The 54976-nt window shown below is 63.3% G+C and carries 58 protein-coding genes, 3 tRNA genes and 2 pseudogenes (2 of these 63 cut by a window edge); 36 read left to right on the plus strand and 27 right to left on the minus strand.

The window, feature by feature from the left end:
• Positions 1-665: the 5' portion of a serine/threonine protein kinase gene (locus AC07OE_RS17220; protein WP_495071800.1), read on the minus strand. 343 nt of this gene lie to the left of the window's left edge; 665 of the gene's 1008 nt are visible here — the first part of the coding sequence; it begins with the start codon at positions 663-665; its stop codon lies off the left edge, out of view.
• A 79-nt stretch (positions 666-744) separates the two neighbouring features.
• Here AC07OE_RS17220 and AC07OE_RS17225 point away from each other — a divergent pair, with 79 nt between their 5' ends.
• From AC07OE_RS17225 to AC07OE_RS17240, 4 genes are all read left to right on the plus strand, one after another.
• Entirely contained in the window at positions 745-1662 is a 918-nt protein-coding gene (locus AC07OE_RS17225) for a YicC/YloC family endoribonuclease (RefSeq protein ID WP_495071801.1), read from the plus strand.
• Positions 1663-1699: 37 nt separating this feature from the next.
• Positions 1700-2320, plus strand: coding sequence for a guanylate kinase (gene gmk, locus AC07OE_RS17230; RefSeq protein WP_495071802.1), 621 nt, complete (start codon positions 1700-1702; stop codon positions 2318-2320).
• Between the two features lie 16 nt (positions 2321-2336).
• On the plus strand, positions 2337-2540 hold the full coding sequence (rpoZ, locus tag AC07OE_RS17235; RefSeq protein ID WP_310345473.1) for a DNA-directed RNA polymerase subunit omega: 204 nt from the start codon (positions 2337-2339) through the stop codon (positions 2538-2540).
• Between the two features lie 86 nt (positions 2541-2626).
• The gene (locus AC07OE_RS17240; RefSeq protein WP_495071803.1) at positions 2627-4867 is read left to right on the plus strand and encodes a RelA/SpoT family protein; all 2241 of its coding nucleotides are present in this window, start codon (positions 2627-2629) and stop codon (positions 4865-4867) included.
• Here AC07OE_RS17240 and greB read toward each other — a convergent pair.
• From greB to AC07OE_RS17275, 7 genes are all read right to left on the minus strand, one after another.
• The gene (gene greB / locus AC07OE_RS17245; RefSeq protein ID WP_495071804.1) at positions 4864-5424 is read right to left on the minus strand and encodes a transcription elongation factor GreB; all 561 of its coding nucleotides are present in this window, start codon (positions 5422-5424) and stop codon (positions 4864-4866) included. The two genes, AC07OE_RS17240 and greB, sit on opposite strands and share 4 nt — an antisense overlap.
• Before the next feature lie 63 nt (positions 5425-5487).
• A tRNA-Arg gene (locus AC07OE_RS17250) sits at positions 5488-5564 on the minus strand.
• 100 nt (positions 5565-5664) lie between these two features.
• Positions 5665-6543 (minus strand): beta-keto acid cleavage family enzyme, encoded by an 879-nt coding sequence (locus AC07OE_RS17255; protein ID WP_495071805.1) that lies wholly within the window; start codon positions 6541-6543, stop codon positions 5665-5667.
• Positions 6540-8525, minus strand: a complete 1986-nt coding sequence (locus AC07OE_RS17260) for an acetyl/propionyl/methylcrotonyl-CoA carboxylase subunit alpha (protein ID WP_495071806.1) — start codon at positions 8523-8525, stop codon at positions 6540-6542. Before AC07OE_RS17260 ends, AC07OE_RS17255 begins: the two co-directional genes overlap by 4 nt.
• Positions 8522-9361: an enoyl-CoA hydratase/isomerase family protein gene (locus tag AC07OE_RS17265; RefSeq protein ID WP_495071807.1), complete on the minus strand. Its 840-nt coding sequence runs from the start codon at positions 9359-9361 to the stop codon at positions 8522-8524. The genes AC07OE_RS17260 and AC07OE_RS17265 overlap by 4 nt, the downstream gene beginning before the upstream one ends.
• A 15-nt stretch (positions 9362-9376) precedes the next feature.
• A complete protein-coding gene (locus AC07OE_RS17270; RefSeq protein WP_495071808.1) occupies positions 9377-10528 on the minus strand; it encodes an acyl-CoA dehydrogenase family protein in 1152 nt (383 codons plus the stop codon).
• Positions 10529-10561: 33 nt separating this feature from the next.
• A complete protein-coding gene (locus AC07OE_RS17275; RefSeq protein WP_495071809.1) occupies positions 10562-12172 on the minus strand; it encodes an acyl-CoA carboxylase subunit beta in 1611 nt (536 codons plus the stop codon).
• 152 nt (positions 12173-12324) lie between these two features.
• Here AC07OE_RS17275 and AC07OE_RS17280 point away from each other — a divergent pair, with 152 nt between their 5' ends.
• Genes AC07OE_RS17280 through AC07OE_RS17290 form a run of 3 tightly spaced genes read left to right on the plus strand, consistent with a single transcriptional unit; the run spans position 12325 to position 13905 of the window.
• The gene (locus AC07OE_RS17280) at positions 12325-12621 is read left to right on the plus strand and encodes an SCP2 sterol-binding domain-containing protein (RefSeq protein WP_495071810.1); all 297 of its coding nucleotides are present in this window, start codon (positions 12325-12327) and stop codon (positions 12619-12621) included.
• Complete coding sequence (locus tag AC07OE_RS17285; protein ID WP_495071811.1) at positions 12611-13084, plus strand: MerR family transcriptional regulator; 474 nt, start codon at positions 12611-12613, stop codon at positions 13082-13084. The genes AC07OE_RS17280 and AC07OE_RS17285 overlap by 11 nt, the downstream gene beginning before the upstream one ends.
• A 14-nt stretch (positions 13085-13098) precedes the next feature.
• The gene (locus AC07OE_RS17290) at positions 13099-13905 is read left to right on the plus strand and encodes a cysteine hydrolase family protein (RefSeq protein WP_495071812.1); all 807 of its coding nucleotides are present in this window, start codon (positions 13099-13101) and stop codon (positions 13903-13905) included.
• Between the two features lie 76 nt (positions 13906-13981).
• On the opposite strand, the gene AC07OE_RS17295 is transcribed toward AC07OE_RS17290, so the two are convergent.
• The 4 genes from AC07OE_RS17295 to hrcA all read right to left on the minus strand — a co-directional run bounded on the left by AC07OE_RS17295 (position 13982) and on the right by hrcA (position 17859).
• Entirely contained in the window at positions 13982-16054 is a 2073-nt protein-coding gene (locus AC07OE_RS17295; protein ID WP_495071813.1) for an AsmA family protein, read from the minus strand.
• A 159-nt stretch (positions 16055-16213) separates the two neighbouring features.
• The gene (locus tag AC07OE_RS17300; protein ID WP_495071814.1) at positions 16214-16549 is read right to left on the minus strand and encodes a hypothetical protein; all 336 of its coding nucleotides are present in this window, start codon (positions 16547-16549) and stop codon (positions 16214-16216) included.
• Between the two features lie 191 nt (positions 16550-16740).
• A tRNA-Ile gene (locus AC07OE_RS17305) sits at positions 16741-16817 on the minus strand.
• Between the two features lie 34 nt (positions 16818-16851).
• A complete protein-coding gene (hrcA, locus tag AC07OE_RS17310; RefSeq protein ID WP_495071815.1) occupies positions 16852-17859 on the minus strand; it encodes a heat-inducible transcriptional repressor HrcA in 1008 nt (335 codons plus the stop codon).
• Between the two features lie 39 nt (positions 17860-17898).
• Here hrcA and AC07OE_RS17315 point away from each other — a divergent pair, with 39 nt between their 5' ends.
• The 3 genes from AC07OE_RS17315 to rapZ are packed head-to-tail and all read left to right on the plus strand — an operon-like array spanning position 17899 to position 21334.
• Positions 17899-18795, plus strand: a complete 897-nt coding sequence (locus AC07OE_RS17315; protein WP_495071816.1) for an NAD kinase — start codon at positions 17899-17901, stop codon at positions 18793-18795.
• Positions 18796-18809: 14 nt separating this feature from the next.
• Complete coding sequence (recN, locus tag AC07OE_RS17320; protein ID WP_495071817.1) at positions 18810-20459, plus strand: DNA repair protein RecN; 1650 nt, start codon at positions 18810-18812, stop codon at positions 20457-20459.
• Complete coding sequence (rapZ, locus tag AC07OE_RS17325; RefSeq protein ID WP_495071818.1) at positions 20459-21334, plus strand: RNase adapter RapZ; 876 nt, start codon at positions 20459-20461, stop codon at positions 21332-21334. The genes recN and rapZ overlap by 1 nt, the downstream gene beginning before the upstream one ends.
• Here rapZ and mutY read toward each other — a convergent pair.
• From mutY to mutM, 3 genes are read right to left on the minus strand one after another with little or no spacing between them, the layout of a single operon-like run.
• Positions 21326-22369, minus strand: a complete 1044-nt coding sequence (gene mutY / locus AC07OE_RS17330) for an A/G-specific adenine glycosylase (protein WP_495071819.1) — start codon at positions 22367-22369, stop codon at positions 21326-21328. The two genes, rapZ and mutY, sit on opposite strands and share 9 nt — an antisense overlap.
• A gap of 2 nt (positions 22370-22371) precedes the next feature.
• Positions 22372-24345, minus strand: a complete 1974-nt coding sequence (locus AC07OE_RS17335; RefSeq protein WP_495071820.1) for a dynamin family protein — start codon at positions 24343-24345, stop codon at positions 22372-22374.
• A gap of 54 nt (positions 24346-24399) precedes the next feature.
• Positions 24400-25215: a bifunctional DNA-formamidopyrimidine glycosylase/DNA-(apurinic or apyrimidinic site) lyase gene (mutM, locus tag AC07OE_RS17340; RefSeq protein ID WP_495071821.1), complete on the minus strand. Its 816-nt coding sequence runs from the start codon at positions 25213-25215 to the stop codon at positions 24400-24402.
• 38 nt (positions 25216-25253) lie between these two features.
• Between mutM and AC07OE_RS17345 the strand changes: the two genes are divergently transcribed.
• From AC07OE_RS17345 to AC07OE_RS17380, 8 genes are all read left to right on the plus strand, one after another.
• Entirely contained in the window at positions 25254-26993 is a 1740-nt protein-coding gene (locus tag AC07OE_RS17345) for a tetratricopeptide repeat protein (RefSeq protein ID WP_495071822.1), read from the plus strand.
• Positions 26990-27496 carry a lipoprotein insertase outer membrane protein LolB gene (locus AC07OE_RS17350; RefSeq protein WP_495071823.1) on the plus strand — a complete coding sequence of 169 codons (507 nt, stop codon included), beginning with the start codon at positions 26990-26992 and terminating at the stop codon, positions 27494-27496. Before AC07OE_RS17345 ends, AC07OE_RS17350 begins: the two co-directional genes overlap by 4 nt.
• Before the next feature lie 36 nt (positions 27497-27532).
• Entirely contained in the window at positions 27533-28393 is an 861-nt protein-coding gene (gene ispE / locus AC07OE_RS17355) for a 4-(cytidine 5'-diphospho)-2-C-methyl-D-erythritol kinase (protein ID WP_495071911.1), read from the plus strand.
• Between the two features lie 39 nt (positions 28394-28432).
• Positions 28433-28509: transfer RNA gene (locus AC07OE_RS17360), tRNA-Gln, on the plus strand.
• 76 nt (positions 28510-28585) lie between these two features.
• Positions 28586-29557, plus strand: coding sequence for a ribose-phosphate pyrophosphokinase (locus AC07OE_RS17365; RefSeq protein ID WP_105261220.1), 972 nt, complete (start codon positions 28586-28588; stop codon positions 29555-29557).
• A 104-nt stretch (positions 29558-29661) separates the two neighbouring features.
• The gene (locus AC07OE_RS17370; protein WP_495071824.1) at positions 29662-30291 is read left to right on the plus strand and encodes a 50S ribosomal protein L25/general stress protein Ctc; all 630 of its coding nucleotides are present in this window, start codon (positions 29662-29664) and stop codon (positions 30289-30291) included.
• A gap of 92 nt (positions 30292-30383) precedes the next feature.
• A complete protein-coding gene (pth, locus tag AC07OE_RS17375; protein WP_495071825.1) occupies positions 30384-31034 on the plus strand; it encodes an aminoacyl-tRNA hydrolase in 651 nt (216 codons plus the stop codon).
• Positions 31031-31411: a hypothetical protein gene (locus tag AC07OE_RS17380; protein ID WP_495071826.1), complete on the plus strand. Its 381-nt coding sequence runs from the start codon at positions 31031-31033 to the stop codon at positions 31409-31411. Before pth ends, AC07OE_RS17380 begins: the two co-directional genes overlap by 4 nt.
• 21 nt (positions 31412-31432) lie before the next feature.
• Here the strand turns inward: AC07OE_RS17380 and AC07OE_RS17385 are convergent, their stop codons facing one another.
• Genes AC07OE_RS17385 through rsmD form a run of 4 tightly spaced genes read right to left on the minus strand, consistent with a single transcriptional unit; the run spans position 31433 to position 33367 of the window.
• Positions 31433-31720 (minus strand): YfhL family 4Fe-4S dicluster ferredoxin, encoded by a 288-nt coding sequence (locus AC07OE_RS17385; protein ID WP_495071827.1) that lies wholly within the window; start codon positions 31718-31720, stop codon positions 31433-31435.
• 38 nt (positions 31721-31758) lie between these two features.
• Entirely contained in the window at positions 31759-32205 is a 447-nt protein-coding gene (locus AC07OE_RS17390; RefSeq protein WP_495071828.1) for a universal stress protein, read from the minus strand.
• Between the two features lie 15 nt (positions 32206-32220).
• Complete coding sequence (coaD, locus tag AC07OE_RS17395) at positions 32221-32709, minus strand: pantetheine-phosphate adenylyltransferase (RefSeq protein WP_495071829.1); 489 nt, start codon at positions 32707-32709, stop codon at positions 32221-32223.
• Between the two features lie 25 nt (positions 32710-32734).
• Complete coding sequence (rsmD, locus tag AC07OE_RS17400; RefSeq protein WP_495071830.1) at positions 32735-33367, minus strand: 16S rRNA (guanine(966)-N(2))-methyltransferase RsmD; 633 nt, start codon at positions 33365-33367, stop codon at positions 32735-32737.
• A 129-nt stretch (positions 33368-33496) separates the two neighbouring features.
• On the opposite strand from rsmD, the pseudogene AC07OE_RS17405 reads away from it, so the two are divergent.
• Positions 33497-34690: pseudogene (locus AC07OE_RS17405) on the plus strand (esterase-like activity of phytase family protein); the annotation flags it as partial.
• Positions 34691-34828: 138 nt separating this feature from the next.
• Positions 34829-34927, plus strand: a pseudogene (locus AC07OE_RS17410) (FxDxF family PEP-CTERM protein); the annotation flags it as partial.
• Between the two features lie 19 nt (positions 34928-34946).
• On the opposite strand, the gene AC07OE_RS17415 reads toward AC07OE_RS17410, so the two are convergent.
• Positions 34947-36299 carry a M16 family metallopeptidase gene (locus tag AC07OE_RS17415; RefSeq protein WP_495071831.1) on the minus strand — a complete coding sequence of 451 codons (1353 nt, stop codon included), beginning with the start codon at positions 36297-36299 and terminating at the stop codon, positions 34947-34949.
• A 16-nt stretch (positions 36300-36315) separates the two neighbouring features.
• The gene (locus AC07OE_RS17420) at positions 36316-37770 is read right to left on the minus strand and encodes a M16 family metallopeptidase (RefSeq protein ID WP_495071832.1); all 1455 of its coding nucleotides are present in this window, start codon (positions 37768-37770) and stop codon (positions 36316-36318) included.
• Positions 37771-37799: 29 nt separating this feature from the next.
• Here AC07OE_RS17420 and ftsY point away from each other — a divergent pair, with 29 nt between their 5' ends.
• Genes ftsY through AC07OE_RS17460 form a run of 8 tightly spaced genes read left to right on the plus strand, consistent with a single transcriptional unit; the run spans position 37800 to position 46024 of the window.
• On the plus strand, positions 37800-38867 hold the full coding sequence (gene ftsY / locus AC07OE_RS17425) for a signal recognition particle-docking protein FtsY (protein ID WP_495071833.1): 1068 nt from the start codon (positions 37800-37802) through the stop codon (positions 38865-38867).
• A 25-nt stretch (positions 38868-38892) separates the two neighbouring features.
• Positions 38893-39483 carry a hypothetical protein gene (locus AC07OE_RS17430; protein WP_495071834.1) on the plus strand — a complete coding sequence of 197 codons (591 nt, stop codon included), beginning with the start codon at positions 38893-38895 and terminating at the stop codon, positions 39481-39483.
• 19 nt (positions 39484-39502) lie between these two features.
• Positions 39503-40720 carry an ABC transporter substrate-binding protein gene (locus tag AC07OE_RS17435; protein ID WP_495071835.1) on the plus strand — a complete coding sequence of 406 codons (1218 nt, stop codon included), beginning with the start codon at positions 39503-39505 and terminating at the stop codon, positions 40718-40720.
• Positions 40721-40735: 15 nt separating this feature from the next.
• Complete coding sequence (locus tag AC07OE_RS17440) at positions 40736-42181, plus strand: cache domain-containing protein (RefSeq protein ID WP_495071836.1); 1446 nt, start codon at positions 40736-40738, stop codon at positions 42179-42181.
• Positions 42178-43290 carry an SMP-30/gluconolactonase/LRE family protein gene (locus tag AC07OE_RS17445; RefSeq protein WP_495071837.1) on the plus strand — a complete coding sequence of 371 codons (1113 nt, stop codon included), beginning with the start codon at positions 42178-42180 and terminating at the stop codon, positions 43288-43290. Before AC07OE_RS17440 ends, AC07OE_RS17445 begins: the two co-directional genes overlap by 4 nt.
• Positions 43290-44021, plus strand: coding sequence for a hypothetical protein (locus AC07OE_RS17450; RefSeq protein ID WP_495071838.1), 732 nt, complete (start codon positions 43290-43292; stop codon positions 44019-44021). Before AC07OE_RS17445 ends, AC07OE_RS17450 begins: the two co-directional genes overlap by 1 nt.
• A gap of 60 nt (positions 44022-44081) precedes the next feature.
• Complete coding sequence (locus tag AC07OE_RS17455; protein ID WP_495071839.1) at positions 44082-44759, plus strand: alpha/beta hydrolase; 678 nt, start codon at positions 44082-44084, stop codon at positions 44757-44759.
• A complete protein-coding gene (locus AC07OE_RS17460; RefSeq protein ID WP_495071840.1) occupies positions 44756-46024 on the plus strand; it encodes an Hsp70 family protein in 1269 nt (422 codons plus the stop codon). The genes AC07OE_RS17455 and AC07OE_RS17460 overlap by 4 nt, the downstream gene beginning before the upstream one ends.
• A gap of 71 nt (positions 46025-46095) precedes the next feature.
• On the opposite strand, the gene AC07OE_RS17465 is transcribed toward AC07OE_RS17460, so the two are convergent.
• The 5 genes from AC07OE_RS17465 to AC07OE_RS17485 form a co-directional block, all read right to left on the minus strand.
• Positions 46096-46314 carry a DUF2835 family protein gene (locus tag AC07OE_RS17465; protein ID WP_495071841.1) on the minus strand — a complete coding sequence of 73 codons (219 nt, stop codon included), beginning with the start codon at positions 46312-46314 and terminating at the stop codon, positions 46096-46098.
• A gap of 15 nt (positions 46315-46329) precedes the next feature.
• Positions 46330-46497: a hypothetical protein gene (locus AC07OE_RS17470; RefSeq protein ID WP_495071842.1), complete on the minus strand. Its 168-nt coding sequence runs from the start codon at positions 46495-46497 to the stop codon at positions 46330-46332.
• Position 46498: 1 nt separating this feature from the next.
• Positions 46499-46954, minus strand: coding sequence for a DUF3429 domain-containing protein (locus AC07OE_RS17475; protein ID WP_495071843.1), 456 nt, complete (start codon positions 46952-46954; stop codon positions 46499-46501).
• A 113-nt stretch (positions 46955-47067) separates the two neighbouring features.
• Entirely contained in the window at positions 47068-47382 is a 315-nt protein-coding gene (locus AC07OE_RS17480) for a hypothetical protein (protein ID WP_495071844.1), read from the minus strand.
• Between the two features lie 108 nt (positions 47383-47490).
• Positions 47491-47877, minus strand: coding sequence for a BON domain-containing protein (locus AC07OE_RS17485; RefSeq protein ID WP_495071845.1), 387 nt, complete (start codon positions 47875-47877; stop codon positions 47491-47493).
• A gap of 256 nt (positions 47878-48133) precedes the next feature.
• Between AC07OE_RS17485 and AC07OE_RS17490 the strand changes: the two genes are divergently transcribed.
• The gene (locus tag AC07OE_RS17490; RefSeq protein ID WP_495071846.1) at positions 48134-49543 is read left to right on the plus strand and encodes a DHA2 family efflux MFS transporter permease subunit; all 1410 of its coding nucleotides are present in this window, start codon (positions 48134-48136) and stop codon (positions 49541-49543) included.
• A gap of 28 nt (positions 49544-49571) precedes the next feature.
• Here AC07OE_RS17490 and AC07OE_RS17495 read toward each other — a convergent pair whose 3' ends face one another.
• Positions 49572-49847, minus strand: a complete 276-nt coding sequence (locus tag AC07OE_RS17495) for a hypothetical protein (protein WP_495071847.1) — start codon at positions 49845-49847, stop codon at positions 49572-49574.
• A 124-nt stretch (positions 49848-49971) separates the two neighbouring features.
• Between AC07OE_RS17495 and AC07OE_RS17500 the strand changes: the two genes are divergently transcribed.
• The 7 genes from AC07OE_RS17500 to AC07OE_RS17530 form a co-directional block, all read left to right on the plus strand.
• Complete coding sequence (locus AC07OE_RS17500) at positions 49972-50904, plus strand: class I SAM-dependent methyltransferase (RefSeq protein WP_495071848.1); 933 nt, start codon at positions 49972-49974, stop codon at positions 50902-50904.
• Positions 50905-50916: 12 nt separating this feature from the next.
• Positions 50917-51591 carry a hypothetical protein gene (locus tag AC07OE_RS17505; RefSeq protein WP_495071849.1) on the plus strand — a complete coding sequence of 225 codons (675 nt, stop codon included), beginning with the start codon at positions 50917-50919 and terminating at the stop codon, positions 51589-51591.
• Between the two features lie 11 nt (positions 51592-51602).
• A complete protein-coding gene (locus AC07OE_RS17510) occupies positions 51603-51848 on the plus strand; it encodes a hypothetical protein (protein ID WP_495071850.1) in 246 nt (81 codons plus the stop codon).
• Positions 51849-51915: 67 nt separating this feature from the next.
• Complete coding sequence (locus AC07OE_RS17515) at positions 51916-52569, plus strand: peroxiredoxin (RefSeq protein ID WP_495071851.1); 654 nt, start codon at positions 51916-51918, stop codon at positions 52567-52569.
• Positions 52570-52682: 113 nt separating this feature from the next.
• Positions 52683-54332 carry an ABC transporter permease family protein gene (locus tag AC07OE_RS17520; RefSeq protein ID WP_495071852.1) on the plus strand — a complete coding sequence of 550 codons (1650 nt, stop codon included), beginning with the start codon at positions 52683-52685 and terminating at the stop codon, positions 54330-54332.
• A 34-nt stretch (positions 54333-54366) separates the two neighbouring features.
• Positions 54367-54768 (plus strand): Rieske (2Fe-2S) protein, encoded by a 402-nt coding sequence (locus tag AC07OE_RS17525; RefSeq protein WP_495071853.1) that lies wholly within the window; start codon positions 54367-54369, stop codon positions 54766-54768.
• A protein-coding gene (locus tag AC07OE_RS17530; RefSeq protein WP_495071854.1) for an ATP-binding cassette domain-containing protein crosses the window boundary here: on the plus strand, positions 54765-54976 show its beginning. It continues 418 nt past the right edge of the window; 212 of the gene's 630 nt are visible here — the first part of the coding sequence; its start codon is at positions 54765-54767; its stop codon lies off the right edge, out of view. The genes AC07OE_RS17525 and AC07OE_RS17530 overlap by 4 nt, the downstream gene beginning before the upstream one ends.

Here is a 54976-nt window from a genome sequence, read left to right on the forward strand (position 1 = left end):
TCGGTCCAGGGACCCATGGACGCATCGCGGCGGTACATCTCGGGTGCCGCAAAGCCCGGCGTGTACATGGGGCGGATGAAGTTGCCTTCCTTGCTCAGCACTTCACGCGCGGCGCCGAAGTCGATGAGGACCGAACGGTTGTCGTCAGTGATAAAGATGTTGGCGGGCTTGATGTCCAGATGCAGCATCTTGTGCTGGTGCACGATGCGCAGCCCACGCAGGATCTCGTCAAACAGCGAGCGGATCGTGGACTCGCGGAATACCTTGCTCTTCTTGAGGTCGCGCGCGGTGACGATGAAGTCCTGCAGGGCCGCGCCCTCCAGGTAGTTCATCACCATGTAAACAGTTTCGTTTTCGCGGAAGAAGTTCAGCACGCTCACCACCGAGGGGTGGGAGATTTGTGCCAACGAACGGCCTTCTTCAAAGAAGCTCTTCAGGCCCAAACGGTACAGCGAGAGCTTTTCGGGCTGCACCTGGGGCAGCAACTCGCCCGGCGCGCGACTGGCCAGCGAAGACGGCAGGTATTCCTTGACGGCCACCTGCTGACCCTCCGAATCCAGCGCCAAGTACACCAACCCAAACCCCCCGGCGGCAACCTTGCGAATGATGCGATAGCCGCCAATGATGGTGTCGGGGGGTAGGGGTGCTGGCTTGACCTTTGACATAAATTGCGGGGTATGGGCTCGTCGGTAGCGTGTGAACCGGGTTATTCTCGGGGCCGTTTCAACGCAGCGAGAACCCGTGATGCCAGTTTACAGCATGACTGGCTATGCCAGTGCCCAGCACAGCACAGCCACCAGCGCCCCGGAAGGCGAGCCCAAAAACCAGCCCATCACCCAGCTCGGCTTGGAGATCCGCTCGGTCAACAGCCGCTTTCTGGACCTCACGTTTCGCCTGCCCGAAGACCTGCGCCAGTTCGAACCGGCTCTGCGCGAACTGCTGGGCGCCAAGCTCAAGCGCGGCAAGATTGAAGTGCGCGCGTCGGTGGAAACCACCAGCGCCAGCAACATCCCCGACCCCACCCCAAAACTATTGCAGCGCCTGAACGCCGCGCAGGACAGCATCCGCGCTTGGCTGCCCAGTGCCAACCCGCTGAGTGTGGCTGACGTGATCCGCTTGGCCGCTGCCGAACAAGGCAGTCAGCGCGACTGGAGTGCGGATGTGATGCCACTGGCTGAAAAGACGCTAAAAGAGCTGCTGACTGCACGCCAGCGCGAAGGTGCCCGCCTGGCCACCATGCTGCTGGGTCACATCGCTCAACTGCGCACGCTGGCCGAACAGGCCGGCCCGTTAGTGCCCAAGCTCGTGGAGCAGCAGCGCACACGCTTCATGGAGCGCTGGAAGGAGGCCATGGCCCTGACCGATGGCACCACCCTGCCCGAAGCCGCGCAAGACCGGGCGCTGACCGAGGCCACCGCCTTCGCCATCCGCATCGACGTGGCCGAAGAAATCACCCGCGTGAACTCCCACTTGGACGAGCTGGAGCGCCTGATCAAAAAAGGCGGCGAGATCGGCAAACGGTTGGACTTCCTGATCCAGGAGCTGCACCGCGAGGCCAACACCATGGGCTCCAAGTCCGCAGCGCTGGAGCTAACCCATATCTCCGTGGACATGAAGGTGCTCATCGAACAGATGCGCGAACAGGTACAGAACTTAGAATAAGGCGACTTCAGCCACCGCCACCTCGGAGCCTATGTCAATGGACTACCCCGGAAACCTCTTTGTCGTCGCTGCCCCCAGCGGAGCGGGCAAGTCCAGCCTCTGCAAAGCCCTGCTGGAACTCGATTCGCGTCTGCAACCCTCGGTCTCCCACACGACGCGCCCACCACGCGGCCAGGAAAAACATGGCCGCGAATACTTCTTTGTCTCGCAGCAGGAATTTGACGCCATGGTGGCAGCCGACGCCTTTGTGGAATGGGCCCATGTCCATGCCAACCGCTACGGCACCTCGAAAAAAGCCATCGAAGACCGCATGGCCATGGGCGCAGATGTGATCCTGGAAATCGACTTCCAGGGTGCCGTGCAGATCAAAAACGTATTTGCCAATGCCATCTGCATCTTCATCCTGCCCCCCAGCTGGGAAGAGCTGCGCTCTCGCCTGGAGCGCCGCGGCGAGGACTCACCAGAAATCATTGACATGCGCATGAAAAATGCCCAGATGGAAGTGGCGCAGGTCGGAAAATTCGACTTCGTTATAATCAACGAGTTATTCGACCGTGCGCTTTTCGACTTGAAAGCCATTGTCCACTCCCAGCGCCTTAAGGTCTCCGCACAGCGCCGCGCCCGTGCCGAGACATTCCAAGCGCTGAACATCCTGTAGTTTCCCGGAGATTTCCATGGCCCGCATCACTGTTGAAGACTGCCTCGAGCAGATCCCCAATCGCTTCCAACTGGTTCTGGCAGCCACCTACCGTGCACGCATGCTCAGCCAAGGCCATACCGCCAAGATCGAGAGCAAGAACAAGCCCGGCGTCACCGCGCTGCGTGAAATTGCAGCTGGCAAGATCGGCATTGAAATGCTGAAAAAAGTGCCCCTCTGAGCTTTTCTGCTTTAAAAAAAGCACCGCTTGCGGTGCTTTTTTTCGTCTGTACTGCGCCGCTCTGATCCGCACGCTACATTTACGCCATGGGTAGCACTCCACATCTCACCTCACCCGCCGCGGCCGCCAATGCAGTAGCTGCCAGTTTTGCCGGACTGACGGCCAAGCTGGACTACCTGAGCCCCAGCGATGCGGAGCAGGTGCGCTTGGCCTACCGGTTCGCGGATGAAGCTCACTTGGGCCAGTTGCGCAACAACGGCGAGCCCTACATCACCCATCCAATCGCCGTAGCCGCCCAGTGCGCGGAATGGAAGCTGGACGCCCAGGCCTTGATGGCGGCACTGCTGCACGATGCCATCGAAGACTGTGGTATCACCAAAATCGAGCTCATCGAAAAATTTGGCTCTCCGGTCGCCGAACTGGTAGACGGGCTGACCAAGCTGGACAAGCTGCAATTCAACACGCGCGAAGAGAACCAGGCCGAATCATTCCGCAAGATGCTGCTGGCCATGGCGCGCGATGTGCGTGTGATCCTGATCAAGCTGGCTGACCGTTCGCACAACATGCGCACGCTCTCCGACGTACCTCGCGCCAAATGGGGTCGCATCGCCTCCGAAACGCTGGACATTTACGCCCCCATTGCCCACCGCTTGGGTCTGAATCAGACCTACCGCGAGCTGCAGGACCTGTCGTTTCGCCACCTGCGCCCCTGGCGCTATGCCATTCTGGCCAAAGCAGTAGCCAAGGCGCGCAGCCGCCGGCGTGACCTGATCCAGAAGGTGCAAAAAGAAGTCGAAAGCGTGTTCTCCGCCGCGAACATGCCCGTGCGCATCGCAGGCCGGGAGAAGACGCTGTATTCCATCTACAAGAAGATGGACGATAAGCACTTGAGCTTTGCCCAGGTCACAGACATCTACGGCTTTCGCGTGCTGGTGCCGAATGTGACGGACTGCTACACGGCGCTGGGACTGCTGCACCAGCTGTACAAGCCCGTACCCGGCAAATTCAAGGACCACATTGCCATTGCCAAGGTCAACGGTTACCAATCGTTGCACACCACCTTGGTCGGGCCTGCGGGTATCAATGTGGAATTCCAGATGCGCACCGAGGCCATGCACGTGGTGGCCGAATCGGGTGTTGCAGCCCACTGGCTGTACAAGGTCAACAATCCGGAAGACGCATCCAACGACCGACTGGGTACGAAATGGCTGCAGTCGCTGCTGGACATTCAGGACGAGACACGCGACGCCGCTGAGTTCTGGGACCATGTCAAGGTGGATCTGTTCCCCGATGCCGTCTATGTATTTACGCCCAAGAGCCAGATCATGGCCCTGCCACGCGGCGCAACAGTGGTGGACTTCGCCTATGCGATCCACAGCAACATTGGCGACCGCACCATGGCCGCACGCATCAACGGCGAACAGGTGCCACTTCGTACCGAGTTGAAGAACGGCGACGTGGTGGAAGTGGTGACCGCCCCGGTTTCCACCCCCAACCCAGCGTGGTTGGGATTTGTGCGCACCGGACGTGCACGCTCCAAGATCCGCCACCATCTCAAGACCATGGCGCAAACCGAGTCGGAGAGCCTGGGTAGCAAGCTGCTACAACAAGCGCTGCGCTCGGAGGGCATAGAACTCTTTCCGGATGACGACCCCAGCTACAGCGCGCTGTGGGACAAACTGCTGCGTTTCACCGGCAACAAGACGCGCCAGGAGCTGTTGATCGACATTGGCCTGGGCAAGCGCATTGCCAACATCGTGGCCAAACGTATGGTAACCCTGTTGGCGGACAGCGGGGAACGCCCCGACGCACTGCTGCTTACACGCGAACGCTTCACGGCACACGAATCAACGTCGCTGGGCTCCATCACACTGGATGGCAGCGAAAACGCCTCGGTGCAGTTTGCCCCATGTTGCCGCCCCATTCCGGGCGACACCATCGTGGGTTATCTGGGGCGCGGCGAGGGTCTGGTGGTACACCGGGACGACTGCCAGGTGGCGCGCAAGCTGCAGAACAAAGACAGCGAGCGCTTCATTGGCGTCGAGTGGTCCGACGAGCCCATCCGACCGTTCGAGACCGGTGTGGTGGTGACAGTGAACAACGGCAAAGGTGTACTGGCCAAGGTGGCTGCGGCACTGGCATCGGCCGAGGCGGACATCCTGCACATTGACATGGGGCAGGATGGGGTGCAGGATGCCTCCGACCTGCGCTTTGTGGTCGCCGTGCGCGACACGGCCCACCTGGAAACTGCATTGCGCAATCTGCGCCGCACAGCGTCGGTACTGCGCGCAGAGCGCAGTAGCAACGCGTCACCCCACAGCAGTTAGTTGCGCGTCGGAGTGGGGTAACCCACCCGCAGGACCTCAATATCGCCCACGCGGTCGGGCATTACCAGTTTGAGTTCATCACCCACGCGTGCCTTCAGCAAGGTGCGGGCAATCGGAGAAATCCAACTCACCTCGCCCAGCGCACTGTTGGCCTCGTCAATGCCTTTGATGGTCACCGTGCGTTCCACATCCTGGTCATCTACGTAGGTGACAGTAGCGCCAAAGAAAATTTGTTCGTTGCCATGGTGCACCGAAGGATCGGTCACTTCAGCAATCTCCAGACGCTTGGTCAGGAAACGGATGCGGCGGTCGATCTCACGCAGACGCTTTTTGCCATAGAGGTAGTCGCCGTTCTCCGAACGGTCCCCATTGCTGGCAGCCCAGTGCACCACGTCGACGATCTTGGGGCGCTCGTTGTCGATCAGGTCGAGCAATTCTTCGCGCAAGACGGCAAACCCCTGGGGCGTGATGTAGTTCTTGCCGCCGGCGGGCAGCGCAGGCAGTTGCAGCTCGTCATCGTCTGCGCCATCGGACTCTTTGGTAAAAGCCTTGCTCATGGATTTGCCCGGATCAGAATAAGAAAAAGGTCTGCAACCTTGCGATTGCAGACCTCGTCTTTTTGGTGCGGCTGGCAGGAATCGAACCCACGACCCCTTGGTTCGTAGCCAAGTACTCTATCCAGCTGAGCTACAGCCGCTAAGCTTCGTATTCTAGCACGAAGTTTTTCATGCTTTACGGAGAAACCCCAGAAACTTTTCAAATACTGCTTTTTGAGCGCTACTCGGAAGTCCCAGATCTTACCCGGCACGCAGACCCAGCATGGCCCGGGCTTCCGCCGGGCTGGCAATGCTGCGGCCCGCCCGTTGGGCATAGGCCGCCAGGGCGGTGATGAGCTCGCCGTTGCCCTTGGCGCGCGTGCCACCGGGCAGATAAAAGGTGTCTTCCAGGCCCGTGCGCAACATGCCGCCCAGCTCGGCGGTCTTCTGGTGCACCGGCCAGATCTCGGCACGGCCGATCAGCGTGGTCTGCCAGACGCTGTTGCCAGCCATGTATTTGGGCAGCAGCGACAGCAGCTCGGCCTCGCACGGCATGCCGGAGGCCACGCCCATCACCAGGTTGTATTCGGCGCGGCCCATCTCGGGCTTGAGCATGCCGTTTTTCAGGTACATGGTGACCGAGCGGACGATGCCCACGTCAAAACATTCGAACTCGGGGTGCGTGCCGGCCTCTTCCATCACGTCGAGGAACTGCTGCACCTTGGCCACCGGGTTGTCGAACACCATGGGCGGCCAGGCCCAACTGCCGTCTTCCTTGAGCTTGAGGTAGTTGAGACTGCCGGCGTTGCAAGCAGCGATCTCAGGCTTGACGCGGCGGATGCAGGCCAGCGGGCCGCTGATGTCCTTGCCGACCACGCCCGTGGTCAGGTTGATGATGACGCCGGGGCAGGCTGCGCGGATCGCGTTGACGATGCTCTCGGCCACATCCGGGTCCCAGCTGGGAAGATGGCCCATGCCCTCTTCCTGGCTGCGCATGTGGATGTGCATGATGCTGGCACCGGCGTTGTAGGCATCACGCGCCTCGGCCGCCATTTGCGCCGGGGTCACGGGCACAGGGTGCTGCTTGGGGTCGGTCAGCACGCCGGTCAGCGCGCAGGTGAGTATGGCTTTGTCCATCATGCGTCCTTTTTGATATCCAGTTCGACCAACAGGGCGGCGGATTCCACCTGGTCACCCGCCTTGGCATGCACGGCTTGCACCGTGCCCGCGCTCTCGGCGCAGAGCCACATTTCCATCTTCATGGCCTCCACACAGACGAGCTGTTGGCCCTCCTGCACCGCGTCGCCCGGTGCCACCAGCACCTGCGTGACCTTGCCAGCCACGGGAGAGCGGGCGCGGCTCGCGTCCTTGAGTGCATCGGCATTCGGAAAAGCGGAGACTTCGGCGAACACATGGCTGTGGCCGGCATGGGCGATGCACAGATCAGCGCCCACGAACACGGCAATGGCGGTTTGTGCCACGCCGTTGATCTCCAGCCGCAGCACGCCTTCATCAAACTGCAAGACACGGGCTGCCGTGGTGTGGCCGTCCCAAGTGACGGCCACTGCTCCATGGCGGTCCGGCAGCACACGCACTGCCCGCACCGTGTCGCCGGTCTGCAGCGAGAAACCGTAGGCCGCCACGCTGTTGGCGCGCCAGCTGCTGCCGTGTTGCGTGGCCAGGGCCACCGCTGCCACGGTCCATGCCGCATCGCTGGGCACGGGCGCTTGCAGCAGCGGCTCGCCTTTCTCCAACCACTGGTCGATCAGCGTGGTGGTCATCTCGGCCTTGCGGAAGGCCGGGTGATCCACCAGGTCGCTCAGGAAACGGCCGTTGTTCTTCAGGCCCAGCAAGGGCGTGTTGGCCAGCGCGGCGCGCAGGCGACGGATGGCGTCGTCCCGGTCGCGGCCATGCACGATGATCTTGGCGACCATGGGGTCATAGAACGGCGAGACCACACTGCCCTGGCGAATGCCGTCGTCCACGCGGACTCCGTACGCGTTTCCACAGCCCTGGACTCCACCCACCAACGCACGCTGCGGCTGCCACCAAGCCACGGTACCGGTCTGCGGCGCAAAGCCGGTGTAGGGATCTTCCACGTACAGGCGCGCCTCGATGGCGTGGCCGGTGAGCGTGATGTCTTCCTGTCTGGCGGGGAGCACATCGCCAGCCGCCACCTGCAGCTGCCACTCCACCAGGTCGTAGCCCGTGATGCACTCGGTCACCGGATGCTCTACCTGCAGTCGCGTGTTCATCTCCAGAAAGTAGTGGTTCAGCTGGTCGTCCACGATGAACTCCACCGTGCCCGCGCCGCGGTAGCCCACGGCCAGTGCAGCGGCCACGGCGTCCTCGCCCATCGACTTGCGCATGGCTGGTGACACCACCGGCGATGGGGCCTCTTCGATCACCTTCTGGCGGCGGCGCTGGGCGGTGCAATCACGCTCACCCAGATACACCGCGTTGCCATGTGCGTCGGCAAACACCTGGATCTCGATGTGGCGGCCGTTGGCTATGAGGCGCTCCAGCATCAGCGTGCCATCGCCAAAAGCGCTGGTCGCTTCGCGGCGCGCACTGTCAATGCCTGGCTGCAGTTCAGCATCGCTGCGCACCAGGCGCATGCCGCGCCCGCCGCCACCGGCCACGGCCTTGACCAGTAGCGGGTAGCCCAGCTTCTTGGCCTCGGCGGTCAGGGCCGCATCGCTCTGGTCAGCGCCCAGGTAGCCGGGTGCACAGGGCACGCCCGCTTCCAACATGCGGCGCTTGGCCAAGGCCTTGTCGCCCATGGCGGTGATGGCACTGGCGGGTGGTCCGATAAAGACGACATTCGCATCCGCACAGGCCTGTGCAAAGGCCGCGTTCTCGCTGAGGAAGCCGTAGCCTGGGTGCAGGGCATCGGCACCCGTCCTGCGCGCGGCATCCAGGATGGCGTCGATCTTCAGATAGGACTGCACGGCGGGCGATGGACCGATGTGCACGGCCTCATCGGCCAACGCCACATGCGGTGCGTCACGGTCCGCATCGCTGTAGACGGCCACCGTCTGGTAGCCCAGCTTGCGTGCGGTGCGAATGACGCGGCAAGCGATTTCCCCGCGGTTGGCGATCAGGATTTTGGAAAAGCTCATGTCACAGCCCAGGTGGGTTTGCGTTTTTGAATGAAGGCGGCCATGCCCTCTTGCCCCTCCGGGCCCTGGGCGGCGTGGGCGAAGATGGCGGCGGCCTCCTCCACCAGGTCGGTGGCGGCCGCAAAGCGTGCTTTGCGCATCAGCGCCTTGGTGGCGGCCAGCGCGCCGGGTGCGCAGGCCAGAATGTCGGTCAACACCCTGTCCAGCGTAGCGGCAATGCCTCCAGTCGTGGCGACCTCATGCACCAGCCCCACGGCGAGTGCGCCCGCCGCATCAAGCCGCCCGCCGGTCACGGCCAGCCGCTTGGCCTGCGAATAACCCAGGCGCTCCACCAGAAACGGGGCGATCTGCGCGGGTACCACGCCCAGCGAAGTCTCTGGCAAGCGGAAGGCCGCAGTCTCGCTGGCGATGGCCACATCGGCCACGCAGGCCAGGCCAAAGCCGCCTCCCATGACCGTGCCTTCCAGCACGGCCACCACGGCCAGCGGCGTGTTGGCATACGCCGCGCACAGGTGGCCAAAGGCGGCGTTCACTTCGGCAATCGGGTCGGGCGCGCCCTCGGCGCGTTGCAGGGCACGCATGCGTGCACCGGCCATATCCTTCAAATCGGCCCCGGCGCTGAAGTGTCCACCCTCGCCGCGCAGCACGACCACGCGCACGGCATTCGTCGTTCCCGCCGTGGCCTCCGCCGCACGCAGCACCTGCTGCAGCTCGGCCACCATCTGCAGTGACATGGCGTTGCGTACCTCGGGGCGATTCAGGTAAATATGCAGGCTAGCCCCCGTGGATACTGCGCGAACAGCTCCTAATTGCATAGCATCTATGACGTGCTGCATGGCGTACACCCTGCCTCAGGCCTTGCCCGGCAACGTGCCTTCGAGCTTGCAGATGATGCCCAGCATGATCTCGTCGGCACCCCCGCCAATCGAAATCAGTCGGCTGTCGCGGTAAGCCTGCGAGATGGGGTTGTCGGCCGTGAAGCCCATGCCGCCCCAGTACTGCAAACACGAATCGGCCACTTCACGCGAGAGTCGCCCGGCCTTGAGCTTGGCCATGGACGCCAGCTTGGTCACGTCCTTGCCGCTCACATACGACTCCACCGCGCGGTAGGTCAGCGCGCGCAGCGCCTCCACCTCGGTGCGCAGCTCGGCCAGGCGAAAGTGCACCACCTGGTTGTTCAGGATGGGCTGGCCAAAGGTCCTGCGTTCGCGCGTGTAGGCAATGGTCTGGTCAATGAGGTTGTCCAGCGAACGCAGGCTGCCGGCCGCACCGTACAGGCGCTCTTCCTGGAACTGCAGCATCTGCAGCATGAAGCCCATGCCCTCCTGGCCGATGAGGTTGCGCTGCGGCACACGCACATTGTCGAAGAACAGTTGCGCGGTGTCGCTGCTGTGCATGCCGATCTTCTCGATCTTCTGGCGTGTGATGCCGGGCGCGTCCATGGGCACGATGATGAGCGACTTGTTCTTGTGCACCGACCCTTCGCTGGTGTTGGCCAGCAGGCAGCACCAGTCGGCCTGCATGCCGTTGGTGATCCACATCTTGGAGCCGTTGATGACGTAGTCACCACCATCCTTGCGTGCGGTGGTTTTGAGCGCGGCCACGTCGGATCCGCCGCCCGCCTCGCTCACGCCGATGCAGCCCACCATGTCGCCCGCGATGGCCGGGGCCAGGTAGGCGTGGCGCAGCTCGTCGCTGCCAAAGCGGGCCAGGGCGGGGGTACACATGTCGGTCTGTACGCCAATGGCCATGGGCACGCCACCCACATTGCAGTCGCCCAGCGCCTCGGCTGCCACCATGGAGTAGCTGAAGTCCAGCCCCATGCCACCAAACTCGGTCGGGTACTTGATGCCCAGCAGGCCCAAGTCGCCCATCTTTTTAAACAGCTCTCGGGCGGGGAAGATGCCGGCCTTTTCCCACTCTGCGGTGAAGGGGTTGATCTCGTTGGCGACGAACTTGCGCACCGTGTCAGAGATTTGCGTGTGTTCAGGCGTGAATTTCATGGGTGTCTTCTCGGGTCGTTGTTATGGTTTCAATCAAAGGCGTGCCACACCAAAGGTGTTGGCGCGCAACGTGCGCTGTTCGGCCTCGGCGGCCAGCGCCAGGCATAGGCCTAGCAAGCGGCGCGTGTCGCGCGGGTCGATGATTCCGTCGTCCCACAGGCGGGCCGTGCCAAACAGGGCCGCACTCTCCTTGTCCAGGCGCAGGCGCAAGCCGTCAGACATGGCCTTGAGGGCGTCTTCGTTGACCTCGCTACCCATGCGCTCCAGTTTGGCGCGGTTGACAATGTCCATGACCTTGGCGGCTTGGGCGCCGCCCATGACGGCGGTGCGTGCCGTGGGCCAGCTGAAGATGAAGCGTGGGTCAAACCCGCGCCCGCACATGCCGTAGTTGCCCGCGCCGTATGAGCCACCCAGCACCACGGTGAACTTGGGTACGCGCGCATTGGCCACGGCCTGGATCATCTTGCTGCCGTGCTTGATGGCGCCGCCGCGCTCGGCCGCAGAGCCCACCATATAGCCCGTGGTGTTCTGCAAAAAGATCAGCGGCGTGCCGCTCTGGTCGCACAGCTGGATGAACTGCGCGGCCTTGGTGGAGCCTGTGGGCTGGATGGGGCCGTTGTTGCCCAGAATGCCCACCAGCCGCCCCTCGATGCGTGCGTGGCCGCACAGCATCTCGGAGGCGTAGCTGGCCTTGAATTCCAGAAAGTCCGAGCCATCCACCAGCCGCGCAATGACCTCGCGCACGTCGTAGGGCTCGCGCTCGTCCGCGGGCACGATGCCCATCAGCTCCTGCTCGTCAAACAACGGGGCAGCAAACGGCGCGGCGGCAGGCGTGGTGTCCCAGTTCAGCTTGTCCATGAGTTCGCGCGTCATGGCAATCGCGTGGGCGTCGTCTTCGGTCAGGTACTCGCCCAGGCCGGTCATCTGTGCATGGGTTTCGGCGCCGCCCAGTTCGTCATCGGTGCAGTCCTCGCCAATGGCGGCTTTCACCAACGGCGGGCCCGCCAGGTAGATGCTGCTGCGCCCGCGCACCAGCACCACATAGTCCGACAGGCCCGGTAGGTAGGCGCCGCCCGCCGTGGACGAGCCGTGCACCACCGCAATCTGCGGAATGCCGGCGGCCGACATGCGGGCCTGGTTGGCAAAGCTGCGGCCACCTTCGACAAAAATCTCGGCCTGGTACATCAGGTTGGCGCCGCCGCTTTCCACCAAGTAGATGACGGGCAGCTTGTTTTCGAACGCGATCTCCTGCGCCCGCAGCGCCTTCTTCAACCCCATGGGCGCCACGGTGCCGCCCTTCACCGCACTGTCGCTGGCGGACACGATGCAGCGCCGCCCCGCCACCACACCAATGCCGACGATGGAGCCGCCGCCCAGCACGGCCTTCTTGCCATCGTCGTCGTGCATGTTCAGGCCGGCCAGGCGACTCAACTCCAGAAACGGCGTGCCGCGGTCCAGCAGGCGGGCTACGCGTTCGCGCGGCAGCAGCTGGTTGCGCTTCTCGAACTTCTCGCGCTTGGATTCGGACTCGGCAATCACCAGCCCCTCCAGGCGCTGCACCTCGGCCAGCAGCTCAGCCATGCGCTGGGCGTTGGCCGCGAAGCCGGTCGAGCGGGGGTTGATCTTGGAGCGAAGAGCGGGCATGGCAACAGGTCCTTCAAAGGTCTTGCGGCATTAGAGGTCATGGTGACGTTAACGTCAACCAGTTGCCGTATAGGTGTTTTCACTATGCTTTACGTTATGCTGCGCGACTAACATCCAGCCCGAATTCCCCACTCACCCAACAAGGAAACTCCATGTCCCTCGCCTCTGCAACCGAAGCCATCCGCGCCAAAGTGGGCGCTGACAGCGGCCTCAACGCGACCCTCAAGTTCGACCTGGGCGCCGACGGCGTCATCGTCATTGACGGTGCCAGCACCCCCAACAGCGTGAGCAACGAGAACACCGACGTGGACTGCACCGTGGGCATCACGCTGGAAAACCTGCAAGCCCTGCTGGACGGCGACCTGGAACCCGCCACCGGCTTCATGGCCGGCAAGCTGAAGGTCAGCGGCGACATGGGCGTGGCCATGCGCCTGCAACGTGTCATTTAAGACCGTGGCCACCGCCACCGAAGTGGCAGACGCGCAGGCGTTTGTCGCCTCCCACCGCGACGAAGGCACCGCCGAGCTGTTTGGCATTACCGAGCTGTGCCGGGAGTTCGGCATCACGCTGCGCGCGCTGCGCTTCTACGAAGACAAGGGCCTGCTGAGCCCGCGCCGGGTGAACGGCGCCCGCGTCTACACGCGGCGTGACCGCGCGCGCCTGGCGCTGATCCTGCGCGCCAAGGCCATAGGCTCACCGCTGGCCGAGATCAAACGCTACCTGGACCTGTATGGCGACCACGGCGAAGGCCGTGTGCAGCAGCTGCAGTACGTGATCGACCGCACGGACGCAGAGATTGCCGACCTGGAAAAGAAGCGCGCCCAGATTGACGCCACGCTGGCCGAGCTGCGTGTCATCAACGCCAGTTGCCGCGGGCATCTGGCGGAGCGGGAGCGTGGGGGCAAAAAATAAGCACAATGGGCGTCGTGAAGCATCTACTCATCATCGACCCCCAAAACGACTTTTGCGACATCCCCGGTGCCTCCCTGCCCGTCAAGGGCGCCAGCGCCGACCTGCAGCGCCTGGTGTCCTTCATGGCGGCCCACTCTTTGGACGGCATCACCGTCACCCTGGACTCGCATGCCAGCGTCGCGGTGGAACGCACCACCTTCTGGAAAACGCCTGACGGCGCCGCCCCAGCCCCCTTTAGCTTTGTAACCGCCGCAGACATTGCCAGCGGCCAAATGACGCCGCGGGACGCCACCCTGATACCGCAAGTGCTGGGCATGCTCGCGCAGCTGGCCCAGGCCGGGCGGCCCAGGCTGGTGGTGTGGCCTGTGCACTGCGTGACCGGCACCTGGGGCCACAACATCTACGCTCCGCTGGCAGATCAGCTAGCCCAATGGGAGTTCAAAAACCAGCGCGCCGTGCACAAGGTGCTCAAGGGCGAATACCCGCTGACCGAACATTTCGGTGTGTTTGAGGCCGATGCCCCCGACGCAGCCGTGCCCTCCACCCAGTTCAACAATGCGCTGGCCGCAGAGCTGACCCGTGGGGTGGATGTGCTGTTCATCGCCGGAGAGGCCGGCAGCCACTGCGTGGCGTTCAGCTTTGACCAATTGGCCCGCTACTTGAACCAGCACGCAGGGCCACGGCCCCGCGTGGTTTTGCTGACCGACTGCATGAGCCCGGTCACCGGCTTTGAGGCCGACCAAGAAGCCTTTGTGCAGCGCGCCACCACCTGGGGCGCAGAGACGATGACCAGCGCGCAGGCAGGCGCCTTGTTTAGCTAAAACAGCGCCTAGCCCCCGTCAAAATTGCGCAAGCAGCTCCTAAAAAAGGAGCACGCTGCGCAATCCAGCGGACGGCTTACTTGCCCAGCAAGCCCTTGAACAAGTCCTTGGCCTTGTCTTTCACAGCCTCTTCGGCCTTGGCTTTGATCTCCTGCTTCTTCTCTTCCACCTTGGCCTTGGTGGCGTCTTCCAGCATCGCGCCGAATTCGATCTTGTAGCTCAGCGCCTCAAACGGACCGATCAGGCGCACGGGCACCGTCAGGCCTTTGAGCTGGCCCAGGTCCTTGCCGCCCTGGCCTTCGCCGCTGGCCACCACCGCGGCCTTGGCCAGGTAGTTCATCTGGCCGGCGCCCACGTCGATGTCACCCGCGCCGCTAAGGCGGATGAAGGGGGACTTCATCGCCAGGTCATCGTTATGCGCCACACCATTGGCAATCTTGAAGCTGCCAGTCAGCTCCGAGAAGTCGGTCTTCTGGTTCGCATTGGACGCTTGCGTACTGTCGGCCTGACCCAGCTTGGCTTTCAGGTCGCGCAGGCTCTGCGCCAGGTTGATGCCCTTGATAGCGCCATCTTTCAGCGCCAGCGATGCGGTGCCGCCCAGCGCCTTCTTCATGGCCGTCACCGTGCTGCCCTGGGTGGTGATGTCCAGCGCCACATTGCCCTTGCCTTCCAACAGGTCCTTGGCCACCAGGTCTTTCATCAGCGGGTTGATGCTCACGCCCACCAGGGCTTGCTTGATGGCCACGGCATTGCCGTTGGCGTTGACCGACAGGCTGCCGCTGGTGCTGCCCTCGTACAGGTTCAGCGACAGGGGCGCCACCTCCAGCTTGCCACCGGCCAGCGCCAGCTTGGCGTTGATCTTCTCCAGCTTCAGGTTGGACACCTGCAGCGCACCGATGCGAATATTGCCATTCACCGTGTGGCCCTTGAGCGCGCTCAGGTCGATGGGCGCCTCTTTGGCCGCGGCGGCCTCTTTGGCGGGTGCCATCGTGAGGGCGGGCTTGGGAGGCAGGTATTTGTCCACGTTGAGCTTGTCCACATCCAGGTCAAACGCCAGCACCAGCGGCGCAAACTTGGCCACCTTCACGCTGGTGGCGATCTTGGATTCGTCAAACTGCGTGGCCAGCTCCAGCGCGGCGGTTTGCTGCAGCGCGTCCACCTTCAGGCTGCCGTTGATGGGCAGGGTCACACTCTTCATGGGCATGCTGGGGTGGGCCAGGTCCAGGCTGCCGGTCAGCTTGGCCAGCGCCACGCTTTGCCCCGCCACATTCACCGCCACGGGCGAGCTCAGTTGCCCCTTCACCACCGCGTCGCCCGCCTTGGCATCCAGGCTCAACGCCAAGCTGGCCACCTTCAGCGCGTCGGCATTGCCCTCCACGCCGTTCAGCACCAGGTTCACCGTCGCATTGCGGTCCGCGCCCTGCAGCGTGGCCGTCAACGTGATGGCCTCGCCGCCCGATTTCTCGGGCGACAGGCTCAGCTTGGGCGCGTCCAGCGTCAGCGCAAAGGCGTCGGTGCCGCTCTGGCCCTTGGCCGACAGGCTGAGCTTGTCCAACGCGGCCGTCTTTGCGCCCGTGTCGGCCAGCACATGGCCGGTAGACAGGCTCAGGTTCGACAACGCAGTGGTGGTGCCCGCCTTCTCGTCGCGCCAGGTGAGCTGGGCGTTGGCAATGCGAATGCTGGAAATATCCACCTGCAGGGGCTCCGCCGGCTTGGTGGGTTCTGCGGGCTTGCCTGCCTCGGCTGCGGTGGGCTGGCCCAGCAGGTCGGCAATGTTCAGCGTGCCGTCCTTCTTCTTCACCAGCGTGAGTTTCAGGCCCTCGATGTCCAGCGCGCGCACCTGCACCTGCTTGCTCAGCAGCGGCATCAGCGCCACCGAAATGCGGGCCGATTGCAGCGCGGCAAATTCGTCTTTGCTCGCGTGCTCGGACAAAGTCACACCGTCGAGCTGAATGCCTACGTTGGGCCAGACGGAGAGCTTGGGCTGGCCCGCAATCACCAGCGTACGCTGCTTTTGTTCCAGCACCGTGCGGCTGATTTCGGCCTTGATCTTGTCGCCGTCAAACAGGGCGTAGAGCACACCCACGGCCAACACCAGTAAACCCAACAGCGCCGCCACGCCGATACCCAACAAACGAAGCATTTTCATGAAAGTCCCTGATCCAAGTTAAACCGGAAAAGTCCATTCTAGAGGCGGGGATACGTCGGGTAGATGAGCGACGTGAATGGTTTAACTGATCGCAAACTTGTGCAACCGGTCTCAATCTAGGTCTGAAATTTTCACAAAAGTGGAGGAAGTAGACGAGGCTTACTTGCAATAAAAGGGCTCTTCTCTGTTCAACACAAGTTCACCACCAAATGAGTACTCGAATTTCTTGAAGCCAACATAGCCACCCATTTCATTCTTTGCGTTGTATTCGCCGCACAGCGCACCTTTATTCAGGGTCACATTCCGATATTGGACACTGGACGGATCTTTGAGCCGCATTTCTAAGACGCGTTTACCGTCTGCCATCAACTTATTGTTTACTGCAGCTTCACTCTCAGCAAGGATTTGCTCATAGCTCTTATCTTCCACTATTGATGTCTTCTCGGTACATGCACAAAGAATTGATGCAGAGAGAAGCATTAAAAACAATCTCATGAAGCTTCCATTATTTAAAGAAGTAAGAAGTCCGGTTTTTCGCTCTCGCAGACTTGCTATACACCGAGGAAGTCTTGATCAACCAGCACAGGAAGAAAGAGATGCGTTGCCAATCAACCCACTCACAAAATTAGGTCATACAACAATAGAAAGTCCCACCATCTTGTGGATGGTGGGACTTTGATTTTTAATGGTAGGCCGTGACAGACTTGAACTGTCGACCAAAGGATTATGAGTCCTCTGCTCTAACCAACTGAGCTAACGGCCCCACCGAACCGCGGATTGTACCGGGCCGCACAGGCCTATTTGTGGTGGCTCAGCGCGTTGCTGACCAGCTTGGACGTGATGTCCACGATCTGGATCATGCGGTCGTAAGCCATGCGCGTAGGGCCGATGACGCCCAGCGTGCCGACCACTTTGCCGTCCACCTCGTACGGGCTGCTGACGATGGACAGGTCTTCAAACGGCACCACCTGGCTCTCGCCGCCAATGAAGATGCGCACCCCTTCGGCCTGGCCAGTCACGTCCAGCAGGCGCATGAGCTGGGCCTTTTGCTCAAACAGGTCAAACGCGCGGCGCAGGTGGCCCATGTCGCTGGAAAAGTCGGACACCGACAGCAGGTTGCGTTCGCCCGAGATCACCACTTCGTCCTGCTGCGATTCGTGGATGGCTTCGGAGCTGGCGTGCACGGCGGCCTGCATCAGCGTGGCGATCTCACCCCGCAGGCTGTCCACCTCGTTTTGCAGGCGCTTGCGCACCTCTTCGATCTCCAGCCCGGCGTAGTGCGTGTTCAAAAAGTTGGCGCCCTCCACCAGTTGGCTTTGGGCGTAGTCCACCTCGGTGTAGATGACGCGGTTTTGTACGTCGCCATCGGGCGACACGATGATGACCAGCAGACGCTTTTCAGACAGGCGCAAAAACTCGATGTGGCGGAACGCCGAGGTGCGGCGCGGCGAGATGACCACGCCCACAAACTGCGACAGGTTGGACAGCAGGTTGGCCGCGTTAGAGATGACGCGCTGTGGCTGGTCCGGCGCCAGGCTGGGCGGCTGGAACTGGCCGGGCTGCACGGTGAGCATGGTGTCCACAAACAGGCGGTAGCCGCGTGCGGTGGGAATGCGCCCGGCGGAGGTGTGGGGGCTGACGATGAGGCCCAGCTCTTCCAGGTCCGACATGACGTTGCGGATGGTGGCGGGCGAAAGTTCCAGGCCAGAGGCCTTGGACAAGGTGCGGCTGCCCACGGGCTGTCCATCAGCGATGTAGCGCTCTACCAGCGCTTTCAACAACAACTTGGAACGATCATCGAGCATCGGTCCATTCTAGTGATCTATTTAGTGTCTAATTTGCGGATGTTGTCCAAATTCCGACAGGTCGCTCTCATTGGCAAGTACCAATCTACGGGGGCCCGCGCCGTCGGCGCCTCATCGCGCGAGTCGCTGGACGAGATAGCCCATTTCCTGATGGACCAGGGCTGCGAGATCGTCATCGAGGCCAACACCGCCGCCAACACCGAGCTGACCGGCTACACCACCAAGGACGTGGCCGGCATTGGCGCCAGCTGCGACCTGGCGCTGGTGGTGGGCGGAGACGGCACCATGCTGGGCATAGGCCGCCAGCTGGCGCAGTACAAGGTGCCGCTGATCGGCATCAACCAGGGCCGCCTGGGTTTCATCACCGACATCCGCTTCGAGCAGTACAAGGCCACCCTGCTACCTATGCTGGCCGGCCACTACGAGATGGACGACCGCAGCCTGATGCACGGCCGCGTGATGCGCGACGGGCACTGCGTGTTCTCGGCGCTGGCCATGAACGATGTGGTGGTGAACCGCGGCGCCACCTCGGGCATGGTGGAGCTGCGGGTGGAGGTGGACGGCAACTTTGTGTCCAATCAGCGGGCCGACGGCCTGATCATCGCCACTCCCACGGGCTCCACCGCCTATTCCATGTCGGCCGGTGGGCCGCTGCTGCACCCATCCATCCCCGGCTGGGTGATGGTGCCGATTGCCCCCCATACATTGTCAAACCGGCCGCTAGCCCTCCCCAACACTGCGCGGATAGCTATCGAAATAGTAGCGGGACGCGATGCCAGCGCCAACTTTGACATGCAGAGTCTGGCCAGCCTGATGCACGGCGACCGCATTGAGGTGACGCTGTCGGAGCACCGGGTGCGCTTCTTGCACCCCAAGGGCTGGACCTACTTTGACACCCTGCGCCAAAAAATGCATTGGAATGAAGGCGTGGCCTGAAGGCACGTGGAGATATGGCACTCAAGCGGATTGTTCTGAGAGACTTTGTGATCGTCAGCGAACTGGAGCTGGACCTGGAGTCCGGCTTCTCGGTGCTGACCGGTGAAACCGGCGCGGGCAAGTCCATCCTCATCGACGCGCTGCAGCTGGTCACCGGCGCACGGGCCGACACCGGCGTGATCCGCGAGGGCGCGGCGCGCACCGATGTGTCCGCCGAATTCGACACCGCCCCCGGCGTGCAGGCCCTGCTAGACGACGCCGGCTTTGAAGGCGGCGACACCCTGCTGTTGCGCCGCACGGTGGACACCCAGGGCAAGAGCCGCGCCTGGGTCAACGGCAGCCCCGCCACCGCCCAGCAGCTGCGCGCCATTGGCGAGCAGCTGCTGGACATCCACGGCCAGCACGCCTGGCAAAGCCTGACCCGGCCCGAGGCCGTGCGCGGCCTGCTGGACGCCTATGCCAAGGTGAACACCGCCACGCTGACACAACTGTGGGTCGCCTGGCGCCACACCCAGGCCGCACTGGCCCAGGCCACCGAGGCCCAAGACTCCCTGCAGCGCGAACGCGAACGCCTGGCCTGGCAAATTGGCGAGGTCGACAAGCTGGCACCCCAGCCCCACGAGTGGGACGAGCTCAACGCCAGCCACAGCCGCCTGTCCAACGGCCAGGCCCTGCTGGACGCGGCCGAAGGCGCCGTGAACCTGCTGGAAGACGACGACAGCAACGCCCTGCGCCCGCTGCACGCTGCACTGCAGCTGCTGCAAGCCCAGGCGCACCTGGAGGCCGAGTTCAAAGACCCCGTGGAAGCACTCACATCCAGCATCGCCCAGGTGGAAGACGCGGTGCACACCCTGCGCAGCTACGCCCGCCGCACCGAGCTAGACCCCGACCGCCTGGCCGAGCTGGACCAGCGCATGTCGCTCTGGGTGAGCCTGGCGCGCCGCTACAAGCGCCCGCCCGAAGAACTGGCCGAGGTGCTGGCCGCGTGGAAGACCGAGATGGCGGCGCTGGACGCCGCTGCCGACCTGGATGGCCTGCAGGCCGCCGAGCGCAAGGCCCAGGCCGCCTACCTGGCCGAGGCCAAAACCATTTCCAAACAACGCGCCAAGGCCGCACCGCTGCTGGCCCAGAGCATCACCCAGGCCATGCAGGGCCTGGGCATGCAGGGTGGCCGCTTTGAAGTAGCGCTGGAGCCACTGGCCCAGCCGCAGCAGAGCGGGCTGGAAGACGTACAGTTTCTGGCCGCAGGCCATGCCGGCAGCACGCCGCGGCCTGTGGGCAAGGTGGCGTCGGGCGGCGAACTCTCGCGCATGGCGCTGGCCATTGCTGTCACCACCAGCCAGCTGGGCACCGCGCAAACGCTGATCTTCGACGAGGTGGATTCGGGTGTGGGCGGCGCCGTGGCCGAGACCGTGGGTCGCCTCATGCAGCAGCTGGGTACCGACCGGCAGGTGCTGGCCGTGACCCACCTGCCGCAGGTGGCAGCCTGCGCCGACCACCACCTGGTCGTCTCCAAAACCCTGCAGGGCAAGGCCACGCTCAGCACCGTGGCCGCTGTGCACAGCGAACAGCGTGTGGGCGAAATTGCGCGCATGCTGGGCGGCGAAAAACTCTCCAGCACCACCCTGGCCCACGCCAAGGAAATGCTGCAAGCGGGGCTGTGATGGAGATTGTGCTGATCACCGGCATGTCCGGCTCGGGCAAATCGGTGGCGCTGAACGCGCTGGAAGACGCCGGCTTTTACTGTGTGGACAACCTGCCGCCCGAGCTGCTGCTGCCCTTTGTAGAGCTGGAACAAAAACACCAGGCCCATCAGGTTGCCATTGCCATGGATGTGCGCAGCGCAACCTCCCTGCCCCTGGTGCCACAACAGCTCGCCGCCGTGCGTGCGCTGGGCGTGGGGGTCAAGTCGCTATTTTTGGACGCCACCACCGACACGCTGGTGCGCCGCTATTCTGAGACGCGGCGCAAACACCCACTGTCACGCGTGGACGCCACGGTGGACGAGCGCCGAGCGCTGGTGGACGCGATTGAACTGGAGCGCGAGCTGCTGGCCGATCTGCGCGAGCAAGCCCACGTGATCGACTCCAGCATCATCCGCGCCGCCCAGCTGCAGGGCTATGTGAAAGAGCTGATTGCCGCACCGGGCGGACAGCTCACGCTGGTGTTCGAATCCTTTGCCTTCAAGCGCGGCGTGCCGACGGATGCAGACTACATGTTTGATGTGCGCATGCTGCCCAATCCGCACTACGACCCCGCACTCAAGCACCTGACCGGGCGCGACCAACCGGTGATCGATTTCCTGAAAACCCAGAACGATGTGGACCGCATGCTGGGCCACGTCAGCCAGTTTCTGGAAAGCTGGCTGGACGCCCTGGTGCGCGACCACCGCAGCTACGTGACCGTGGCCATTGGCTGCACGGGCGGGCAGCACCGATCGGTGTATTTGGTAGAGCAACTGGCCCAGCGCTTTGGAGCCAAGTGGAACACGCTCAAGCGCCACCGCGAGATGGACGCCCTGTCGTCCGGCCTAGGCTGATTTTTCCAGCAGCTTGCGTACCGGCGCAGGCAAGCCCGCAGCGGCCCATTCGGTCGGCAAGAACCAGGAACCCGCTCCCAAATCCATAGCTGTTAGTCCAATATCCACGCGGGCTGGATGCATAAAAAGGTCTTTGTGCGTGAGCACGTGGGTGAATACGGGCAGCATCTCCACATCCTTTTCCCACTGCACTGGCAGCGCTACGCGCAAAGCATCTTCGCTGTCAAACAGGGGGAAACACTGCAGCCCGGCCCACACGCCGGGCGTGGGCCGTTTGGCCAGCCACACCGCACCATCCGCACGCTGCAGCCACAGCAACCACAGGCTCTGGCTGCTGCGCTTGAGCTTGCGGGTGCGCACCGGGTAGCGCTCGGGGTCGCCCGCTTTGGCGGCCACGCAATGGCTGTGCACGGGGCAGAGCAGGCAGCTGGGCTTTTTGGGGCTGCACACGGTGGCGCCCAAATCCATCATGCCCTGGGTGTAGCGCGGCATGTCGGTCGCCGCATTCTTGGCAGCAGGCAGCAGGCCGGTGGCGGCGTCCCACAGTTTTTTCTCGTTGGCAGAAGATGCCAGGTCGGCGTCAAAGCCCAGCACCCGGGTCACCACGCGCTTCACGTTGGCATCCAGAATCGCCACGCGCTCACCAAAGCACAGCGAGGCAATGGCCGCGGCCGTGGAGCGGCCAATGCCCGGCAGCGTGGCCAGCGTGGCCGCATCGCGCGGAAACTGCCCCCCATGCAACTCCACCACCAGCTGCGCGCAGCGGTGCAGGTTGCGTGCGCGGCTGTAGTAGCCCAGGCCGCTCCACAGGCCCATCACCTCATCGCTGCTGGCCGCAGCCAAGTCAGCTACCGTGGGGCAGCGCTCCAGGAATTTGGCGAAGTAGCCAATGACGGTAACCACCTGCGTTTGCTGCAGCATGATCTCGGAGAGCCACACGCGGTAGGGGTCTTGGGTGTTTTGCCAGGGCAGGCTGTTGCGGCCATGCTGGCGCTGCCACGCCACCACCTGCGTGGCAAATGTGCTGGCGGCCACGCTCAGGCGATGGCGACGTCTACCGACGACGCGGCCACAGCCAGCAGCTTGGCAGCGTCTTGTGCGGCAATCAGGTAGGCGGTCAGCTCGGACAGCTTGGCGTCCAGTTGGTCCAGCGCAGCTTCCTGCAGCTCGATCTCGCCAATGCGATCGTCCAATCCGTTGGCAGCTTGCGAGATGCGGTCAATGGCTTCGATGCGGCGCGCAAAGTTGCGGCGGCGTTCGCGCAGTTGGGCGTCCAGCTGCGCCGCGGCCGATTTGCTCCACAGCTCCACGTCAGCCAGCGCGTTTTCGTGCACCGAGCGCAGCCGCGTAGACAGCGCGCGAACCAGTCGGTCGGAAAACTCGGGCTGGGCCAGCTTGAAAGCATTGCCCACGCCCAGGTACTGCAGGTGGTTGCGTTCTATCGTGTCCAGCTCAGCCATGAAGCGGGCCATGTCGGGCTCCCCTGGGGCCTGCAACGAAAAGCCGTATTCGCCGTTGAGCAGCTTGAAGCTGGCCACGAGCATGCTCTGGATTTCTGCGCACAAGGTTTGCACTTTCTGCAGGTTGCCACGCAGGCGGTCAAAGGTATCGCCATAGGCACGCTTGACGCCCAGCTTCAGGCCTTTTTGCATCAGCGTGTCCGTCAGCTGCGCCATTTCCTTCTTCAGCGCGCCAGAGCCCAGAATGCCAAACACTTCACGCAGCAACTTGAGGTGCACCGAGCGCACGGCGTGGATCTTGGCACCCCCCTGGTCAAACTCAGCCTGCTCCTGCGAGATGCGGTTGCGCATGTGCTTGATGACCGTGGCGTTCTTGCCCTGCAAACCCTTGAGCTCCATCATCTGCTCAGTCAGGTCACGCTTGCGGATGTTGATGACGCGCCCGGTCTCCACACGCAGGTCGGTGATGCCGCTGGCCATGGCCGCGCCCAGAATCTTCTGGCGCTTGCCCATCATGCCGCGGCCCAGCACGTCTTCCAGCACCGGCAGGCAACTGCGCTTGAGCAGTTCGTCGTCCTCGGTCACCTTGGCCACCAGGCCCTTTTGGGCCGATACGGCAATCACCTTGTCCTTGGGCAGGCCCAGGATTTCGGCGGTGCTGGCCTTCTGGCGTTCGATCTGCGTCTGGATCTGTGCGGGCGTGCTCAGCGCGTCCCACAGCGTGTCGATCTTGTTGAGCACCACCAGGCGCGCGTCGGGGTCGGTGGATTCGGTGATCAGGTGTTCGCGCCAGATGGCGAGGTCGGACTTGGTCACACCGGTGTCGGCACCCAGCATGAACACCACGGCATGCGCCTGCGGGATCAGGCTCACGGTCAGCTCGGGTTCGGCGCCGATGGCGTTCAGGCCAGGCGTGTCCAAAATCACCAAGCCCTGCTTGAGCAGCGGGTGGGCGATGTTGATGAGCGCGTGGCGCCACTTGGGCACCTCCACCATGCCCTGGGCATCGACCATAGGGTTGTCTTCGGGCGCCTGGTTGTGCCAGAAGCCCAAAGCGCGGGCTTCGTCCTGCGTCACCTTGCGGGTCTCGGCCACCTTTTCCAGCGCTTTCGCGAGTTGCTGGGGGTTGTTCACATCGAGGTCGATGCGGGTCCACTTCTCGGGCGCCATGCGCCATTCCATGAGCGCTTGTGGTTGCAGGCGCGTTTCTATGGGCAGCAGGCGCAGGCACGGCGGCACGTCGGCGTCATAGCCCATCTCGGTGGGGCACATGGTGGTGCGGCCTGCGCTGGCCGGCATGATGCGCCGGCCATACCCTGCAAAAAACAGGGCATTGATCATCTCGGACTTGCCGCGCGAGAACTCGGCCACAAAGGCCACCATCACCTTGTCGGAGCGCACTTGCGCCTCCAGGCGACGCAGACGCTCTTCCACGGCGGCGTCCAGCAACTCGTGGTCTTTCATCCACTCAGCCAGCAACTTCAACCGCAACGCGAACTCGCGCCGCCACGTGCCATGCTGGTCAAACTGATCGTTAAATGAAGTAGCCAAGAGCAGGAGTCCCCCGTGAATGGTTCAATATAGCATCGCCGGCAGCCGTACCCCTCAGGGTTTCTGGCAAGTGGGGCAGAAAAACGTGGAGCGCTGACCCTGGCGAATCGCCTTGATCGGCGTGGTGCAGACCCTGCAGGGCTGACCTTCACGGCCATAGACCGTGGCCTCCAGCTGGAAGTAACCGCTCTCGCCCTTGGCGTTGGAAAAATCACGCAGCGTGCTGCCACCCTTCTCCACCGCGCGGGCCAGTACATCCTGGATGGCGGCGTGCAACTTCTGCAGCCGCGGCCGGCTCACCTTGCTGGACGCAGTGGTGGGGCGAATGCGGGCCAGGAACAGCGCCTCAGACGCATAGATATTGCCGACACCCACCACCACTTCGCCGGCCAGCAGCACCTGCTTGATGGGCGCCTTGCGCTGCGCCATGCCCTGCTGAAAGGTCGGCAGATCAAAGCTGCCGTCCAGCGGCTCCATGCCCAGATGGCCGAGCAGTTTCTGCGCCACCGGATCGGCTTCACTAGCTGCAAACACCACAGCGCCAAAGCGGCGCGGATCGTTCAGGCGCAAGGTGCCGCGGGTAGTCACCAAGTCAAAGTGGTCGTGCACGCCGGGCGGGGGCATGCGCCCTCCAAAGGCCACACTGCCCGACATGCCCAAGTGCACCAGCAACAGGCCAGCGTCAAGATCCAGCAGCAAATATTTGCCACGGCGGCGTACCTGCAGCACACGTTGGCCCACCAGATGATCGGGGTCGCACTGCAGGGGCCAGCGCAAGGGCTTGCCCAGGTGCACCGCCTGTACCTGCGCGCCCGCAATGCGGTCGGCAAAACTCAGGCGTGTGACTTCGACTTCGGGCAATTCAGGCATGGGGCCTCAGCTTCATGATGTTGGATTATTATGGTCTGATGACAAGCCCCAAACGCCTCATTTCCACGACCCTTTTGGCGGCCTGTATCGGCCTGAGCGGCCCTGCCTTTGCAGCCGAGCCCGAGGCACCCCAAAACTCCGACCTGAACCCCGAGCTTTTTTACCAACTGTTACTTAGTGAGATCTACGCCACCAATGGCGAGATCGGCGATGCCTACCTTGGCATGCTGGATGCCGCGCGCAAGGCCAACTCGGCCAAACTCTACGAGCGCGCCGTGGAAATGGCGATCAGCGCCCGCAGCGGTGAATCGGCGCTGGACGCCGCACGCGCCTGGCAACGTGCCTTCCCGGCCTCCAAAGAGGCCAACCGCTATGTGCTGCAAATCCTGCTGGGCCTGAACCGCGTGAGCGACTCGCTGGAGCCGATCAAGAAAGAGCTGGCGGGCACGACCGGCAAGGAACGCATCACCACCATCGACCTGTTGCCCCGCTATTTCGGCCGGGTGACCGACAAGACCTTGGCGGCCAGCATTGTGGAACAGGCCGTGGCCGCCGACCTGAACTCCCCCGAAACTGGCCCTGCCGCATGGTCCGCCGTGGGCCTGCTGCGCTTGAACGCAGGCAACGTGGCTGGTGGGCTGGAGGCAGCGCAACGCGGCTCCGCACTGAATGCCCGCGCCGAAGAACCTGCAGTGCTGGCGCTGAACCTGATGGAGGCGAAGTCGGCCGGAGCCGAGGCTGTGGTGCAGCATTACTTGGCAGGCCAGGCCCTGCCGGACGTGCGCATGGCCTATGCCCGTCGCCTGATTGACACCATGCGCTACTCCGAGGCGCTGGTGCAGATGCAGACCCTGAACACGCAAACCCCCACCTTTGCTGACGCCTGGCTGGTACGGGGCTCGCTGGAATTGCAGGACCGCAACAACACCGCCGCCGAAAACTCGCTCAAACGCTATACACAATTGGTCGCCCCCAATGAAGCCCCTGTGGCCGATGGCAATGAGACCTCGCGTGGCATGGTGCAAGCCTATTTGCTGCTGGCCCAGATCGCCGAGCAGCGCGGGCAGCTGGACGAAGCCAATGCCTACCTGCGTCGCATCAACAGCCCGCAGGATGCGCTCAAGGTGCTGACCCGTCGCGCAATGATTTTGGCGGGTCAGGGCAAGATGGATGAGGCACGCGCACTGATCCGTTCTGCCCCGGAAACCCAGGCCGAGGATGCGCGGGCCAAGATCTCCGCTGAAGTGCAGCTGCTGCGCGACCACAAACAATTGGACACTGCCTACCAGGTGCTGGCCGCCGCGCTCAAACAGTACCCTGACGACACCAACCTGATGTACGACCAGGCCATGATTGCCGAGAAGCTGGGCAAGCTGGACGACATGGAAAAGCTGCTGCGTCAGGTAATCGCCACCAGCCCCGACTACCACCACGCCTACAACGCGCTGGGCTACTCCTTTGCCGATCGCAATGTGCGCCTTCCCGAAGCCCGCAAGCTGATCGAGAAAGCGCTGGAGTTTGCGCCCAATGACCCTTTCATTGTGGACAGTCTCGCCTGGGTGGAATTCCGCAGTGGCAATGCTGCCGAGGCCAAACGCCTGCTGGAGCAGGCCTATGCCAGCCGCCCCGACGCGGAGATTGCAGCCCACCTGGGCGAAGTGCTGTGGTCCTTGGGCCAGCGTGACCAGGCCGACACCATCTGGAGTCAGGCACTGCAGCAGCAAAAGGACAATGAGACCCTGCAAGAAACCATGCGCCGCCTGCATGCCAAACCATGAATGCGCTGCTGCGCCGAATCGGCCTGCTGCTCATTCTGTCATTCGCTACGCTTTTCATAGCTGCCTGCGCAAGCATTACGCGGGCTAGCGCCGATTTTTCATCCCAAACCCAGTGGCAGGGCCGCATGGCCCTCAAGGTCTATGCCGCGCCGGTGCAGGCGTTTTCCTCTGACTTTGCGCTTGAAGGCAATGGCGAAGCAGGCAGCCTGTCGTTGCACACGCCACTGGGGAGCACGCTGGCCCACATGCAATGGGCCCCAGGCGTTGCGAGACTGACCACCACGGGCGAGCCGCGGTCATTTGATTCATTGCAGGCACTGGTACTGCAGGCCACTGGCGCCGAGTTGCCGGTGGCCGCGCTGTTCGATTGGCTGCAAGGCACGCCCACTGCCGCTCCGGATTGGGACGTTGACCTCAGCCTGTTGCCCGAAGGACGACTGAACGCACACCGCAAGGCCGCGGCCCTGCCAGCGGTGGACCTGAAAATCATCCTGCAACGCTGAGCGCGCGCTGCCCCAGCGCCGATAATGCCGACCACCATGCAGTCGCTCTACGACATCCCAGCCCCCGCCAAGCTCAATCTGTTTTTGCACATCACCGGGCGTCGGGACGATGGCTACCACCTGCTGCAGTCCGCCTTCATGTTGATTGACTGGTGTGACACGCTGCATTACTCCTTGCGCAGTGATGGCCAGATCAGCCGCGAAGACCTGAACATCGCCCTGCCCGCAGACGACCTGAACCTGCGCGCAGCCCGCGCCTTGCAACAGGCCACGGGTTGCACCCAGGGCGTGCACATGGGCGTACTCAAATCCATACCGGCCCAGGCCGGCATGGGCGGCGGATCGTCCGATGCCGCCTCTACTTTGCTGGCGCTGAATCGCCTGTGGGGCCTGAAACTGTCAGTGCAACAGCTATCCGCCATTGGGCTGGCGCTGGGGGCCGACGTACCGTTTTTTCTGAGTGGGCGCCATGGCTGGGTCGAGGGCATCGGTGAAAAAATCACGCCATTGGCCTTGCCTGCTTCGCGCTGGGTCGTGGTCAAACCAGACGCCGGGCTCGAAACTAAATTGATTTTTTCTGACCCGGAGTTGAAACGCGATTCAGAACCAGCTATAATCACAGGCTTCGCTGCAGACGCATTCGGAAAGACATTCAGTTTTGGCCGGAACGACTTGCAAGCCGTTGCCCAGAAGCTGTGCCCCGGTGTGAATCAAGCCCTCCAGTGGCTCGATGACAAGGGTTTAAGTGGCAGGATGACAGGCTCTGGAAGCGCGGTATTTGCGCACTTGCAGCACGACATCGATGTGGGCAACGCGCCAGACGCGTTTCAAGTCAGGTTGTGCAGCAGTTTGGATGTTCATCCCCTGTTAGGGTGGGCAGACAGCGACGAAAAATGAAGGTTTAGCGGTGGGCAGCATTGCGCTGCCAACCTGTGTAGGGGAGTCGCCAAGTTGGTTAAGGCACTGGATTTTGATTCCAGCATGCGAAGGTTCGAATCCTTCTTCCCCTGCCAAATTGCTGTTCGGGCCGGTCCCGCTTCAGCATGCGCATAGTGACGACATAAACCCAATCTCTTCGCTGGATCCCACATGCAGGCCTTCACTCCCCCTGACTTCATGGTCTTCACTGGCAATGCCAATCCCGGCATGGCTGCTGACATTGCCAAGCACTTGGGCATCTCCCTGGGCGCTGCCACCGTAGGCCGCTTCTCGGACGGTGAAGTCACGGTCGAGATCAACCAGAACGTGCGTGCACGTGATGTGTTCGTGGTGCAAAGCACCTGCGCACCGACGAACGAGAATTTGATGGAATTGCTGATCATGGTGGATGCGCTCAAGCGTGCATCGGCCGAGCGCATCAGCGCCGTGATTCCGTATTTTGGATATGCCCGGCAAGACCGCCGCCCCCGCTCCAGCCGCGTGCCCATCACGGCCAAGGTGGTGGCCAACATGCTGCAAACCGTGGGCGTGGCCCGCGTGCTGACCATGGACCTGCACGCCGACCAGATCCAGGGCTTTTTTGATATCCCGGTGGACAACATTTATGCGTCCCCCGTATTGCTGGGCGATCTGCGCCAGAAGAATTACGAAGATCTGATCGTAGTCTCGCCCGACGTGGGTGGTGTGGTGCGTGCCCGTGCGCTGGCCAAGCAGCTGAACTGCGACCTGGCCATCATCGACAAGCGCCGTCCCAAGGCCAACGTGTCCGAAGTGATGCACGTGATCGGTGAGATCGAAGGCCGCAACTGCGTGATCATGGACGACATGATCGACACCGCCGGCACACTGGTGAAAGCCGCCGAGGTGCTGAAGGCCCGTGGCGCCAAAAAGGTGTATGCGTACTGCACGCACCCCATCTTCTCCGGCCCCGCCATTGAACGCATTTCCAGCGGCGACGCGCTGGACGAAGTGGTGGTGACCAACACCATTCCTTTGAGCGCTGCCGCTGCGCAGTGCACCAAGATTCGCCAACTGTCCGTGGCACCGCTGATTGGAGACACCATCCAGCGCATCGCCCGCGGAGAGTCGGTCATGAGTTTGTTCTCGGATCAAGACGCTTAAGTCGGATCGGGACAAAAAGCCGATGCCACCGACCCGCAGGGTTGGCAGGCATCTTTTTAAATCGGAGTCACACTGGTCGCGGTGGACTCTTACTGGAGTTAGATATGAAATTTGTCGCTTTTGAGCGCGCTAAGCAGGGCACGGGTGCGAGCCGCCGTCTCCGCGTGACTGGCCGTACCCCCGGCATCGTGTATGGCGGTTCTTCCGAACCCGCACTGATCGAGCTGGACCACAATGCGTTGTGGCACGCCATCAAGAAAGAAGCTTTCCACTCTTCCATCCTGGACATGGAATTTGCTGGCAAGGAAAGCAAGGTCCTGCTGCGCAACGTGCAAATGCACCCCTTCAAGCAACTGATCCTGCACATTGACTTCCAACGCGTGGAAGCCAACACCAAGCTGCACATGAAGGTGCCATTGCACTTCAGCGGTGAAGAAAACTCTCCCGCCGCCAAGGTGGATGCTTGCCTGATCAACCACGTCGTGACCGACCTGGAAGTGGCTTGCCTGCCCGCCGACCTGCCCGAATTCATCAACGTGGACCTGTCCGGTCTGGTGAAGGGCAAGTCCCTGCACGCAGCGGATCTGACCCTGCCCAAGGGCGTGACTGTCGTCACCCACGGCAAGGCCAACCCCGTGATCGTGGCCGTGGTGGCTCCGGTGGAAGAAGTGGCTGCTCCGGTAGTCGCAGCTCCCGCTGCTGACGCCAAGGGCAAGGGCAAAGGCAAGAAGTAATTCTTGCCCTGCGCTAGTTCGCTGCAAACGGCCCACCTCGGTGGGCCGTTTGCTTTTGTGTCCCACGCTTTTTGTACGCCATAATTTTCCCGATGATCAAACTGTTTGTTGGCCTGGGCAACCCTGGCCCTGAATACGACGCCACACGCCATAACGCGGGCTTTTGGTGGCTGGACGCGCTGGCGCGCGAGCTCAAGGTCAACCTGTCCATGGACCGCGGCTACCACGGCCTCGTGGCCCGCACCACGGTGCAGGGCCACACCGTCTGGCTGCTGGAACCCCAGACCTTCATGAACGTGTCGGGCAAGTCCGTGGCGGCGTTGGCGCGTTTCTTCAAGATCCAGCCCGCAGAAATTCTCGTCGCACATGACGAGTTGGACATCGTGCCCGGCGAGGTGAAGCTCAAGTTCGGTGGCAACCACGCGGGCCACAACGGCCTGCGCGACATCCATGCGCAACTGGGCACAGGCGACTACTGGCGCCTGCGCCTGGGGGTAGGCCACCCAGGCGTGAAATCGGAGGTGGTGAACTGGGTGCTCAAAAAACCCTCGCTGGACCACCGGATTGCGATCGACCAGTGCATCGACCGCTCCATGAAAGCCCTACCCCATTTGCTGACCGGCGAGATGGACAAGGCCACCATGCTGATCCACACCAGCAAACCGCCACGCCCCAAGCCCCCTAGGCCCGCAGTCGACGCGACGGCGCCCCCCGCAGAACCACCGTCACGGAGCGAAGCATGACAACCGTCCTCAAATATGCTCTTCTTTTGATAGCTGCTAGCGCAATATCCACGGGGGCTATGGCCCAGAAGATCTATAAATGTGGGTCCAGCTACAGCCAGATTCCCTGCCCGGACGGCGTGGCCCTGCAGGCGGGGGATGGCCGCACGGCAGCGCAGCGTGCCGCGGCCGACAAAACCACGCGCGAACAAGCAGCGCAGGCCAAGGAACTGGAAAAAGCCCGGCTGAAGGACGATGCCCAGGCCGCAGCGGCCAACAAGCCGGCCAAGGAAGAACCCAAGCCCGCCAAAGAGAAGGCGGCCACGGCCAAGAAAAAGAAGGGCAAGGAACCCGAGTACTTCACCGCCAAAAACGCGGCGGAGCCCAAAAAGAAATAAGGCCCCAACAGGGGCCAGGTCTCAGACAGTGCCCTGCGGCTTGGGCGCCACATCCGCAGGCACCTGGCCCTGCAGGCGGCGGTACTTCTGCCACAGTGTCTCTTTGTCTTCTATGAAATTGGGGTTGACGGGGATGCAGGCTACGGGGCAGACCTGCACGCACTGGGGCTCGTCGAAATGGCCCACGCACTCGGTGCACTTGTGCGGGTCGATCTCGTAGATCTGCTCGCCCAGGTAAATCGCCTCGTTCGGGCACTCGGGCTCGCACACATCGCAGTTGATGCATTCGTCGGTAATTAACAGTGCCACGGCAGTTCACGCTCCATGGCCCAATTATCGCCGCAGCCTCAAGAACCCTCTTCCTCTTGTGGGGGTTTGACGATGACCACGGGCACTGCGCTGGCGTGCAGCACCTCGTTGGACACCGAGCCCAGCATGGCGCTGCGGGCCGCGCTAGCGCCCCGTGCGCCCATGACAATCATCTCGCAGCCAAAGCGCTCACAGACATCGATCAGCGTGTGCGCCGGGTCGCCCTTGGCCACCTCGCACTCATAGTCCACGCCATCGGCATCCATCAGGCCCATGGCGGTGGACAGGGCGTCCATGCCAGCCTCGGCACTCACGCGGTCGATCACCTCCGGGTCATGCGCCACCAGCAACTCGTACAGGCTGGCGGGCTCCTGCACATTGGCCAGCACGGCCGATACCTGCAACCCGTCCGCTCGCAGGCGCAGCGTGTGGCGCACCGCCTCCAATGACAACTCCGATCCATCGACTGGCAGCAGAATTTTCATGGCAGCCTCCTCAGGTTAGGGGCGTAACTTGTCCATCAAACGCGTGTGGACCACCGGCGCCACAAACTGGGTCACGTCCCCTTTCAATGTGGCGATCTCACGTACCAGCGTACTCGAGATGAACTGAAAACGCGAGTCAGGCGTCAAAAACACGGTTTCCACCTCGGGTGCCAGCGCCTTGTTCATGCCGGCGAGCTGGGCTTCGTAGTCAAAGTCGGTCACCGAGCGCACGCCGCGCACCATGACACCTGCGCCGTGTAGCACCGCAAAGTCGCGCACCAAGCCGGTAAAACTTTCCACGCGCACGTTGTCTATCGGCTGGAACACCTCGCGCACCGCGTCCAGCCGCTCGTCCAGCGTGAACAGGGTCTTCTTGTGGTGTGCCGCGGCCACGGCCACGATGACGGTACCAAACAGGCGTGCCGAGCGGCGTATCAGGTCCTGGTGGCCCAAGGTGATGGGGTCAAAGGTGCCGGGGAACACAGCGATCACGGACTTGCTCATGGGCGCTCCAGAAAGAGGTCTGAAATTATGCAGCGACCGGCGCCAGCAAATGGGCATGCACCGCGCCCGCCTTCAAGTAGCGGTGCACCACCAGCCCCATGGGGCTCAGCAGCTCGTCGGTCCACTTGGTGGGCGACTCCAGGTACACCAGGCCATCCGGCGCCAGCGCACGCGCACAGGCCCCCAGCGCAGGCTCAAACAGCGGCGCGTCAAACGGCGGGTCAATGAAAATCACATCCAGGCTCCCAGGCGCCGCCTGGCGGATGGCCGAAACGCCGTCGCCGCGCAGCACATGCACGGCGGTGGCCTGCAGCTGGGCCTGGATCTTCTTGAGCTGGTCGACCAGCGTACCGTCCTGCTCCACCACCAGCACATCCTTGGCGCCCCGCGACGCAGCTTCAAAACCCAATACACCGGTACCGGCAAAGGCATCCAGGCAGCGCAGGCCGGTCAGATCCTGGTTGAGCCAGTTGAACAGGGTCTCCCGTACACGGTCGGGCGTGGGACGCAGGCCGGGCTTGTCAGCCACTTTCAGCTTGGTGCGCTTCCACAGCCCGCCAATGATGCGGATCTCGTGGGTCTGGATGGCGCGGGGGCGTGGCGGGCGCTTGGGCGCGCCCGTGGCACCGCGCGCGGAAGAAGAGGGTTTGGCTTTCATGGGCTGAGCTTAACGCAGCGCATCCGAACGGACTATGTCCAGGCCCCGGTTTGTCGTTGAACTGACATATGGAGCCGGAAAAATCCGGGACTGCTCACCTTCACCGAAACCACCCGAGAGAGACATCCCATGACAAAAAAACATGTGCTCGCACTGGCCCTGGCCAGCATCTTTGGCGCGTCCACCGCGCACGCCTCCATTGACCTCATCGCCATTGGCTCACTGAACGGCAGCGCGGCCGGTTCGTTTGCCGACCTGTCAGGCCTGACCGGCACACTGGAAAACGGCGTGGCCGCCAACCTGCTGGGCGGTGTGGGCTCGGGCCTGGCCTGGGCCGGTGGCAACACCTTCATTGCCACGCCCGACCGTGGCCCCAACGCCACCAGCTGGAATGCAGGCCTGGACAACACCACGTCCTACATCGCGCGCTTCCACACCATCACCATGAACCTCACGGCCACGCAGGACACCACATCCATCGCCGGCCGCACCCTGGCCTACACGCTGACACCCACGCTGACTGCCACCACCCTGCTCTCCAGCACCACGCCACTGAACTACGGCGCGGTGACACCTGCCAACAACACGGCCAGCCTGCAGTACTTCACCGGCCGCTCGGACAACTACGCCGCGGGCCTGTCGACCAACCCCAACAACGCCCGCCTGGACCCCGAAGGGGTGCGCGTGTCCAACGACGGCAAGAGCGTGTTTGTGTCCGACGAATACGGCCCCTATGTGTACCAGTTTGACCGTGCCACCGGCCAACGCCTGCGCAGCTACACGCTGCCCGACACCTTTGCGATTTCCAACCTCAGCCCCGTCGGCGCCACCGAGATTGCCAACAACCCCACGGGCCGCGTGACCAACAAAGGCATGGAAGGCCTGGCCATCACGCCCGACGGCAAGACGCTGGTGGGCTTCATGCAAAGCCCGCTGGCGCAGGACGGTGGCGATGGCGGCCGCGCCAACCGCATCGTCACCATCGACGTGGCCACGGGCGCCACCCACCAGTACGCCTATGACAACCTGGTGGCGGGCAAGGCCTACAACAGCAGCGAAATCCTGGCCGTGAACGACCACGAATTTCTGGTGCTGGAGCGTGACGGCAAGGGCCTGGGCGATGGCAGCGATGCCAAGATGAAGGCCATCTACCGTGTGGACCTCACCGGCGCACGCGATGTGTCCAACCTGAGTGGCGAAGCCGCACTCCTGGCTGCAGCCCCCACCAAGACCCAATTCCTGGACCTGCGTGCCGCACTCATTTCCATGGGCATTCCGGCCGGACAGATTCCGGCCAAGTTGGAAGGCCTGGCGTTTGGCGAAGACATCATGGTCAACGGCGTGAAGAAGCACACGCTGTATGTGGCCAATGACAACGACTTTGTGCCCAATGTGGCGGGCACCAACAAGGTCTATGTGTTCTCGTTCACCGACCAGGACCTTGCCCGCGTGCAGTTGCAAAGCATCTCGCCCGTGCCCGAGCCAGAAACCTACGCCATGTTGCTGTCGGGCCTGGGCCTGATCGCCGCGGTGGCACGCCGCCGCAACCGACGCGGCTAAGCCCCAACAGCGGCCAAACTCACTTCGTGGGTTCGGCCGCCCCCAGCACCACGGTGGCCAGCGTGTCGGGCTGCACCTTTCGGGCAAAGGCTGCCCGCACATCCGCCACGGTGAGCTTCTCGACCTGCTGCGTCCAGGTGTCCAGGTAGTCCAGCGGCAAGCCGTTCCAGGCGATGTTGGCCACGTTGTCCAGCAGCTTCTTGTTGCTGTCGAAGCGCAGGGCAAAGCCGCCGATCAGGTTGTCCTTGGCGGCCTGCAGTTCCTTCTCGGTCGGGCCCTCCGCCACAAACTTGGCCAGCACCTCGCGCACCAGGCCCAGCGCCTGCTCGGTCTGGTCGGGCCGTGTCTGCAGGCCGATGGTGAAGGCCCCGGCATGCAGGCCCGGCGAAAAGTAGCTGTAGACGCTGTAGGTCAGGCCGCGCTTCTCACGCACCTCTTCGGTCAAGCGTGCGGTGAAGCCACCACCGCCCAGGATGTGGTTGCCCACGGTGAGCGCGAAGAAGTCGGGATCGTTGCGCTTGAAGCCGGGCTGGCCCAGCAGCACCTGGGCCTGGGCCGAGGCAAAGGGGATGCGCTGCTCAGCGGCCTGGGTCAACGGCTGCACCTCGGGCACCTCGGGTTGTGGCGCACACGTGGCCTTGGGCAGGCGCGACAGCAGGCGGGTCACCAGCGCATCGGCCTGCGCGCGGTTCAGCGCACCCACGATGCTCACGCGCGCATCACAGGCGCGCACGGCGCTGGCGTGTAGCGCGCGCAGGTCTTGCACGCTGATGCGCAGCAGGCTCTCTTCCGTCATCTCCCAGCCATAGGGGTGGTTGCCATAAACCGCGCGGTTGAAGGCGCGCCCGGCCAGCGTGGCGGGGCGGGTGTTGGCTTCCTTCAGGCTGGCAATCATCTTGGGCCGGTCGCGCAACCAGGGCGCTTCGGGAAACGAGGGCTCCCCCAGTTGGCGCGCCGCCAGCACCACCGCCTTGTCCAACAGATCCGGGTAGGTCAACGAGCGCAGGGAGAAACTCATGCGGTCGGTACCGGCGCCACCCCCAAACGATGCCCCCAGGTCGGCCCAGGCCTCGGACAGTGCATGCTCGTCCAGCGCAGGCTCGGTAGTGGTCGCGCGCACGCCATTGGCGGTGGTCGCGGCCATCAGGTTGGCCAGACCCGGCTTGTCAGCCGGGTCGCGGCGCCCGCCGGCGTCCAGGTCGATCTGCACATCCACCATGGGGATGGCTTGGCTCTCCACCAGATAAACGCGTGCGCCGCCGGGCTGCGTCCAATGCTGGATGGGAATGCCAGCCCAGGCAGAATTGATACAAAACAGGGCTGTAGCCCCCGTCAACACTGCGCGAGCAGCTACTGATTTGATAGTAATCATGGTCAAAGTCCGAGGCTCAGTGGCGGGCACCGGCCACAGGCTGGCGGGGTTTGCGGGTCTTGTCCACGGGCTGGGGCAGCAACGTGGCCACGGTAAGGGCATCGTCGCCAAAGTACTTGGCCGACACGGCTTGCACCTGGGCGGCCGTCACGGTGCGCAGGCGCTCCAGCAGGCGTTGGTCACTGCCCAGCGGGTAACCGTTGATCCAGTTCACGCCCAACAGGCGCGCCTGGTTGAAGACGCTGTCCTGCTTGTAGACCTCGCCCGCCACCCAGCGGTTTTTCACACGGGCCAGCTCGGCCTCGGTGATGCCGTCCTTGGCCACCAGGGTCACCTGCGCACGCAAGGCCTTTTCCACCTCGGCGGCCGTCTTGCCCGCGGCGGGCACGCCCGACAGCGTGAACAACTGCGGACCACCTCGCGCGGTCAAACCGTAAAAGGCGCCCACGTCATCGGCCACGGGGTTGGCCTCCAGCGTCAGGGCGCGCGGCAGGCGCGCACCGTCGTAGCCACTGAGCACGGCCGACAACACGGTCAGCGCCATCGCCTCCTCGCTGGCGGTATCGGGCTCGTTGGAGCCACTGGCGGCCAGCCCCTCTGCCGACAGGCCCGGCACCTTGAAGGCCAGCGCCACATAGGCTTGCTCGGCCGGCGCCTTGAAGTCCAGGCGGCGCAAGCCCCGCTGTTCGGGCTCCTCACGGGGTTTGCGGGCGGGCGTGGACCGGGTCGGCAGGCCGCCATAGTATTTTTCGGCCAGGGCACGCACCTGGTCCACGTCCACATCGCCCGCCACCACCACGGCCGCGTTGTTGGCGATGTACCAGCGGCGGTAGAAGTCACGCGCGTCACGCGCAGTCATGGCATCCAGATCACTCATCCAGCCCACCACCGGGCGGCGGTAGGGCGCGGCCTGGTAGACCATGGCGTCCATAGCCTCATGCAAGCGGGCGTGGGGGTTGTCCTCGGTGCGCATGCGGCGTTCTTCCTTCACCACTTCCAGCTCCTTGGCGAACACCTCATCGCTCCACTGGTTGTTGGCAAATCGGTCCGCCTCCAGGCGCATCACGTCCTCGAGCTTGTTCGCCGGAATCTGCTGGTAGAAGCCCGTGTAGTCCTTGGCGGTGAAGGCGTTTTCGCGCCCGCCCAGCGCTGCCACCTGGCGCGAGAAGTCGCCCGCTTTCACCGTGGGCGTGCCCTTGAACATCATGTGCTCCAGCACGTGGGCTACGCCGCTGGTGCCGTCCACCTCGTCCATGGACCCCACGCGCACCCACAGCATGTGCACCGCAGTGGGCGCCCGCCGGTCGGGTTTGACGATCAGCGTCATGCCGCTTTTGAGCGTGAATTGCTGAACTCCCGCAGACTCTGCCGCCAGGGCACCAGAGGGCAAAACAGGGAGGGAGAAAAAGGCCAGAAGGACCGCGCCAACAGCGACAAGGCGCTGTCCCGGCCAGGGGAATGGGTGTTTCATAGAATGGTGTGATTCTAAGAACGCCCCAAATGTTCAGCTTTTTCAAGAAAAAAACCCCACCTCCCGCTCCCGCAGTGGCGCCCGCCGCTGCCCCCACTCCCCTGGATACACCTGCAGACGCACTGCCCGCAGGCTCCCTGATTGGCAGCGCACTGGTCGCGCCCATTGCCATTCCCGAACCCAGTGCCACGCCGCCCGAGCGGCAGAAATGGCTGGACAAGCTCAAGGCTGGCCTGGGCAAAACAGCCAGCAGCATCTCGGGCGTCTTTGGCGGCAGCCAGATCGACGAGGCCCTGTACGAAGACCTGGAAGGCGCGCTGCTCATGGCGGACGCCGGCGTGGCCGCCACCGAACACCTGACCAGCGCCCTGCGCAAGAAGGTGAAGGCCAGCGGCGTGACCCACCCCACTGCGCTCAAAAACATCCTGATTGCCGAGCTGACCGAGCTGCTGCAGCCGCTGCAAAAGCCGCTGGTCATTGGCCAGCAACAGCCCACCGTCATCATGGTGGCCGGCGTGAACGGCGCAGGCAAGACCACCAGCATCGGCAAACTCACCAAACATTTGGCCGACAGCAACGCCAGCGTGCTGCTGGCCGCCGCCGACACCTTCCGCGCTGCGGCGCGCGAGCAGCTCACTGTTTGGGCCGACCGCAACACGGTGGAAATCGTCAGCCAGGAAGGTGGCGACCCCGCTGCCGTGAGCTTTGACGCGGTGACCGCCGGCAAGGCGCGCAAAAAAGATGTGGTCCTCATCGACACCGCAGGCCGCCTGCCCACGCAGCTGCACCTGATGGAAGAGCTGAAAAAGATCAAACGTGTGATCGCCAAAGCGGATGGCACGGCGCCGCACGAGGTACTGCTGGTCATCGACGGCAATACCGGCCAGAACGCCGTGGCACAAGTGAAGGCCTTTGACGACGCGCTGGGCCTGACCGGCCTCATCGTTACCAAGCTGGACGGCACCGCAAAGGGCGGCGTGCTCGCCGCGATTGCCCGCGAACGGCCCATTCCGGTCTACTTCATCGGTGTGGGCGAGAAACTCGACGAGCTGGAAACCTTCAACGCGCGGGAGTTTGCGCAGGCGCTGCTGGCCTGAGTTGAGGCGCTGCGCCGCACGCCCCATGCACACCAAGCACACGCGCCACTGGTTGCTGCTGGGACGACTGGTCCTTTTGTTGTTGGTGGTCACGCCGGCCGCCGCATGGATGTTGGTCAAGCCAATTCGGGTGCTGGCACCCCAGTGGGTCGGCATGGAATGCCCCGGCGCTGCGGTGTGCGTGGAAGACCATCGCGAACTGGCAAGCGCGACGGCATTGCACACCGAAGCCAAGGCGTTTGTGAACCGTACCGCAGGCAACTTGAATTCATCCCCCAAAGTCATTTTTTGCTCCACCGAAGGCTGTGCAAATGCCTTTGGACTGGGTGCCCGGTCTGCAGTGACAGTGGGCACATGGGGCACAGTGGTAGGGCCACGCGCCTGGAAGCCGTACTACGTCCGGCATGAAATGATCCATGTTCTGCAAGCAGAGCGGCTTGGCGTGCTGGGCTTGCTGCGCAAGCCCGCATGGTTCAAGGAGGGCATGGCCTATGGCCTGAGCGAAGACCCCCGCGCACCCCTGAACGAGCCCTTTGAAACGCAAAGAAGCACATTTCGCCGGTGGTACCAAACCCTAGACCCCGCCACATTGTGGCAAGCCGCAGAGGCGCTGTAAGCTGCGGTTGCCTCTCACCATGGACGTCCCTCCAACTATGCACAACACACTCAATCGCCGCCACTTGCTCGCCCTCTCCGGCGCAGTACTAGCCACGCCCACCATGGCGCAAACCACCACGACCTGGAGCGCCACAGAGGCCAAAGCCAAAGGCCAGACGGTTTACTTCAATGCCTGGGGCGGTGCGGAGACTATCAACGCCTACATCCAATGGGCGGCTACCGAAGTCCAGAAGCGCTTTGGCGTGAAGGTGGAGCATGTGAAAGTGACGGACACGGCCGACGTGGTGAAGCGCGTGCGCAACGAGAAGGCGGCTGGCAAGGCCAACGGCACGGTGGATCTGGTGTGGATCAATGGGGAAAACTTTCTGGCGATGAAGCGCGAAGGGCTGCTGTTTGGCCCGTTTGCGGAAGGCCTGCCTTCATACGCGCTGGTGGACGTGCAGGGCAAGCCCACCACGCGCCTGGATTTCTCGGAGCCGACCGAAGGGCTGGAAGCGCCCTGGGGCATGGCCCAGCTGACCTTCATGGCCGACAGCAAACGCACGCCCAAGCCACCGCGCAGCCTGTCTGAACTGCTGACGTTTGCGCAGGCCAACCCCGGCCGTGTGACCTATCCACGCCCGCCCAACTTCCACGGCACCACATTTTTGAAGCAGGTACTGCTGGACAGCAGCGAATCCCGCGACGCCTTCTACAAGCCGGTGGCCATGGAGTCCTTTGCCAAGACCACCGCACCGCTGTGGGCCACGCTGGACCAACTGCACCCGCACCTGTGGCGCGCCGGCAAACAGTTTCCCCAAAACGCCGAGGCCATGCGCCAGATGCTGGCCGATGGTGAACTGCAACTGGCGCTCACCTTCAACCCCAATGACGCGGCCAACGAAATCGCTGCCAGCCGTCTTCCCGTCAGCGTTACCAGCTATCAATTCAGTAGCGGAACCATTGGCAACACTCACTTTGTGGCGATCCCGGTGAATGCCTCTGCCAAGGAGGGGGCCCAGGTGTTTGCCAATTTCCTGCTCAGCGCCGAAGCACAGGCGCGCAAGGCCGACATTGCGATCTGGGGTGATCCCACGGTGCTGGCGCTGGACAAGCTGGGCGCCGCCGAACGGGCCCGCTTTGCCGCCAAGCCCTTGCCGGGACAGGTAGAGAAAAGCGCGCCCGCCATTCCCGAACCGCACGGCAGCTGGGTGCAACCGATTGAGAAGGAATGGACTCAGCGTTACGGCGCTTAGACCACAATGGCGGTCATGTCCGACACCGTCCCTTTCCAGGAGCCGCCGGCTCCCTCGGCGCAGCAACTGCAGCGGCGCCACACCGCCACGCTGGCCCTCATCGTGGCCGTGCTCACACTGGCCATGCTGGCGTTTGGCTGGAGCACCTATGCGCGCCAGCGCAGCACCCTGTGGTGGAGCCTGAGCACCCAGGGCGAGCAGCTGCAACTGGCGCTGAACACCAACCTGGACGTGGCGCGCACCCATGTGGCGGCCATGCGCCAGTCGGCCGAGCGCAATCTGCGACAGCCTGCGCTGGCGGATGCGGGTCTGGCAGACCGCGTGGAGCGGCGCAACCTGGCACCGCTGCGCGATGCGCCGTGGGACCGGCTGCCACAAGACCTGGCCAAAGAGGTAGGCGCGGTACATGTAGACCCATCGTCAGGCGCAGACTACCGGCGTGACCTGGTCGCCCCGCTGGGCGCGCTGGCCCAGGTCACCGCAACCCATGCGCAACAAAAAGGCCTGCTGTGGAGCTATTTTTACGATGCCCAGAAGCAATGGCGCTGGGTCTTTCCTGCGCAATCGCGTGACGAAGTGTTGGCTGCAACCGGCAAACCCGACATGGGCTCCGCGCTACGGGTGCTTTGGGATGCCGCTGGCACTACGCCCCTGGAGGCGGCTGGCCCCGCCAGCAATCCGCAGAAAGAACTGGTGTGGACGGCGGCGCACGTCGACCCCCTGAAGAAAACTGCAGTGGTGTCGGTGCTGGCGCCGGTATACAGCGGCAACAGCTACACCGGCGTGGTGGGTACCGATTTGGCACTCAGCACGCTCAGCGATGTGCTCGTCCAGCACCCGCTGCCGCTGGGCCATGCCTGGGTGGTGGATGCACAAGGCCATGTGCTGGCCAGTAGCGACCCCAAGGCCCAGGAAACCCTGCCCCCGGGCCCGTATGTGGCCGAGGCCGGCTGGCTGCGTTTTGCGCTGCGCGGCACCGACTGGGCGCTGCTGGTGCAAGCGCCTTCGGCCCTGCTCAGCCGCCAGGCGCTGGCCCAGATGCTGCCACTCATCGCGCTGGGCGTGGTGGCACTGCTGGCACTGGTAGGCAGCTGCATCTGGCTGAGCCAGCGTTTCACCCAACCCGCCCTGCAACTGGCCGACTACCTGCAGCAAACCGATGGCCCCAACATCAAGCGCGCGCCACCCGTGCCCCCGCACTGGAAGCCCTGGTTTGACCGCGTGACCCGCCAGGCCCTGCTGCGGCGCGAGCAAATGCTGGGCGTGCACCAGCGCACCACACAACTGGAAGCCCAGGTTACCCAGCATGTGGCCGCCCTGCACACAGCCCATGCAGAGCACGAAGCCCAGCTCAGCGCCCGATCGGCGGAATTGCGCGGGGTATATGCCCAGCTCAGCGCGGCACTGGCCGATGTACAGGCAGCCCAAAGTGCGAACAAAAAAACGGGAGACACACCATGAAAAAAATCATTCTGGGCGTTGTCGCCCTGCTCGCCCTGGGCGCCATTTATTTGCTCGTCTGGCCCGTGCCGATTGCGCCCGTGGCATGGGACGCCCCGGTGGCACCCGGCTATGCAGGCGTGCATGCCGTGAACACCAAACTGGCCCACCTACAGATGATCGACCTGAAGGGCGAAGTGGGCCCGGAACACATCCAGTTTGGACCGGACGGAAAGCTCTACACCACCGTAGCCAGTGGCAACATCCTGCGCATGAACGCCGATGGCAGCGACCAGCACGTGTTTGTCAACACGGGCGGGCGCGTGCTGGGCTTTGACTTTGATGCCAAGGGCAATCTGATTGCCGCGGACGCCATGAAAGGGCTGCTCTCCATCGCACCCGATGCCAAGATCACGCTGCTGACCGAAAACGTGAATGGGGACCCGATTCGCTACGCGGACGCTGTGGTGGTGGCCAAGAGCGGCAAGATGTACCTCAGTGACGCCTCTGCCCGCTTTGCCCCCAAGGACTGGGGCGGCACCTTTGAGGCCAGCGTGCTGGACATTCTGGAGCAGGCCGCCACCGGCCGCATCCTCGAATTTGACCCCGCCAACCAAACCACACGCGTGGTGGCCAAGGGCATCAGCTTTGCGAACGGGGTGGCGCTGAGCCAGGATGAACATACCCTGTTTGTGAACGAAACCGGCAAATACCGGGTCTGGAAAATTGCCGTCACTGCGAACAATTTGGACCTGGGTACCCTGGCCGCCGAACCCAGCGCGCAGGCCAGCGTGCTGCTGGACAACCTGCCCGGCTACCCCGACAACCTGATGCGGGGCCTCAACGGCAAGATCTGGCTAGGCTTGGCCAAACCGCGCAACCCCACTATCGACAAGCTCGCACAAAAGCCCTGGCTGCGCAGCCTGACACTGCGCCTGCCGCGCGCGCTCTGGCCCATCCCCAAGGCCTATGGCCATGTGATGGCGTTCACCGAAGACGGCAACGTGGTGGCAGACCTGCAAGACCCCAGCGGGGCTTATCCCGAGACCACCGCCATCACCGAAACCAAAGACCGGCTGTATGTGCAAAGCTTGCACGCGCATGGGCTGGGCTGGCTGGCCAACAAGTAGTGGCCGTGCTGCGGCGCGCCACGCTGGGCCTGGCCATGGCGGTCTTGCTGCCCGTGGCGCAAGCCCAACCCCCCAGACCGGCACAGTCCATGCACCCCCAGCACATCCATGACGCCGCCGTGGCCGAGGTGCTGCGTTTTTACGCCCCCTTTGGCAACACCCTGGATGCATCGCAGTGGCGCGTCTCCATCGAAGACTTTGAGTGGCAGGACGCGGTGTACCGCATCGACGTGGCGGTGGACGAGCACCCCACCCTGGTGCCGTGGAAGTCCGCCTACGTGATGGCCCATCGTATTTGGATGACAGCCACTGGCCGCGTTGTGCAGACCGAGCCGATCTACGACCGCCCGAACTTGGCAAACGGTGCACGCGCGGATGCCCTGCCAGCCAACCGGCGCGGCTTCTACCCCGGCAACGTGCACTTTGCAGCCCAACTGGCGTTTTTAAACACCGCACTGCAACAGGCAAATACCATCAGCGTGCCCCTGGACCGGCTCCAACCCGGTACCGTACTGCGCTACCAATTTCCGCGAGGCACCCAAGACCTGGTGTCCGGCCACGCCGAGGTGGTGGAAACTGAAAACGACTACCAAATCCGCATGGCCCCGCCTGAGGACAAAAGCAGTATCCAGCTTGGCACTGGCTACCAGCTGCGCTTTCGCATCCGAAAAGACACGGGACACGTGGCAAACGCACAGCTGATTCGGATCACGCCACCCGCGCTCATGTAGGCGTGGGCCTGCTTTCGCGGACAATCCCTATCCCGCACTGCATTGTTGACCTGACCCGCCATGACTGCCCTCCTCCCCCGCATCGAACTCGAATCTGCCCCTCACCCCACCGCCGCCGTTATCTGGCTGCACGGCCTGGGCGCCGATGGCAATGACTTTGCGGGTCTGGTGCCTGAGCTGGACCTGGACGGCTGCCCACCCATCCGCTTCGTCTTCCCGCACGCGCCCAGCATTCCCATCACCATCAATGGCGGCTACGTGATGCCCGGCTGGTATGACCTGTATGGCATGGACTTGGTGAGCAAGCAGGACGACCGCGGCATCCAGAAGTCCGAATGGGCGATCAATGCATTGATCGAGAACGAAGTGGCGCGCGGCATTCCGTACGAACGCATTGTGTTGGCCGGCTTTAGCCAGGGCTGCGCCATGGCGCTGCACACCGCGCTGCGCCTGCCGCACAAAATTGCGGGCGTGATGGCCCTGTCGGGCTACCTGCCATTGGCGGACCGTTTTCCCAGCGAGCGCCACGCCGCCAACGCCCACACACCCATCTTTATGGCGCACGGCACGCAAGACCCGGTGGTCGTCATCCAGCGCGGCGAAGAGTCGCGCGACGCGCTGGCGAAGCTGGGCCACCCCGTGCAGTGGCACACCTACCCCATGCCGCACAGCGTGCACCCGCGCGAAATCGCCGACATCTCGGCCTTCCTGACCCAGGTGCTGGGCGCGTCCGCGTGAGCGGGGAGCAGCGTCGCCCCCTGGTTCTGGGCATTGACTTCGGCACCTCCAACTCCGCCGCTGCGCTGATAGACGCGAGCGGCGCGCTGCAGGTGATACCGTTGGACGGTGCCCGGGCCGAGATGCCCACAGCGCTGTTCTTTGCCAGCGAGACGCACACCGTGCTCTACGGTGCAGCCGCCATGCAGGCTTACCTGAACGGCACTGAGGGGCGCCTGCTGCGTTCGCTCAAAAGCCTGCTGGGCAGCCGCCTGATGGACGAGTACACGGCGGTGGGCGACAAGAGCATCCGCTTCTTTGACATCGTGGTGCTGTTTTTCAAGGAGCTGAAGCGCCGCTGCGAAGCCCATGTAGGCCAGACCCTCACCCATGCGGTACTGGGCCGCCCCGTGCACTTTGTGGACGACGATGCCGAACGCGATCAGTTGGCACAAGAAACACTGGGCCGCGCTGCTCTGGAAGCCGGCTTTACCCACATTGCCTACCAGCTCGAACCCATTGCGGCCGCGCTGGACTACGAGCAGCGCGTAACGCAGGAAACCACAGCCCTGGTGGTGGACATTGGCGGCGGCACATCGGACTTCACCGTCATCCGCCTCAACCCAGCACGCAGCGCAGTGAGCGACCGCAGCGCAGACATCCTGGCCACCACGGGCGTGCACATCGGCGGCACCGACTTCGACCGCCTGTTGGACCTGGGCACCGTCATGCCTTACCTGGGCTACAAGCATGTGGGGACCGGGGGGCGCATTGTGCCCAACAGCGTGTTTTTTGACCTGAGCACCTGGCATCTGATCCACCAGGCCTACACGCGCAAGGCCATGCACTTTGCCAAGGAGTTGTGGACGGATTACACCGACCAGACCTTGCACCGCCGCCTGATGAACGCCCTGGAAGCACAGCACGGCCACCGCATGCTGGCAGGGGTTGAGGCGGCCAAGATTGCCTGCTCCATCAGCGGCGATGGGGCAGTCGTCGATCTGGCGTTTCTGGATGGCACTCTGACGCCGACCATCGATGCACAGAACATGGAGTTGGCCCTGCATGCATCCATCGCCCAAGTGGTGGAGTGCGCACAGGCATGCGTGTCCGCGGCGGGCCTGCAGGCGGTGGATGCGGTGTACCTGACCGGGGGCTCATCTGCCTTGCGCACCTTGGTAGAGGCGCTGCGCCAGGCCATGCCCGAAGCCACCCTGGTCGAAGGCAATCGCTTTGGTGGCGTGGCGGCGGGCTTGGCTTGGGCCGGCGCCGTGCAGACGTTCTAGATTGCTACTTTTTTGATAGCTACCATCGATTTAACGACGGGGGCTACAGGCTTATTTAGTGGTGAATGCGCCTACTGTTGGCGAAGCTGAGACCCCTTGCCGTCTTCATCGCAGGTCAACACGAAGTTGCCATGGATTCCACGAGCCGTCACAAACGGCATGAGCAGAGTGGCAGGGAACTGGACCGTGCGCCCATCCAGACACCGGGCCAGGACATTTCGGACTTCGCCCCGGTAATACGGGAGGTAATCCCGGGCGGATATGCTCAGCCCGAATTCAAAGCGGCGCATACCGCAGGGGCCCGTTCAGTGGTTCAGCCGTTCCAGCCACGAGAGATCGCAACAGTTGGAAAACATGTCGCCCATGACATACACCAGCACACCGCAGAAAAGCACGGAGAGTGCGCAGACCACCAGCAATCGGCCAAATCGTGGCGTGATGTCTTTTGGCGCATTGGTATTTGAATCTTCCATCTCATCGTCCCCAGTAAGTCCCCAGCCCCATGCACACACATGCAACCACGGTAATTTGAAATCGCAGCGGCAAGTACCAGGGCGGTAAAAATCCGTCATTGTGCAGCCGCGTGTCCTGCCAATAGTGCGTTGCAAACCCCAGGATCAGCACGTAGCCGGTGGCCACGCCGTCAAACATCAGCGCGACCCACGCGACCAGGGCGGGAACCACGCTCCAGATCAGGACGGCGTCCCGCTGTTTGTCAGGGATACCGGGAATCGCCAACGCAAAGCCCCAGTGCAGCGCACCCACAAAAGTGAGGATGACCGAGCCGTAGGAAAACAGCCCTTGGCTCCAGAAGATCACATTGTTCTTGTCCAGAGCCGTAGCGATGGTCAACAATAAAAAAGGCAGTAGCCCCCCATAGCCCAGCCAGGCGATGGTTCGTACCACGGGAGGTGGAATGGGAGATGCCAATGGGTGTACCTCTGTTGTCGGTGGAACTGTAGCAGTTGCGGCCCACCACGAAGAAGAGGCCATCCCAAGGATGGCCTCTTGTCTCGGCGCTTCAAAAGCGCGGTGTGGGGGATTTACTGCTTGGCAGGCGCTGCTGCAGCAGCTTTGGCTGCCTTGGCTTCGGCACGCTTGGCCTTCTTGGCGGCACGTTCAGCCTTCTTGGCTTCACGCTTGGCTTTGGCTTCTTCCAGCTTGGCGGCCTTGGTTTCTGCAGTGGCCTTGGGGGCCGCTACCGGTGTCTCTTTCGTCGCGTCTGGCGTCTTGGCGGCGGCAGGGGTTGCCACTGCTGCTGTTGCGGCAGGTGCTGCGGGCTTTGCGGCCGGCGCTTGTGCAGATGCACCCAATGCAGAGAGAACCAAGGCAGTAGCGATAAGAGATTGTTTCAACATAGAGACTTTTCGATGCATGGCGATATTGCCATGCACCCTTAACCCGGCTCGCATCGCTGCGGTTTACCCGGCCTTGGTAAACCTTTGTAAAGCCCCCACTGCAGCGGTTTAGCTGGCGGCCTCCACAGAGAGACCCGACACGTCCACACTGTGGACGCCATGCACACCCTCAGCGATCTTCTGCACCAAGTCGGCTGCGTCCTGCGTCGGCAGCTTGCCCTTCAACCACACCACGCCCCCCTTGGTCGTGACGCTCACCTTGAAGGCCTTGGAGGCGCTGTTGGCCAGAATTTCGGATTTGACCTTCGTGGTAATCCAGCTGTCGGACACGGCCTTCTCGACTTTGCTTTCTGCTTTTTCGAGTTTCTCTGTGGTGGTGGGTTCTTTGGTGGCGGCGTGGACCACAGCTGCGCCGGCTAGCAGCGCGACCGCCGCCAAAGCGGGGCGCAACAGGTTGCGGTAGGAGGAAGAAGATGAAGATTTGAAAAATGACATGGTATGTCCTCGGTCAGGTTGGAAATGCATGCCCAGCCCCGTATGAAAAGGCGACGCATGCAGCGGAACCCCAAGCGTGCCGCAGTGCAGTCCATGCATCCGTGCGCATGCGCACACACCAGGCCATGGTGTGCAACCGCAAGTGTGAAAAAGCGTAACCCTGGTGGAAACTGCCAATGTCCGTACGCAGCACGGCTATTGGCCGGGGTGTATTCTCAAACGCGAGTTCGCACCAACCTACGACACGAAGATCCAAATGGACACTGCCACCGTCAAGCGCTACCTGCCATGGGTGGTCGCCACCACGCTATTCATGGAGCAACTCGACTCCACCATCGTCAACACCGCAGTTCCGGCCATGGCGGCCAGCCTGAACGTGTCTCCGCTGAGCCTCAAGGGGGTGGTAGCGAGCTACATCCTGAGTCTGGCGGTAGGTATTCCCATCAGCGGATGGATGGCCGACAAGTTCGGAACCCGCAAGGTCTTTGCCTGGGCGGTCACCATCTTCACCCTGTCCTCCATCCTGTGCGGTCTCTCGGTCAACGTGCCCATGCTGGTTGCCGCGCGCATTCTGCAAGGCATTGGTGCCGCCATGATGATGCCGGTCGGCCGGCTCACCATCATCCGCACCTTTGCCAAGTCCGAACTCCTGGTGGCCATGAATTTCGTGGTGATCCCGGCCCTGATCGGGCCTCTGCTGGGCCCCACGGTGGGCGGGCTCATCGTGCACTGGCTGTCCTGGCGGGACATTTTCTTTGTCAACGTCCCCGTGGGCCTGGTGGCGCTGTGGCTCATCCATCGCTACATGCCGGACTACCGGGACCCGCACCGCGGGTCGCTGGACGTTATCGGCCTGTTGCTCTTCAGTTCGGGAACGGCCCTGCTGTCCTGGGTGCTGGAGGTCTTTGGCGAACATCAAATTGACGGCGCCACCGCCTCATTGCTTCTGGTGATTTCGCTTGCCCTGCTGGTGGGCTATGGCTTTCATGCGGGGCATACCCAGTTCCCGCTCTTGCGGCTCACCCTGTTCAGGGTGCGGACCTTCCGGATCTCCGTGCTTGGGGGTTTTGTGACCCGTCTTGGCCTGGGTGGCATGCCGTTCTTGTTGCCTCTGCTGTACCAGGTGGGGTTGGGCCTGTCCGCGTGGGAATCAGGTCTCCTGATGATGCCTGCGGCGATGGCGGCCATGGGCATGAAGCTTGTGGCCTCCAAAGTACTGGCGCGCTTTGGCTACCGCCAGGTGCTCATCGTCAACACGGTGTGCATCGGCATCACCGTGTCCCTGTTTTCATCGGTCTCGGCCAGCACGCCGTTGTGGCTGATTGCCTGTTTGGGTTTGGCGCAGGGCTTCTTCAATTCGCTGCAGTTCACCAGCATGAACTCCATGGCCTATGCCGACATAGACGCCAAGGACTCCAGCATGGCCAGCACCATTGGCAGCTCCCTGCAACAACTGTCCATGAGCTTCGGCCTGGCTTGCGGGTCTCTTGTGACCGGGTGGTACCTGGGCAACGTACCGCAAACCGACAGGCTGGCGGTGACCGGTGCGCTGCACCACGCGTTTCTCACATTGGGGGCCATCACCATCCTCTCGTCGCTGTCATTCTGGGCGTTAAAGGCGGGAGACGGTGAAGCCGTCAGCCAGGGCGCGGCATCCCCCACCTGAGAAATGTGCCCTTGGGCACATGCAAAGTTCAGCGGTCCTTGTTGGTGATGATGCGATCACTCTTGCGCGGCTTGCCGGCGCGCCCGGCTTTGGACCAGTCGTAGTCCTGCCCGTCGGGTGTCTTGCCGTCGACGATGGTGTCCACACCGGGCTTGCCCGCATGCTGCGGATTCTCGCTGACCATGGTCACAAAGCTGTGGCCGGCATCGCGCTTCTCTTTGGTGATCTGGAGCGCCTGGACGAGCTCCGTAGTCTCTTGCCCATGCACCTGCTGCGCCTCATCGGTCCAGTAAATCTTGAACATCGGTTCTCTTTCGTATTGACACCAGGGCAGGCGTTGCAAGCGGCCTGTCCCCAGCCGGTTCACATCCTACCTGCGGTGACTCCCCTACACTCACAGCCTTCCTTCTGCCTACCGCATCCACCCCTTGCAAGCCCTGCTCGACACCATCGCCGCGATAGACCTGCCCGCCCACGCCCAGCGCCTCTTTCACGGCCGTGGTGGCCTGCACCCTGGCTGCGAACACTGGGCGCTGGATGCCTACCCGCCTGTGCTGGTGCTCACCAGTTTTCAACCGGTTGACGACACAGCACTTGCCACCATTGGTGCCGCGCTGCACGCACGCTGGACCCACATTGCCCCTGGGCAGCCGCTGAACTGGGTGTTCCAGTGCCGCGCGGAGGGCCAGGCAGAGACACGGCTGATGGCCGGTGCCGTGCCCGATCCGCATGTGGTGTCCGAGGACGGTACGCAGTACAAGGTGCATGTTTTGCGCGGGCAAAACCATGGCCTGTTTCTCGACATGGCTGAAGGTCGGCGCTGGGTTCGCGAGCACGTGGCCACACACCCCAAGCCCTATGCCTTCAAGGTGCTCAACCTGTTTGCCTACACCTGCGCCTTCTCGGTGGTGGCGCTACAGGCCGGTGCCAAACAGGTGGTCAACGTGGACATGGGCCAGGGCGCGCTGGCAATTGGCCAGCAGAACCACCGGCTCAACGGCTTCAACACCGGCGCCAGCTTTCTGGCACACGACATCTTCAAGACCTGGGGCAAGATCACCCGCGGCGGACCCTACGACCTGATCATCCTGGACCCGCCCAGTTACCAGAAAGGCAGCTTTGTAGCCACCAAGGACTACGCCCGCCTGGTGCGGCGCCTGCCGGAGCTGCTGGCACCCGAGGGCCATGCACTCGTGTGCCTGAATGCGCCTGAACTGGATACCGCGTTTCTGCTGACGCACCTGCAGGAGCAGGCACCCGAACTCCGGTTTGTGCAGCGCCTGCCCAACCCTGCAGCGTTTGCCGATGCCTCGCCCGAACGGGCACTCAAGGTGCTGGTGTACCAGGCACCGCCGCTGTAGCCGGACTTGGGCATGAACCGCAAGCACTGGCACCACCTTGGCGCGCTGGCTCTGCTGCTGGCGGCTCGGTGGGCGGGGGCTGCTCCCGCCGACACGCTCCGGGCCCAGGAAATCGCCGAGTGCCGCCCAGGCGAAATTGCAACCTGGGGCGATGGCAGGGATCGCCCCGCCGTTGCAAACCCCATGATGTTTGCCTACAGCCACGCTGGCGCGCCTGCGTGGTTCGCGGAAACCGAAGTACTGGCGGCCGTGGAACGTGCTGCCAATGCATGGTCAGCCTGCGGCATTCCGGCCCAAGTGGTGCTGGTACCGCATGGCAGCCCCCCACCACCCAACGCCATCACCGTGCGCTGGAGTGACGACGACAGCCAGCGCAACTTTGGACTGGCCAACTTGGGCTTGAAGACCATGGCCCTGGGGCCCTCTGCCTTCCAGTTGCTCAACACCCGCAACCCCGCGCACGATGCGCGCGAGACCATGCAGATGGTCATCTCGCACGAGATGGGCCATTTGTTTGGCGTGGTGGCGCACTCCAGGCGCTGTGTCGATGTCAGCGCCTACTACCGCAATGTGCAAGGCGAGCAATGCCGCATCCGCGGGGGCGTGCCACTGCCACCCGGCGTAGAGTACCGATCTGTATTGCCCACGGCCTGCGACATCCAGCGCTGCCGGGCCGCCAACCCCTGAAAGAATCCGCCATGCCCGCCACCGAAATCCAGGTCACCGCCGCCGGCACCGTTGCCGGCAAAGCCTTGCTCATCCCCACCGGACAGCACGGCCCCACCTTGCCCCATGTGCAGGACTGGGTCACCGCCAAGCTGAAAGCCAAGCAGCCCGTCAAGGACGTCAGCAACATGGTGCTGGTCAAGGGCATCAAGCAGTGGTCGGCCTACGAGGAAAAGGCTGGGGGGAAGAAAGTGCTCACCGTCTTCAAAATCACCTGACCCTGCCCACGGCACGCCCTGCCGACTTCTGGCAAACTGCTTCTCCCTTATCAACCGGAGGAAAACCATGGCACTGCGCATCAACGATCTCGTCCCCAACTTCACGGCCGATACCGACCAGGGCCCCATCACATTCCACGATTGGATTGGCTCCGGTTGGGCGATTCTGTTTTCCCACCCCAAGGACTTCACCCCCGTGTGCACCACCGAGTTCGGTGCCGTGGCCCAGTTGGCCTACGAATGGGCCAAGCGCAATACCAAGGTGATTGGCGTGTCCGTAGACGGCGTGGAAGCCCACAAGAAGTGGAAGGGCGACATTGAAAAATTTGCCAGCGCCAAGGCCGGCTTCCCCATCATTGCGGACGAAGGCCTGGCCGTGTCCAAGCTGTTTGACATGCTGCCCGCCGAAGCCTACCTGCCCGATGGCCGCACCGCGGCCGACACGGCCACGGTGCGCTCGGTGTTCATCATCGGTCCGGACAAGAAACTCAAGCTCTCCATGACCTACCCCATGTCGGTGGGTCGCAACTTTGCAGAAGTGCTGCGCGCACTGGATGCCTTGCAACTAACCTTCAACGTGCCCCTGGCCACGCCCGCCAACTGGTCGGTCGGTCAGGATGTGATCGTGGCCCTGTCACTCAACGACGACCAGGCCCGCGAAAAGTACGGCAACCTGGACATCAAGCTGCCCTACCTGCGCACCACCCACGCGCCCAAGTGAGGCCCGGGCTCAGGCCCAGCCACGCGGAGCGCAAACGCCAGACGCTATGTTTTTAATAGCTTCTGGCGCAATCTGCACGGGGGCTGCGGGCCAATTTCCCTAGCATTGACCCCATGCACAGGCCATTCCCACGTCGCGGCCACCTGGTCGCCATCGCCTGCCTGTTGGCCGCGCTGCTGCCGCTGGCCTGGAGTCTGTGGGGGGCTGTGGCCGCCGGGCTGGACCCAGCGGCATGGGCCGCACTGGCGCAGGCGCCCCATGCCGCTGCAGCACTGGCTGCCAGCGCATGGACCGGGCTGGCCTCCACCCTGTTGGCCAGCGCCGCCACGGCGTGGATATTGGCCGCCACGGTGGGTCAGGAGCACAGCGCGGCATACGGCAACCGCCTCACCCGCCTGCTCTCGCCCCTGCTGGCAGTGCCGCACGCAGCCTTTGCCATTGGGCTGCTGGCCCTGCTGGCGCCCAGTGGCTGGCTGCTGCGCCTGCTTTCGCCCTGGGCTACCGGATTCACCACGCCCCCGCCCTGGACGACCACGCAGGATCCCTGGGGTCTGGGCCTCATCGCGGTGCTGGTGTGCAAGGAGATTCCATTTCTGCTGTGGACCGCGCTGGCCTACCTGCGACGCCCCGATGTGGCACAGCGCCTGCGGCAAGAGCTGCGCGTGGCCCACACACTGGGCTACAACGCGCGCAGTGCGTGGTGGCGCGTGGGCTGGCCCCAACTCCTGCCGCACTTGGCAGCACCCTTGCTGGCCGTACTGGCCTACAGCCTGACAGTGGTGGATGTGGCACTGCTCATCGGCCCAACTTCGCCACCCACACTGGCAGTGCTGGCCTGGCAGTGGCTGCAGGACGCCGACCCGGCCACGAATGCGCAGGGCGCTGCAGCGGCCTGGCTGCTGGCCGCGGTGCTGGCACTGGGCGCAACCTTGGTCTGGGCCCTGGCGCAGGCCCCGCAGTGGCGCCAGCGCTGGACTCACGGTGCGCCGCCATACGCCCGCCGCGCAACGGCAAACCGCTGGCCCGTGCCGCTGGCCATTCTGCTCGCCGCCTATGGGGCGGTGATGCTGGCGCTGCTGCTGGGCAGCGCCATCGGGCCCTGGCCATTTCCGCAGCTGTGGCCCGAGGCCTTCACCGGGTCCGCTTGGCAAAGCGTGGCGGGCAGCGGTACCACGCTGGGAACCAGCGTGTGGTTGGCACTGGCGAGCAGCCTGGCTGCATTGCTGTGGGCAGTGGCTTGGCTGGAGTGGGCGCCTGCGCTCTGGCAGCAGCGCGCCCAACCCCTGCTCATGCTGCCGCTGGTGCTGCCCGCGGTGCTATGGGTGGTCGGGCTGCACCGGCTCAGCCTGGCCTGGGGTCTGGACGCCACAGGCACGGGCCTGTGGCTGGCGCACACGCTGGCCTCGCTGCCCTATGTGCTGATTGCACTGCAAGGACCCTACCAGGCATTTGACGGGCGGCTGCACCAAGTGGCGGCCACACTGGGCCATGGGCGGCTGCACTTTCTGCTGCGCGTGAAATGGCCCCTCCTGCGCAGTGCGCTGGCGGCCAGCGTTGCCATTGGCTTTGCGGTCAGCGTGGCGCAATACCTGCCTACGCTCTATGTCGGTGCGGGCCGTTTTGCCACGGTGACCACCGAGGCAGTGAACCTGGCCGCTGGCGGCCAGCGCTCGCTCACCGCGGCCTATGCCTGGCTGCAGTGGCTGCTGCCGGTGCTGGTGTTTGCACTGGCCGCGCGGCTGGGGCGTGCGCGCAGGTTCTGAGGTTGCAATCACGGCCACCCGATACCATTGCACCATGGCCACCTCCTCCCCACCATCCAGCCACCTGCCGCCCCCGGGCACAGTGCTGGGCCGGCTGGACGCGTTGGCCGATGGCAGCGCCACCATGCTGGAACTGCCCACCCCCGACGCCCAATCCCCAAAGCCCTTTCGCTACCTGCTGCTGCGCAGCGGCGATGCCGTGCGGGCCTATGAAAACCGCTGCGCCCACTTTGGCGTGCCGCTGGCCTCTCGGCAGGACCTGCTGATTTTCAAGCCCCACACCAGCATCAGCTGCAATGTGCACTACGCGCGCTACCGCTGGAGCGACGGCGTCTGCGAATCCGGTGACTGCGTGGGCGAAGCCCTGCCCGCCATTCCGGTGCGACTGGATGCCCAGGGCAACATCTGTATCGCCGGCGATGGGGCTGCACCGTGAGCCTGCAAATCCACATCGTGCGTCTGGCCACACCCAGCGCCACCCTGGTGCAGGACCTGCGCCTGCACATTGCGCCCGGCTCGGTGCACACGCTGATGGGCGCGAGCGGTTCGGGCAAAAGCAGTGTGCTGGCCGCCGTATGCGGCACGCTGGACGAAGGCCTGCAGTGCGAGGCCGAGATCACGCTCCACGGCCAGCGCATCGACAC

This window comes from Rhodoferax sp. GW821-FHT09E07 (assembly GCF_059416145.1).

Bases quoted from the DNA above. Each gene is read 5' to 3' on its own strand.
- recN (WP_495071817.1), top strand. From the start codon at position 18,810: ATGGCACTCAAGCGGATTGTTCTGAGAGACTTTGTGATCGTCAGCGAA.
- AC07OE_RS17260 (WP_495071806.1), bottom strand. From the start codon at position 8,525: ATGAGCTTTTCCAAAATCCTGATCGCCAACCGCGGGGAAATCGCTTGC.
- ispE (WP_495071911.1), top strand. From the start codon at position 27,533: ATGCAGTCGCTCTACGACATCCCAGCCCCCGCCAAGCTCAATCTGTTT.
- AC07OE_RS17490 (WP_495071846.1), top strand. From the start codon at position 48,134: ATGGACACTGCCACCGTCAAGCGCTACCTGCCATGGGTGGTCGCCACC.
- AC07OE_RS17255 (WP_495071805.1), bottom strand. From the start codon at position 6,543: ATGATGGACAAAGCCATACTCACCTGCGCGCTGACCGGCGTGCTGACC.
- AC07OE_RS17315 (WP_495071816.1), top strand. From the start codon at position 17,899: ATGTTGTCCAAATTCCGACAGGTCGCTCTCATTGGCAAGTACCAATCT.
- AC07OE_RS17505 (WP_495071849.1), top strand. From the start codon at position 50,917: ATGAACCGCAAGCACTGGCACCACCTTGGCGCGCTGGCTCTGCTGCTG.
- AC07OE_RS17435 (WP_495071835.1), top strand. From the start codon at position 39,503: ATGGACGTCCCTCCAACTATGCACAACACACTCAATCGCCGCCACTTG.
- AC07OE_RS17225 (WP_495071801.1), top strand. From the start codon at position 745: ATGCCAGTTTACAGCATGACTGGCTATGCCAGTGCCCAGCACAGCACA.
- AC07OE_RS17495 (WP_495071847.1), bottom strand. From the start codon at position 49,847: ATGTTCAAGATTTACTGGACCGATGAGGCGCAGCAGGTGCATGGGCAA.
- pth (WP_495071825.1), top strand. From the start codon at position 30,384: ATGATCAAACTGTTTGTTGGCCTGGGCAACCCTGGCCCTGAATACGAC.
- AC07OE_RS17440 (WP_495071836.1), top strand. From the start codon at position 40,736: ATGTCCGACACCGTCCCTTTCCAGGAGCCGCCGGCTCCCTCGGCGCAG.
- AC07OE_RS17465 (WP_495071841.1), bottom strand. From the start codon at position 46,314: ATGCGCCGCTTTGAATTCGGGCTGAGCATATCCGCCCGGGATTACCTC.
- AC07OE_RS17300 (WP_495071814.1), bottom strand. From the start codon at position 16,549: ATGAGATTGTTTTTAATGCTTCTCTCTGCATCAATTCTTTGTGCATGT.
- AC07OE_RS17390 (WP_495071828.1), bottom strand. From the start codon at position 32,205: ATGAAAATTCTGCTGCCAGTCGATGGATCGGAGTTGTCATTGGAGGCG.
- AC07OE_RS17350 (WP_495071823.1), top strand. From the start codon at position 26,990: ATGAATGCGCTGCTGCGCCGAATCGGCCTGCTGCTCATTCTGTCATTC.
- AC07OE_RS17270 (WP_495071808.1), bottom strand. From the start codon at position 10,528: ATGAAATTCACGCCTGAACACACGCAAATCTCTGACACGGTGCGCAAG.
- AC07OE_RS17430 (WP_495071834.1), top strand. From the start codon at position 38,893: ATGCACACCAAGCACACGCGCCACTGGTTGCTGCTGGGACGACTGGTC.
- mutM (WP_495071821.1), bottom strand. From the start codon at position 25,215: ATGCCTGAATTGCCCGAAGTCGAAGTCACACGCCTGAGTTTTGCCGAC.
- hrcA (WP_495071815.1), bottom strand. From the start codon at position 17,859: ATGCTCGATGATCGTTCCAAGTTGTTGTTGAAAGCGCTGGTAGAGCGC.
- AC07OE_RS17370 (WP_495071824.1), top strand. From the start codon at position 29,662: ATGAAATTTGTCGCTTTTGAGCGCGCTAAGCAGGGCACGGGTGCGAGC.
- AC07OE_RS17520 (WP_495071852.1), top strand. From the start codon at position 52,683: ATGCACAGGCCATTCCCACGTCGCGGCCACCTGGTCGCCATCGCCTGC.
- rsmD (WP_495071830.1), bottom strand. From the start codon at position 33,367: ATGAAAGCCAAACCCTCTTCTTCCGCGCGCGGTGCCACGGGCGCGCCC.
- AC07OE_RS17265 (WP_495071807.1), bottom strand. From the start codon at position 9,361: ATGCAGCACGTCATAGATGCTATGCAATTAGGAGCTGTTCGCGCAGTA.
- AC07OE_RS17455 (WP_495071839.1), top strand. From the start codon at position 44,082: ATGACTGCCCTCCTCCCCCGCATCGAACTCGAATCTGCCCCTCACCCC.
- AC07OE_RS17240 (WP_495071803.1), top strand. From the start codon at position 2,627: ATGGGTAGCACTCCACATCTCACCTCACCCGCCGCGGCCGCCAATGCA.
- AC07OE_RS17380 (WP_495071826.1), top strand. From the start codon at position 31,031: ATGACAACCGTCCTCAAATATGCTCTTCTTTTGATAGCTGCTAGCGCA.
- AC07OE_RS17470 (WP_495071842.1), bottom strand. From the start codon at position 46,497: ATGGAAGATTCAAATACCAATGCGCCAAAAGACATCACGCCACGATTT.
- AC07OE_RS17525 (WP_495071853.1), top strand. From the start codon at position 54,367: ATGGCCACCTCCTCCCCACCATCCAGCCACCTGCCGCCCCCGGGCACA.
- AC07OE_RS17480 (WP_495071844.1), bottom strand. From the start codon at position 47,382: ATGTTGAAACAATCTCTTATCGCTACTGCCTTGGTTCTCTCTGCATTG.
- AC07OE_RS17275 (WP_495071809.1), bottom strand. From the start codon at position 12,172: ATGCCCGCTCTTCGCTCCAAGATCAACCCCCGCTCGACCGGCTTCGCG.
- AC07OE_RS17345 (WP_495071822.1), top strand. From the start codon at position 25,254: ATGACAAGCCCCAAACGCCTCATTTCCACGACCCTTTTGGCGGCCTGT.
- rapZ (WP_495071818.1), top strand. From the start codon at position 20,459: ATGGAGATTGTGCTGATCACCGGCATGTCCGGCTCGGGCAAATCGGTG.
- rpoZ (WP_310345473.1), top strand. From the start codon at position 2,337: ATGGCCCGCATCACTGTTGAAGACTGCCTCGAGCAGATCCCCAATCGC.
- greB (WP_495071804.1), bottom strand. From the start codon at position 5,424: ATGAGCAAGGCTTTTACCAAAGAGTCCGATGGCGCAGACGATGACGAG.
- AC07OE_RS17420 (WP_495071832.1), bottom strand. From the start codon at position 37,770: ATGAAACACCCATTCCCCTGGCCGGGACAGCGCCTTGTCGCTGTTGGC.
- AC07OE_RS17510 (WP_495071850.1), top strand. From the start codon at position 51,603: ATGCCCGCCACCGAAATCCAGGTCACCGCCGCCGGCACCGTTGCCGGC.
- AC07OE_RS17280 (WP_495071810.1), top strand. From the start codon at position 12,325: ATGTCCCTCGCCTCTGCAACCGAAGCCATCCGCGCCAAAGTGGGCGCT.
- AC07OE_RS17515 (WP_495071851.1), top strand. From the start codon at position 51,916: ATGGCACTGCGCATCAACGATCTCGTCCCCAACTTCACGGCCGATACC.
- AC07OE_RS17365 (WP_105261220.1), top strand. From the start codon at position 28,586: ATGCAGGCCTTCACTCCCCCTGACTTCATGGTCTTCACTGGCAATGCC.
- AC07OE_RS17415 (WP_495071831.1), bottom strand. From the start codon at position 36,299: ATGATTACTATCAAATCAGTAGCTGCTCGCGCAGTGTTGACGGGGGCT.
- AC07OE_RS17445 (WP_495071837.1), top strand. From the start codon at position 42,178: ATGAAAAAAATCATTCTGGGCGTTGTCGCCCTGCTCGCCCTGGGCGCC.
- coaD (WP_495071829.1), bottom strand. From the start codon at position 32,709: ATGAGCAAGTCCGTGATCGCTGTGTTCCCCGGCACCTTTGACCCCATC.
- AC07OE_RS17485 (WP_495071845.1), bottom strand. From the start codon at position 47,877: ATGTCATTTTTCAAATCTTCATCTTCTTCCTCCTACCGCAACCTGTTG.
- ftsY (WP_495071833.1), top strand. From the start codon at position 37,800: ATGTTCAGCTTTTTCAAGAAAAAAACCCCACCTCCCGCTCCCGCAGTG.
- gmk (WP_495071802.1), top strand. From the start codon at position 1,700: ATGGACTACCCCGGAAACCTCTTTGTCGTCGCTGCCCCCAGCGGAGCG.
- AC07OE_RS17295 (WP_495071813.1), bottom strand. From the start codon at position 16,054: ATGAAAATGCTTCGTTTGTTGGGTATCGGCGTGGCGGCGCTGTTGGGT.